56 protein-coding genes (2 of these 56 only partly in view) are annotated in these 55,397 nt (G+C 71.8%); 25 read left to right on the top strand and 31 right to left on the bottom strand.

Going from position 1 to position 55,397, the window contains the following annotated elements:
• From ACQP2F_RS42250 to ACQP2F_RS42215, 8 genes are all read right to left on the bottom strand, one after another.
• A protein-coding gene (locus tag ACQP2F_RS42250; RefSeq protein WP_433297962.1) for an SDR family oxidoreductase crosses the window boundary here: on the bottom strand, positions 1-614 show its 5' portion. 202 nt of this gene lie to the left of the window's left edge; the window shows 614 of its 816 coding nt (coding positions 1-614); it begins with the start codon at positions 612-614; the stop codon falls past the left edge of the window.
• Positions 611-1,354 (bottom strand): SDR family oxidoreductase, encoded by a 744-nt coding sequence (locus ACQP2F_RS42245; protein ID WP_433297959.1) that lies wholly within the window; start codon positions 1,352-1,354, stop codon positions 611-613. Before ACQP2F_RS42245 ends, ACQP2F_RS42250 begins: the two co-directional genes overlap by 4 nt.
• A gap of 41 nt (positions 1,355-1,395) precedes the next feature.
• Complete coding sequence (locus ACQP2F_RS42240) at positions 1,396-2,661, bottom strand: ABC transporter substrate-binding protein (RefSeq protein WP_433297956.1); 1,266 nt, start codon at positions 2,659-2,661, stop codon at positions 1,396-1,398.
• The gene (locus ACQP2F_RS42235; RefSeq protein WP_433297953.1) at positions 2,658-3,671 is read right to left on the bottom strand and encodes a branched-chain amino acid ABC transporter permease; all 1,014 of its coding nucleotides are present in this window, start codon (positions 3,669-3,671) and stop codon (positions 2,658-2,660) included. Before ACQP2F_RS42235 ends, ACQP2F_RS42240 begins: the two co-directional genes overlap by 4 nt.
• Positions 3,668-4,546, bottom strand: coding sequence for a branched-chain amino acid ABC transporter permease (locus ACQP2F_RS42230; RefSeq protein ID WP_433297951.1), 879 nt, complete (start codon positions 4,544-4,546; stop codon positions 3,668-3,670). The genes ACQP2F_RS42235 and ACQP2F_RS42230 overlap by 4 nt, the downstream gene beginning before the upstream one ends.
• Position 4,547: 1 nt before the next feature.
• Complete coding sequence (locus ACQP2F_RS42225) at positions 4,548-5,276, bottom strand: ABC transporter ATP-binding protein (protein ID WP_433297948.1); 729 nt, start codon at positions 5,274-5,276, stop codon at positions 4,548-4,550.
• Positions 5,273-5,980: an ABC transporter ATP-binding protein gene (locus tag ACQP2F_RS42220; RefSeq protein WP_433297946.1), complete on the bottom strand. Its 708-nt coding sequence runs from the start codon at positions 5,978-5,980 to the stop codon at positions 5,273-5,275. Before ACQP2F_RS42220 ends, ACQP2F_RS42225 begins: the two co-directional genes overlap by 4 nt.
• A 751-nt stretch (positions 5,981-6,731) precedes the next feature.
• Complete coding sequence (locus ACQP2F_RS42215) at positions 6,732-7,370, bottom strand: alpha-ketoglutarate-dependent dioxygenase AlkB (protein WP_433297944.1); 639 nt, start codon at positions 7,368-7,370, stop codon at positions 6,732-6,734.
• 1,025 nt (positions 7,371-8,395) lie between these two features.
• On the opposite strand from ACQP2F_RS42215, the gene ACQP2F_RS42210 reads away from it, so the two are divergent.
• Complete coding sequence (locus tag ACQP2F_RS42210; RefSeq protein ID WP_433297941.1) at positions 8,396-8,602, top strand: hypothetical protein; 207 nt, start codon at positions 8,396-8,398, stop codon at positions 8,600-8,602.
• A gap of 164 nt (positions 8,603-8,766) precedes the next feature.
• Here ACQP2F_RS42210 and ACQP2F_RS42205 read toward each other — a convergent pair whose 3' ends face one another.
• Positions 8,767-10,563, bottom strand: a complete 1,797-nt coding sequence (locus ACQP2F_RS42205; protein WP_433297939.1) for an MFS transporter — start codon at positions 10,561-10,563, stop codon at positions 8,767-8,769.
• Between the two features lie 88 nt (positions 10,564-10,651).
• On the opposite strand from ACQP2F_RS42205, the gene ACQP2F_RS42200 reads away from it, so the two are divergent.
• From ACQP2F_RS42200 to ACQP2F_RS42185, 4 genes are all read left to right on the top strand, one after another.
• Positions 10,652-11,416 carry a TetR/AcrR family transcriptional regulator gene (locus ACQP2F_RS42200; protein ID WP_433297937.1) on the top strand — a complete coding sequence of 255 codons (765 nt, stop codon included), beginning with the start codon at positions 10,652-10,654 and terminating at the stop codon, positions 11,414-11,416.
• A gap of 10 nt (positions 11,417-11,426) precedes the next feature.
• The gene (locus ACQP2F_RS42195; protein WP_433297935.1) at positions 11,427-12,191 is read left to right on the top strand and encodes a class I SAM-dependent methyltransferase; all 765 of its coding nucleotides are present in this window, start codon (positions 11,427-11,429) and stop codon (positions 12,189-12,191) included.
• A gap of 68 nt (positions 12,192-12,259) precedes the next feature.
• Positions 12,260-13,156 (top strand): MerR family transcriptional regulator, encoded by an 897-nt coding sequence (locus tag ACQP2F_RS42190; RefSeq protein ID WP_433297932.1) that lies wholly within the window; start codon positions 12,260-12,262, stop codon positions 13,154-13,156.
• The gene (locus ACQP2F_RS42185; RefSeq protein ID WP_433297930.1) at positions 13,129-13,677 is read left to right on the top strand and encodes an N-acetyltransferase family protein; all 549 of its coding nucleotides are present in this window, start codon (positions 13,129-13,131) and stop codon (positions 13,675-13,677) included. Before ACQP2F_RS42190 ends, ACQP2F_RS42185 begins: the two co-directional genes overlap by 28 nt.
• A 110-nt stretch (positions 13,678-13,787) precedes the next feature.
• Here the strand turns inward: ACQP2F_RS42185 and ACQP2F_RS42180 are convergent, their stop codons facing one another.
• The 4 genes from ACQP2F_RS42180 to ACQP2F_RS42165 all read right to left on the bottom strand — a co-directional run bounded on the left by ACQP2F_RS42180 (position 13,788) and on the right by ACQP2F_RS42165 (position 18,327).
• Positions 13,788-14,831 (bottom strand): succinate dehydrogenase/fumarate reductase iron-sulfur subunit, encoded by a 1,044-nt coding sequence (locus tag ACQP2F_RS42180; protein WP_433297928.1) that lies wholly within the window; start codon positions 14,829-14,831, stop codon positions 13,788-13,790.
• The gene (locus ACQP2F_RS42175) at positions 14,831-16,753 is read right to left on the bottom strand and encodes a fumarate reductase/succinate dehydrogenase flavoprotein subunit (RefSeq protein WP_433297925.1); all 1,923 of its coding nucleotides are present in this window, start codon (positions 16,751-16,753) and stop codon (positions 14,831-14,833) included. The genes ACQP2F_RS42180 and ACQP2F_RS42175 overlap by 1 nt, the downstream gene beginning before the upstream one ends.
• Before the next feature lie 14 nt (positions 16,754-16,767).
• Positions 16,768-17,574 (bottom strand): hypothetical protein, encoded by an 807-nt coding sequence (locus tag ACQP2F_RS42170; RefSeq protein WP_433297922.1) that lies wholly within the window; start codon positions 17,572-17,574, stop codon positions 16,768-16,770.
• Positions 17,575-17,784: 210 nt separating this feature from the next.
• A complete protein-coding gene (locus ACQP2F_RS42165) occupies positions 17,785-18,327 on the bottom strand; it encodes a hypothetical protein (RefSeq protein ID WP_433297919.1) in 543 nt (180 codons plus the stop codon).
• Positions 18,328-18,356: 29 nt separating this feature from the next.
• Between ACQP2F_RS42165 and ACQP2F_RS42160 the strand changes: the two genes are divergently transcribed.
• Both ACQP2F_RS42160 and ACQP2F_RS42155 read left to right on the top strand, forming a co-directional pair.
• A complete protein-coding gene (locus tag ACQP2F_RS42160) occupies positions 18,357-18,878 on the top strand; it encodes a pentapeptide repeat-containing protein (protein WP_433297916.1) in 522 nt (173 codons plus the stop codon).
• Positions 18,851-19,456: a hypothetical protein gene (locus tag ACQP2F_RS42155; RefSeq protein WP_433297914.1), complete on the top strand. Its 606-nt coding sequence runs from the start codon at positions 18,851-18,853 to the stop codon at positions 19,454-19,456. The genes ACQP2F_RS42160 and ACQP2F_RS42155 overlap by 28 nt, the downstream gene beginning before the upstream one ends.
• 4 nt (positions 19,457-19,460) lie before the next feature.
• Here ACQP2F_RS42155 and ACQP2F_RS42150 read toward each other — a convergent pair whose 3' ends face one another.
• The 4 genes from ACQP2F_RS42150 to ACQP2F_RS42135 form a co-directional block, all read right to left on the bottom strand.
• Positions 19,461-20,924 (bottom strand): TldD/PmbA family protein, encoded by a 1,464-nt coding sequence (locus ACQP2F_RS42150; protein WP_433297912.1) that lies wholly within the window; start codon positions 20,922-20,924, stop codon positions 19,461-19,463.
• Complete coding sequence (locus tag ACQP2F_RS42145) at positions 20,921-22,357, bottom strand: TldD/PmbA family protein (protein ID WP_433297910.1); 1,437 nt, start codon at positions 22,355-22,357, stop codon at positions 20,921-20,923. The genes ACQP2F_RS42150 and ACQP2F_RS42145 overlap by 4 nt, the downstream gene beginning before the upstream one ends.
• A 34-nt stretch (positions 22,358-22,391) precedes the next feature.
• Positions 22,392-22,946, bottom strand: a complete 555-nt coding sequence (locus ACQP2F_RS42140; protein ID WP_433297908.1) for a Uma2 family endonuclease — start codon at positions 22,944-22,946, stop codon at positions 22,392-22,394.
• A 68-nt stretch (positions 22,947-23,014) separates the two neighbouring features.
• On the bottom strand, positions 23,015-24,805 hold the full coding sequence (locus tag ACQP2F_RS42135; protein ID WP_433307839.1) for a prolyl oligopeptidase family serine peptidase: 1,791 nt from the start codon (positions 24,803-24,805) through the stop codon (positions 23,015-23,017).
• A gap of 154 nt (positions 24,806-24,959) precedes the next feature.
• Here ACQP2F_RS42135 and mshB point away from each other — a divergent pair, with 154 nt between their 5' ends.
• From mshB to ACQP2F_RS42120, 3 genes are all read left to right on the top strand, one after another.
• A complete protein-coding gene (gene mshB, locus ACQP2F_RS42130; RefSeq protein WP_433297906.1) occupies positions 24,960-25,862 on the top strand; it encodes an N-acetyl-1-D-myo-inositol-2-amino-2-deoxy-alpha-D-glucopyranoside deacetylase in 903 nt (300 codons plus the stop codon).
• On the top strand, positions 25,859-26,335 hold the full coding sequence (locus ACQP2F_RS42125) for a hypothetical protein (RefSeq protein ID WP_433297903.1): 477 nt from the start codon (positions 25,859-25,861) through the stop codon (positions 26,333-26,335). Before mshB ends, ACQP2F_RS42125 begins: the two co-directional genes overlap by 4 nt.
• A 134-nt stretch (positions 26,336-26,469) precedes the next feature.
• Positions 26,470-26,940 (top strand): hypothetical protein, encoded by a 471-nt coding sequence (locus tag ACQP2F_RS42120; RefSeq protein ID WP_433297900.1) that lies wholly within the window; start codon positions 26,470-26,472, stop codon positions 26,938-26,940.
• On the opposite strand, the gene ACQP2F_RS42115 is transcribed toward ACQP2F_RS42120, so the two are convergent.
• Positions 26,937-27,905 (bottom strand): GNAT family N-acetyltransferase, encoded by a 969-nt coding sequence (locus tag ACQP2F_RS42115; protein WP_433297897.1) that lies wholly within the window; start codon positions 27,903-27,905, stop codon positions 26,937-26,939. The two genes, ACQP2F_RS42120 and ACQP2F_RS42115, sit on opposite strands and share 4 nt — an antisense overlap.
• Before the next feature lie 98 nt (positions 27,906-28,003).
• Between ACQP2F_RS42115 and fdxA the strand changes: the two genes are divergently transcribed.
• The 7 genes from fdxA to ACQP2F_RS42080 all read left to right on the top strand — a co-directional run bounded on the left by fdxA (position 28,004) and on the right by ACQP2F_RS42080 (position 33,938).
• Positions 28,004-28,327, top strand: coding sequence for a ferredoxin (gene fdxA / locus ACQP2F_RS42110; RefSeq protein ID WP_263029596.1), 324 nt, complete (start codon positions 28,004-28,006; stop codon positions 28,325-28,327).
• A 17-nt stretch (positions 28,328-28,344) separates the two neighbouring features.
• A complete protein-coding gene (gene dapC / locus ACQP2F_RS42105; protein WP_433297893.1) occupies positions 28,345-29,412 on the top strand; it encodes a succinyldiaminopimelate transaminase in 1,068 nt (355 codons plus the stop codon).
• 77 nt (positions 29,413-29,489) lie between these two features.
• Positions 29,490-29,897, top strand: coding sequence for a hypothetical protein (locus ACQP2F_RS42100; protein WP_433297890.1), 408 nt, complete (start codon positions 29,490-29,492; stop codon positions 29,895-29,897).
• Positions 29,894-31,411: a hypothetical protein gene (locus ACQP2F_RS42095; protein WP_433297888.1), complete on the top strand. Its 1,518-nt coding sequence runs from the start codon at positions 29,894-29,896 to the stop codon at positions 31,409-31,411. The genes ACQP2F_RS42100 and ACQP2F_RS42095 overlap by 4 nt, the downstream gene beginning before the upstream one ends.
• Positions 31,411-32,523 (top strand): S8 family peptidase, encoded by a 1,113-nt coding sequence (locus ACQP2F_RS42090; RefSeq protein WP_433307837.1) that lies wholly within the window; start codon positions 31,411-31,413, stop codon positions 32,521-32,523. The genes ACQP2F_RS42095 and ACQP2F_RS42090 overlap by 1 nt, the downstream gene beginning before the upstream one ends.
• A 184-nt stretch (positions 32,524-32,707) precedes the next feature.
• On the top strand, positions 32,708-33,238 hold the full coding sequence (locus ACQP2F_RS42085) for a hypothetical protein (RefSeq protein WP_433297885.1): 531 nt from the start codon (positions 32,708-32,710) through the stop codon (positions 33,236-33,238).
• Positions 33,239-33,281: 43 nt separating this feature from the next.
• Positions 33,282-33,938: an SIMPL domain-containing protein gene (locus ACQP2F_RS42080; protein ID WP_433297883.1), complete on the top strand. Its 657-nt coding sequence runs from the start codon at positions 33,282-33,284 to the stop codon at positions 33,936-33,938.
• Here ACQP2F_RS42080 and ACQP2F_RS42075 read toward each other — a convergent pair.
• From ACQP2F_RS42075 to ACQP2F_RS42055, 5 genes are all read right to left on the bottom strand, one after another.
• The gene (locus tag ACQP2F_RS42075; RefSeq protein ID WP_433297880.1) at positions 33,935-34,573 is read right to left on the bottom strand and encodes a hypothetical protein; all 639 of its coding nucleotides are present in this window, start codon (positions 34,571-34,573) and stop codon (positions 33,935-33,937) included. The genes ACQP2F_RS42080 and ACQP2F_RS42075 overlap by 4 nt on opposite strands.
• A gap of 362 nt (positions 34,574-34,935) precedes the next feature.
• Complete coding sequence (locus ACQP2F_RS42070; RefSeq protein WP_433297878.1) at positions 34,936-35,601, bottom strand: hypothetical protein; 666 nt, start codon at positions 35,599-35,601, stop codon at positions 34,936-34,938.
• Positions 35,598-36,059, bottom strand: coding sequence for a hypothetical protein (locus ACQP2F_RS42065; RefSeq protein WP_433297875.1), 462 nt, complete (start codon positions 36,057-36,059; stop codon positions 35,598-35,600). Before ACQP2F_RS42065 ends, ACQP2F_RS42070 begins: the two co-directional genes overlap by 4 nt.
• A 41-nt stretch (positions 36,060-36,100) precedes the next feature.
• Complete coding sequence (locus ACQP2F_RS42060) at positions 36,101-36,607, bottom strand: hypothetical protein (protein ID WP_433297872.1); 507 nt, start codon at positions 36,605-36,607, stop codon at positions 36,101-36,103.
• Between the two features lie 399 nt (positions 36,608-37,006).
• The gene (locus ACQP2F_RS42055; RefSeq protein WP_433297870.1) at positions 37,007-37,399 is read right to left on the bottom strand and encodes a RidA family protein; all 393 of its coding nucleotides are present in this window, start codon (positions 37,397-37,399) and stop codon (positions 37,007-37,009) included.
• A gap of 30 nt (positions 37,400-37,429) precedes the next feature.
• On the opposite strand from ACQP2F_RS42055, the gene ACQP2F_RS42050 reads away from it, so the two are divergent.
• Positions 37,430-38,170 (top strand): class I SAM-dependent methyltransferase, encoded by a 741-nt coding sequence (locus ACQP2F_RS42050; RefSeq protein ID WP_433297868.1) that lies wholly within the window; start codon positions 37,430-37,432, stop codon positions 38,168-38,170.
• Here ACQP2F_RS42050 and ACQP2F_RS42045 read toward each other — a convergent pair.
• The 6 genes from ACQP2F_RS42045 to ACQP2F_RS42020 form a co-directional block, all read right to left on the bottom strand.
• Entirely contained in the window at positions 38,112-38,852 is a 741-nt protein-coding gene (locus ACQP2F_RS42045) for a carbon-nitrogen hydrolase family protein (RefSeq protein WP_433297866.1), read from the bottom strand. The genes ACQP2F_RS42050 and ACQP2F_RS42045 overlap by 59 nt on opposite strands.
• A 33-nt stretch (positions 38,853-38,885) precedes the next feature.
• On the bottom strand, positions 38,886-39,629 hold the full coding sequence (locus tag ACQP2F_RS42040; RefSeq protein ID WP_433297864.1) for a class I SAM-dependent methyltransferase: 744 nt from the start codon (positions 39,627-39,629) through the stop codon (positions 38,886-38,888).
• 68 nt (positions 39,630-39,697) lie between these two features.
• On the bottom strand, positions 39,698-40,078 hold the full coding sequence (locus ACQP2F_RS42035; RefSeq protein WP_433297862.1) for an SRPBCC family protein: 381 nt from the start codon (positions 40,076-40,078) through the stop codon (positions 39,698-39,700).
• Entirely contained in the window at positions 40,075-40,389 is a 315-nt protein-coding gene (locus ACQP2F_RS42030; protein ID WP_433297860.1) for a metalloregulator ArsR/SmtB family transcription factor, read from the bottom strand. The genes ACQP2F_RS42035 and ACQP2F_RS42030 overlap by 4 nt, the downstream gene beginning before the upstream one ends.
• A 42-nt stretch (positions 40,390-40,431) precedes the next feature.
• On the bottom strand, positions 40,432-41,466 hold the full coding sequence (locus tag ACQP2F_RS42025; RefSeq protein WP_433297858.1) for a MerR family transcriptional regulator: 1,035 nt from the start codon (positions 41,464-41,466) through the stop codon (positions 40,432-40,434).
• A 119-nt stretch (positions 41,467-41,585) separates the two neighbouring features.
• Entirely contained in the window at positions 41,586-42,182 is a 597-nt protein-coding gene (locus ACQP2F_RS42020; RefSeq protein WP_433297856.1) for a LysE/ArgO family amino acid transporter, read from the bottom strand.
• Positions 42,183-42,253: 71 nt separating this feature from the next.
• Between ACQP2F_RS42020 and ACQP2F_RS42015 the strand changes: the two genes are divergently transcribed.
• Complete coding sequence (locus ACQP2F_RS42015; RefSeq protein ID WP_433297853.1) at positions 42,254-43,054, top strand: LysR family transcriptional regulator ArgP; 801 nt, start codon at positions 42,254-42,256, stop codon at positions 43,052-43,054.
• A 4-nt stretch (positions 43,055-43,058) separates the two neighbouring features.
• Here ACQP2F_RS42015 and dapD read toward each other — a convergent pair whose 3' ends face one another.
• Positions 43,059-44,006 carry a 2,3,4,5-tetrahydropyridine-2,6-dicarboxylate N-succinyltransferase gene (gene dapD, locus ACQP2F_RS42010; protein ID WP_433297850.1) on the bottom strand — a complete coding sequence of 316 codons (948 nt, stop codon included), beginning with the start codon at positions 44,004-44,006 and terminating at the stop codon, positions 43,059-43,061.
• A gap of 98 nt (positions 44,007-44,104) precedes the next feature.
• Here dapD and dapE point away from each other — a divergent pair, with 98 nt between their 5' ends.
• On the top strand, positions 44,105-45,178 hold the full coding sequence (gene dapE / locus ACQP2F_RS42005; RefSeq protein ID WP_433297847.1) for a succinyl-diaminopimelate desuccinylase: 1,074 nt from the start codon (positions 44,105-44,107) through the stop codon (positions 45,176-45,178).
• A gap of 40 nt (positions 45,179-45,218) precedes the next feature.
• Here the strand turns inward: dapE and ACQP2F_RS42000 are convergent, their stop codons facing one another.
• Positions 45,219-45,401 (bottom strand): hypothetical protein, encoded by a 183-nt coding sequence (locus ACQP2F_RS42000; protein ID WP_433297844.1) that lies wholly within the window; start codon positions 45,399-45,401, stop codon positions 45,219-45,221.
• Between the two features lie 187 nt (positions 45,402-45,588).
• Between ACQP2F_RS42000 and ACQP2F_RS41995 the strand changes: the two genes are divergently transcribed.
• The 5 genes from ACQP2F_RS41995 to ACQP2F_RS41975 form a co-directional block, all read left to right on the top strand.
• On the top strand, positions 45,589-46,365 hold the full coding sequence (locus tag ACQP2F_RS41995; protein ID WP_433297842.1) for a TIGR00730 family Rossman fold protein: 777 nt from the start codon (positions 45,589-45,591) through the stop codon (positions 46,363-46,365).
• A gap of 1 nt (position 46,366) precedes the next feature.
• On the top strand, positions 46,367-46,912 hold the full coding sequence (locus ACQP2F_RS41990) for a TIGR00730 family Rossman fold protein (RefSeq protein WP_433297840.1): 546 nt from the start codon (positions 46,367-46,369) through the stop codon (positions 46,910-46,912).
• Between the two features lie 391 nt (positions 46,913-47,303).
• A complete protein-coding gene (locus ACQP2F_RS41985; protein ID WP_433297838.1) occupies positions 47,304-48,326 on the top strand; it encodes a LacI family DNA-binding transcriptional regulator in 1,023 nt (340 codons plus the stop codon).
• Between the two features lie 29 nt (positions 48,327-48,355).
• Entirely contained in the window at positions 48,356-52,207 is a 3,852-nt protein-coding gene (locus tag ACQP2F_RS41980; protein ID WP_433297836.1) for an ATP-dependent helicase, read from the top strand.
• Positions 52,204-55,397, top strand: the 5' portion of a protein-coding gene (locus ACQP2F_RS41975; protein ID WP_433297834.1) for an ATP-dependent helicase. Its footprint extends 193 nt past the window's final position; only the first 3,194 of its 3,387 coding nucleotides appear in the window; its start codon is at positions 52,204-52,206; its stop codon lies off the right edge, out of view. Before ACQP2F_RS41980 ends, ACQP2F_RS41975 begins: the two co-directional genes overlap by 4 nt.

Here is a 55,397-nt window from a genome sequence, read left to right as displayed (position 1 = left end):
CTCGCGCTCCCGCGCTCGCCACCGCGGGTGAGCATGTCGGTGCGCACGCCTTGCGGGCAGAGCGCCTGCACGATCAAACCCCGATGCGCGTACGTCGCCCGCAGCCACTCCGCATAGGCGAGAGCGCCGTGCTTGGTGACCGCATAGGAGGCGCTGCCCAGGATCGAGAGCAGCCCCGCCGCACTGACCGTGACGAGCAGCCGCTTGGGCGAGCCCTGGTCCAGCCAGCGTGGCAACAGGTGCCGGGTGACGTAGACGTGCGACATCACGTTCACCGAGAAGTCCCGGGTCCAGGCCGCGTCCGGGGTGTTCTCGTCGCCGGCGGTCAGCACGCCGGCGTTGGAGCAGAAGAGGTCGACGCCGCCGAGCTCGGCCCAGGCCGTCTCGATCAGCCGGCGGGTGTCGTCCTCGTTCGCCGCGTCGGCCGGCACGGCCCGGCCGCCGATCTCGCTCGCCACCGCCGCCGCGGCGTCCCCGTCGAGGTCGCTCACCAGCACCGACGCGCCGTCGGCGGCGAACCGGCGGGCGAGCGCCGCCCCGATGCCGCCGCCGGCCCCGGTGACCACGACCCGCCGCGCCGCGACGGGCCGCCCGGTGAGGTCGGCCGCGGTCACTGCACCGACCCGGTCAGCGTGACGCCGCCGTCGATCACGACGGTCTGGCCGGTGATCCACGCCGCGTCCGGCCCGCAGAGGAACGCGACCGCGCCGGCCACGTCCTCGGGCACGCCGAGGCGCTTGAGCGGGTAGGTGGCCGACACCTGCTCCTCGCGGCCCTCGTAGAGCGCGGTCGCGAACTTGGTCTTGACCACGGCCGGGGCGACCGCGTTGACCCGCACCTTCGGCGCCAGCTCGACGGCCAGCTCCTCGGTGAGGTGGATCAACGCGGCCTTGGTCACCCCGTAGAACGCGATCCCCGGCGCCGGGCGGATGCCGGAGATCGACGAGATGTTGACGATGGCGCCGCCCTCGGTCAGACCGCCGCGCAGCGCCTCCTGCACCCAGCCGAGGGTGCCGAGCACGTTCACGTCGATCATCTTGCGGGCGGCGCCGAGGTCGAGCGAGCCGAGCGGGCCGTACGCCGGGTTGATCCCGATGTTGTTGACCAGCGTGGTGATCGGGCCGAACTGGCCCAGCACGGTGTCGATCACCGCGGCCCGGTGGTCGGGGTCGTCGCCCTTGCCGGGGATGCCGATCGCCACGTCGGGCCCGCCCAGGTCGCGCGCGGCCTGATCGAGCGCCTCCGCGTTGCGGCCGGTGATGGCCACCTGGTAGCCCTCCGCAACGAAGCGTTGCGCGATGGCGAAGCCGATTCCCCTGCTGGCCCCGGTCACGATCGCCACTTGGTCCGCCATCGCCGCTCCTCTGCGTTGAAAGAGTTTCTCGACCCCAGACGCTACTGCGCCGCGGGAATGCCGTTCTGGGGAGGCGTGACCGCCGCCCCCGAGTATGCGGTGACGGCGCCGTCACCGTCATCGGTCTGGTAGGGCGTGCCGAAGTAGGTCGCCTTGCCGCCGACCAGCTTGGTCAGCTGCTCGCCCGCGTACCCCGAATGATCTTGCGCCGAGAATCGCAGCGGGACCAGTCCGGGGCCGGTGAATCCGCCCTTCTCGACCGCCGCGACCAGTTTGTCCCGGGTCAGATCCTTGCCGGCCGACTGCAGCGCCTGGACGAACAGGTAGCCGACCGACATGCCGTACACGACGTTGTTGTCGAAGGTCGCGTTGTTGTTGAACTGGGAGTTGACCTTCTTGTAGAGCTGGATCCACGGGTTCGCGTCGTCGGTCGCCAGCGGGAGGTAGTTGGCCGCCACCACGCCCTCGAGCAGCGGGGCCGCCGCCCCCAGCGTCTTGGCCAGGGTGGTCGGGTCCGATCCGACGTTGCTGACCACGAACTGCGGCTTGAAACCGATCTTCGCGGCGGTGCCGATCGACAGTGCGGTGAAGCCGGGGATGGTGGCCAGCATGACGACGTCGCACGCCGCCGCCTTGAGCGCGCCCATCTGCGGCCCGACGTTGGGGTTGCTGGTCACGTAGTTCTGCTTGGCCGCCACCGGGCCGAGGACCTTCTCGATGCCGGCCAGGCTGTCCCGCCCGAAGTCGTCGTCCTGGCCGAGGAAACAGACCTTCTTGCCCGGGTACGTCGTCTTCACGTACGTGGCCAGGATCTTGCCCTCGACCGTGTAGTCGGGGTTGAACCCGAACGTGCCCGAGTACTTGTCCGGCTGGTTCCAGCTGCGGCTGCCGCTGGCGACGAAGAGGTCGGGCACCCGGTTGGTCTTGAGGAAGTCCAGCACGCCGGTGTGCGTCGGGGTGCCCAGGCCGTTGAGGATCGCGAAGACCTTGTCCTGCAGCACCAGCTGACGCACGACCTGCTGGGTGTTCGACGGGTTGTAGCCGTCGTCCATGATCTTGTAGGTGATCTTGCGGCCGTTGACGCCGCCGTTCGCGTTGACGTAGTCGAAGTAGGCCTTGGTGGCCGGGGCGATCGAGGAATATCCGGCGGCGGCCGGGCCGGTGAGCGGCTGGTGCGTGCCGACCAGGATCTCGGTGTCGGTCACGCCCGGCGTGTTGCTGGTGCCACCACCACTGCTATTGCTGTTTCCGTTGCTGCAGCCTGCGGCCAGCAGCAGCGCGGCGAGGACGGTCGCGGTGCGTTTCATTGGCGGCCTTTCTGCTTTCTGCGCGGAACTCTTAGGGAGGCAAGCCCGCCGGGGGCGGCGAGCATGACGACGACGAGGACGACGCCGAAGAAGGTGAGCGCGAGATTGCCCTCGAGCTTCTGCGACCCCGCGTCCTCGGCGATCGACTGGGCGACCGAGGGCAGCGCCACCAGCAGCACCGCCCCGATCAGCGCGCCCCACAGCCGTCCGAGACCGCCGATCACGATCGCCATCACCAGGAACAGCGAGAGCGTGAGCGGGAAGGCGCCGGGGGAGACGCTCTGGGCGAGCACGGCGAAGAGGGCGCCGGCCAGGCCGGCGCAGGCGGAGGAGACCACGAAGGCGAGGACCTGGGTACGCGCGACGGAGACACCGGCGAGCTTGGCCGCCGTCTCGTCGTCGCGCACCGCGCGCATGTCGCGGCCGAAACGACCCCGGATGAGGTACGCCAGGAGCAGCACCGTGATCAGCGCGGCCGACCAGCAGATCCACGCCTGCCACTGTTCGACCGGGATGACGCCGGGTGGCGGGTCGAGCGACACGGTCAGCCCCTGGTCGCTGTTGAACGTCCCGTCGAAGGTGCTGGTGATGCTGGGGACGACGACGGCTACGCCCAGGGTGAGGCCGGCCAGGTAGGGACCGCGCAGCCGCGCCGCGGCCAGGCCGATGACGGCCCCGGCCACGGTGGTGGCGATCACCGCGACCGCGATCCCGGGCAGCAGCAGGTTGAACTTGTTCTGCCACAGGGCCATCGCGTAGGCGCCGGTCGCCATCAGGGCGCCGTGGCCGAGGCTGAGCTGCCCGTTCAGTCCGGTGAGGACGGTCAGTCCCGCGGTCACGCAGAAGTACGCCCCGATGGTCGCCAACTGGTAGTTCCGGAACGGCGGCAGCGTGTAGGTGAGCGCGATGACGATGGCCGCGCCTGCCAACACTCCCAACAGCGGCAGGTATTGCCGGCTCTTCGCGACCCGATCAGCCGTCTTGATCGGCTTCTTGGCGACGATCGTCATGCGGTCCTCGCTTTCGCCTTCGAGAACAGCCCGTTCGGCCGGCCCAGCAGCACCAGCACGAGCAGGATCAGCACCGCCATCGGGGCCACGTTCGCGCCCAGGTAGCCGCTCACGTAGGCCAGCAGCAGCCCGACGACGAGTCCGCCGACCACCGCGCCGACCGGGCTGTCCAGGCCGCCGAGCACCGCCGCCGTGAACGCCGAGATGAACACCACGTCCATCGCATTGGGGTGCAGGCCGAGCTCGGTGGGGATGACCAGCATCCCGGCCAGGGACCCGACCGCGGCGGCGAGCGCCCAGCCCAGCGTCAGCATCCCGCTGACCGGCACCCCGAGCAGGCGCGAGACGTCGGGCGCGAAAGCTGCCGCCCGCATGCGCAGGCCGGTAGGCGTACGGGTGAAAAGAAGCGTGAGCAGGACGACCACCGCGCCCACCGCGCCGAAGACGAACAGGTCGTAGCGCGACAGCAGCGCGACGCCGCCGATCTGGAACGCGTCGCGGCTGAACGGGGTCGCGGCCGGGCGGAACTCGTTGCCGTAGATCATGCCGAGCACGCCCTGAATGATCAGCACGAGCCCGAGCGCCACGACGACGCCGTTGAGCGGGGACGAGTGGTCGACGAAGCGCATCACCACCCGCTCGACCACCGCGCCGAGCACGAGGCCGCTCACGATCGCCACGGCGAACCCGAGCCAGTAGGAGCCGGTCGCATTGGTCACGGAGTAGCCGGCGTACGCGGTCGCCACCGCCATCGCGCCCTGCGCGAAGTTCACGATCCGCGCGGCCCGCCAGATCAGCACCAGGGCCAGCGCGAACGCCGCGTAGACCGCGCCCCGGCTGAGCCCGTCGAAGGTCAGGTAAAGGAATCGGTCCATGTCAGAACCCCAGGTAGGCGTGCCGGAGATCGGCGTCGTCGGCGAGCGTGGCCGCGTCCTGCCGGGCGGCGACCCGGCCGAGGTTGAGCACCACACCCTCGTCGGCGATCGACAGCGCGCTGCGCACGTTCTGCTCGACCAGCAGCACGGCGAGCCCGGTGCGATCGCGCAGATCCCGCAGCAGCCCCATGATCTGCGCCGTGATCCGCGGCGCCAGCCCGAGCGACGGCTCGTCGAGCAGCAGCAGCCGCGGCTGGGCGACCAGGGCGCGGCCGATCGCGAGCATCTGCCGCTCGCCGCCGGACAGCTGATGGCCGAGGTGGTTCTTCCGGTCGGCGATGGCGGGGAACAGCTCGTAGATCTCGTCGAGGGCGGTCTTCTCCTCGCGCCGTCGCCTTCGCTCTCGCCTTTTCCACAACCCGCCGAGCCGCAGGTTCTCGTCCACGGTCAGCTCGGTGACGACGCCGCGTCCCTCGGGCACGTGCGCGATGCCGTGCCGCACCATCCGCTCGACCTTCACCCCGCGCAGGTCAAGCCCATCGAAGACGATCCGGCCGGCCGCGGGCGGCAACAATCCGGAGAGCGTACGCAGAAGCGTCGTCTTGCCCGCGCCGTTGGCCCCGAGAACCGCGACGATGCGCCCCGCACCCACCGCCAGGTCGACGTCATGCAGCACCGGCGCCGCGCCGTATCCCGCGGTGAGCCCCTCCACCTGTAGCAACGCACTCACGCGGCGGCCCCCAGATAGGCCTCGGCCACCTTGGCGTCGGTGCGGATCTCACCCGGCGTCCCGAGCGCGATCGGCTTCCCGAAGTCGAGCACGAGAATCTCGTCGCACACCGACATGACCAGATCCATGTGATGCTCGACGAGCAGGACGGTCGTCTCCGCCTCCCGGATCAGGTCGGCCAGCCAGTCGATCTCCTCGGCGTCGAGCCCACCGGCCGGCTCGTCCAGCATGAGAATCCGGGGCCGGCTGACCAGCGCCCGAGCCAACTCGACCCGCGTGCGCTTGGCGTAGGGAAGCATCCCCGGGTACGCCTGGGCGAACTCCGCAACCCCACAACGTTCCAGGGCCGCGTACGCCGCCTCGACGTCCCCGCCTCCGCGGCGCTGCCCGACCAGGACGTTGTCGAGCACGGTCATCCCGCCGAACTGCCCCACTCCCTGCAACGTCCGCGCGATGCCATGCTTGCTCAACTGATGGGCCCGAGGCCGAAACGCCCGCCCGTCAAGCGTGATGGCCCCCGACTGCGGCGCCACAAACCCACAGATCACATTGAAGAGCGTCGTCTTCCCGGCCCCGTTGGGCCCGATGATCCCCACCACCCGCCCCGGCGCCACCCGCAGCGAGACATCGTCGAGAGCGAGCAGCCCGCCAAAGCGAACCGTCACATGATGGAGAGAAAGTCCCTGCTCATCGCCATTTGCCATAGTCACCTCACGGACCGATGGACGTCCTGAGTGGATGGTGCGAAGGTCAACTTTTTACACTTGGAGTGTAACTTTCCGGCCAGCCGCGTCAACCGCTCGCAACCGCCTCGTTACCGCACCGAGCCTTAGGCGCCCATCGATGGCCGCCGAGCGCCTCCATGCCCCGCTGGCCGCCCCGCACCGTGCCCACCCGCCGCCCCGCCCCGCCCTGGAGCGCAGCCCCGCCTCGCAGCATCGCCTGCCTGCAGCGCCGCCCGCCGCCGCCCGCCGCGGGCCTGCAACGCCTCGCCGCCCTTCCCCGCCGCGCCGTGCCGTCCCGGCAGCGCCGCGCCGTGCCGCCCCGCCGCGCCGTGCCGCGCCATCCCGCACCCCATCGCCATCGCGCAGCACGCTTTGCTTGGCCGGGCCCGCCTTTGCCGCGGTCCGTGTGCGCCCAACCGCCCGCCCGCGGTCACAGTCGTCCTGCGGCCCCGCTCGCGGTCAGAGTCGTCCCGCGACCCGGCTCGCGCCCACAGCCGTCCCGCGCTCGTGTTCGCTCGCAGTCGACTCGCGCCCGCTCGCAGTCGACCCGCGCCCGCTCGCAGCCGTCCCGCGCTTGCGCCCGCTCGCAGCCGTCCCGCGCTTGCGCCCGCTCGCAGCCGTCCCGCGCCGCGTTCGTTTCGCCGGCCGCCGCGTCGACCACTGCATGCGACGCGCGCCGCGACTTCCGCCTCCCGCCCCCGGCACCCTCTCCGTGCCGGCGGCCTTTTGGTCAGGCCACGTTGATCGGGCGGAACTGCACGCTGATGCGCGGCCCCACCGGTTTTGCCGTCTTGAGGATCGCGTGCTCCCAGGTTCGCTGGCAGGAGCCGCCCATGACGATCAAGTCGCCGTGGCCCAGCGGGAAGCGCAACGTCTCGTGGTTGCCCGCCCGCGGCCGCAGCGACAGGTAGCGCGGCGAACCCAGCGACAAGATCGCCACCATCGTGTCGTGCCGGGCCGACCGGCCGATCGTGTCGCCGTGCCAGGCGACGCTGTCGCGACCGTCCCGATAGAGGCACATGCCGGCGGTCACGAACTCCTCGCCCAACTCGTCGGCGTAGTGCGCGGACAGCGACCGGCGCGCCTCGGTCAGCGCCGGATGCGGGAGCTGCTCGTCGCCGCCATACCACCGCAGCAGGCGCGGAACGTCGACGACGCTGTCATACATCTGCCGGCGGTCGGCCCGCCAATCGATGCCGAGCAGCGTCTCGAAGACCTCGTCGGAACCCTGCAGCCACCCGGGCAGCACATCGACCCAGGCGCCGGCGGTCAGCCGGTGGCGGGTGAGGCCCGTCAGCGGCTCGAGCGTGGGAGCGGGAGCGGCTCCGCCCATCAGGTCGAGCATCGATGGCTGGTAAGTGCTGGTCACCAGGCCATCTTAGTACAGATGTGCGACTACTCGGGTTTGTGTGGGCGTTGGGTAGATCCCAGGTATGGAGCGATCGGTCCTGCACCTCGTGCAGCGACGTCTGGGCGCGGCCGGCTAGCGGCAGGTGGGCCGGTTGTGGTTACTGTCGGTGTCCTGGAGTGTGCTACCGGCGTCGCGAATAATGATCCGCCCAGATCTGGAAGATATCGATCAGAGCGTCGAAGCCAACGGCAAGGTCGTCGTGTATTTGGTCCAGCTGCACATCCGCAACGCAGCTTAGGTACGCACTGCGCTCGGCGCGGGCGGCGGCTAGCCGTGCGAATGACGACACCGGCTCGTTACTCGCGCTGCCGATGGAGGGTGCCCCCCCCAAATGTCGTAGCCGTTGTTGGATTTCGCTGATCCGTAGAGTGCTCTCGAGCTGCCGGGTCCTAGCTGCCTGCTTCCGGACAGAGCTTCTTCTCCTCTGCTTCTCGATCAGTCGCCGCTGGGTTCGCAGTGCCTCGCGCAGCGCGTTGGTACCACTCATCGCTCGTCCCCCTGGCCTCGTACACCCGACCAGCATGCGCCCGAAGGGCGTTCGAATCGACTTCCCTCCGACGAATCCGACCAGACCTGCGCCGGTTCGTGGGCATCCGCGCATCGGCAGATCCGCGCTCTGGCACCCCGGGTGCTCACGTCCTCGGCTCGTTCTCTGGTCGCGAGACCATCGTCGGATCTAGTCAAGGTGTCGGCACTCGTTGATCAACTCGTGCGGCTGACCACTGCATTCAACCGAATCCGTCGCCTTACCGGGCGACAGTGCAATCGGCGGCGTTCACCGACCGGGGACTCGTGATCGGGCTTCGCCGGCGTCGGCGGCCCTTGTCTGCCCGTGCAGGGCATCGACGACTGCCCGCTGCGACACATCACGGCGCCGCTGGCGGCATCTGGACTTCGGAGCTTGGTACTGGGATCTTGACCGTGGCGGCGCCGCCGCCCGGGCCTACCACCCGCGGGCGAGCCCGGCGTTCGTCTTCCCGGAGATGCAGCACATCGAGTACACGTCGGCCGACTGGGTGCCGAGGTTCGCAGATTACCTGTCTCTGTCGTTCTGGACCGCCACCGCGTTCAGCCCCACCGACGTTTCGGCGATCAAGGGGTGGGCCAAGCTGCTGATGATGACCGAAGCGGCCGTGTCCCTGGCCATCGCGGTGCTGGTCGTCGCCCGTGCGGTCAACATCCTGCAATAGGAGTGGGGATCAGCCAGCAGCGCCGTCTTCCCGCCTATGCCAAGTCGGGGTTGACTGCCATGAGGTGATCGCTCGCACTCGTGCCCCTAGGCGCCGCCCGCGTGGCCGGGCGGGAAACCCGGCGGTTCGGGCGGCACGTGTCGATCTGCCCGGCCGGCCGCCCTTCATTGCGATGACTTGGCTTCTTGGCGTGACTCGGCTGGTTGCAACGAGCCTGCCCTCGGCGGTACCTGGAGTCGCTGCGGCGATTCGGTCTGCGGGGATTCCGCCTGCGGGGATTCGGTCCGTTGCGGTGACACGGTCCCTTGCGGCGGCTCGGCCGGTTGCGGTGGCTCGGTCCCTTGCGGCGGCTCGGCCGGTTGCAGGGATGCGGCCGGCTGCTGGGGCGCGGCCGGCTGCTGGGGCGCGGCCGGCTGCTGGGGCGCGGCCGGTTGCGGGGACGCCGCCGGTTGCGGGGAGGGAACGAGTGCGGACTCGTCGCCGGCGGTGGGTGCTTCCGGCTTTGGCTTGGGACGCAGGACCATCGTGGCCACGATTGCCGCCGCGATGCCACCGAAGACGCCGACAAGGGCGGTGGTAGCCACGGCGTCCACAAAGGAATTCTTCGCCACCTGGGCGAGCGCGGCATCTCCCGTCTGGGCGGCGATTCGCAGGGCATCGCCGATCGAGTCGCGCGCCTGGGCCACCACATCGGTGGGCATCGCCGAGCGATAGGCGGCGGTGAGCACGCTGCCCAGCACCGCGACGCTCAGGGCCGTGCCCACCTGCTGGACGGTGTCGTTCACCGCGGAGCCCACCCCGACCCGCTCCGGCGGCAGGGCGGCGAGCAGCGTGCCGTACGCCGCGGGCCCGGCCGTGCCGCTGCCGGCGCCGATCACCACCAGCCCGATGGCCAGCTTGAGGTAGCCGTCGCCCGGGTCGATCGAGGCCAGTACGCCGAACCCGCCCGGCATCAGGAGCAGCCCGATGGCCAGCGCCGCCCGCGTGCCGAGCCGTTTGTCGACGATCACGCCCACGCCGTTGAACGCCATCACCGTCACGATCATCGGAATGAACGCGAGCCCGGCCCGGATCGGCGGATAACCGAGCACGAACTGGATGTACTGCGTCAGGGCCAGCACCACGCCGCCGGCCGAGAACGACAACAGGACGATCGACAGGCTCGCGCCGGCGAAGTTGCGGTCACGGAACAGCGCCATCGGCAGCATCGGCTCGGCGACCCGGCGCTCCCACAGCGCGAACGCGGTGATGCCGAGCGCGGCGACCACGAAGCCGCCGATCGTCTGCGGCGACCCCCAGCCGTCCCGGGCGGTCGAGATGACGGCCCAGACCAGGGCAGCCAAGCCGACCATCGAGAGCAGGGCGCCGAGCGGATCGGGGCGGGTCGCCGCACCGCGCGACTCGGGAATGATCAGCAACGCCGCCACCACGCCGAGCGCGGCGACCGGCACGTTCACCAGGAAGACCGAGCCCCACCAGAAGTGCTGGAGGAGCACGCCGCCGATCACCGGGCTGCCGAGCGCTCCGAGCGCCAGCACCGAGCTCCAGATCGCGATCGCCTTCTTGCGCTCCTGCTCGTCGAAGACCGTCGCGAGGATCGAGAGGGTGCCCGGCATCAGGAACGCGCCACCGACGCCCATCAGGCCGCGCGCGGCGATCAGCTGCTCGGGCGTCTGGCAGAGCGTAGCCAGCCCCGAGGCGCCCCCGAACACGATCAGCCCGATGACCAGGCCACGCCTCCGCCCGTACCGGTCGGAAAGGCTGCCCGCCGTGAGCAAGAGGCCCGCGAAGACCAGGATGTAGGAATCGATGATCCATTGGATCTCGGACGGACTCGCGTCGAGGTCGCGGATCAGCGACGGGATCGCGATGTTGAGGACCATGTTGTCGATGACGACCACGAGCAGGCTCAGGCAGAGCACGCCGAGAATCCACCAACGGCGCGGGTTGCGGTCGGGCATGACGGGCTTCTCTCGTACGGCGTTCGATTGACTCGCACACCGTACCATCGAAGTCGCACGCTGTTCGACCCGCTTATAAGATGGCGACATGCCTTCGAAGCCGGATGTCGTCCACTCGGTGTGGACGCGGCCGCCCCGCACCCGTGGTGGCCAGCCGACACTCAGTCGCGAGCAGATCGTCCGCGCCGCGATCGAGATGCTCGACGCCGAGGGCACGGCCGGCCTGAGCATGCGCCGGCTCGGCACCCGGCTCGACGCGGGCGCCACCTCTCTCTACTGGCACGTGGCGAACAAGGACGAGCTGCTCGAGCTCGCCGTCGACCAGGTGCTGAGCGAGGTCTACGTTCCGGAGCCGGGCGACGCGCCCTGGCGCATCGGCCTGTCGGTGCTGTCCAACGGCATGCGCGCCACGCTGTTGCGCCATCCCTGGGTGATCGGTCTGCTCGGCACCAGACCCACGTTGGGACCCAACGCGATGCGCATGGGCGACCGGATGATCGGGCTGCTCACCGAGGCCGGGTTCACCGGGTTCGCGCTGTCGCACGTCGGCGCCCTGATCAACGGGCATGCGATCGGCTCGGCCACCACGCAGGCCGCGGCGATCGCGGGGATGAAACAGGGGAACGTGCCGATCACCGAGTTCTACAAGGAGCTGGAGCCCTACCTCGACCAGCTCGCGCCCGACCACCCGCACTTCGACATGTGGCGAAGGGAAAACTCGATCACCGAGGTGGACCCGCGGCAGATCTGGGACGAGGGGTTCGCCTTCGGTCTCGAGCGCATCCTCGACGGCCTCGAGCACTGGCTCGAGGCCGAGAAGAAGCTTGACTCTCCCCCTGGGGGAGGGGTTTAGCTTGCCCGGCATGACGCAGACGCTCGCGGGAGACTTCGACTACGACACCCACGGTCAGGGCTATGCACGGCGCCGTCGCCCCGACCCGCGGATCGCCGCGCTGATCCACTCGGCGCTCGGCGACGCCCGCACGGTGCTCAACGTCGGCGCCGGGGCGGGCTCCTACGAGCCCGACGACCGATACGTGCTGGCGGTCGAGCCGTCGGCCGCCATGCGCGCGCAACGGCCGCCGGGCGCGGCGCCGGCCGTGAACGCGACCGCGGAGCAGTTGCCGTTCGACGACGACGCCTTCGACGCGGTGATGGCGACCGTGACCGTGCACCAGTGGCGCGACACGGCACGCGGACTGACCGAGCTGCGCCGGGTGGCGCGCGGCCCGGTCGTGGTGCTGACCTTCGACGGAGAGGAGTTGGAACGGCTGTGGCTCGCGGCGTATGCACCGGAGCTGATCGCGGCCGAGCGGCGCCGTTACCCGGCGGTGCCGGACATCGCGGCCGCCATCGGGCGGAGCACGGAGGTGATCGAGGTGCCGATTCCGATCGACTGCGTGGACGGCTTCACCGAGGCCTTCTACGCGCGGCCGGAGGAGTTTCTCGATCCGCGGGTACGGGCGGCGCAGTCGGCGTGGAGCTTCGTGTCGGCCGAGGCGACCCGCCGGGCCGTCGAAGACTTGCGGTCCGACCTGGCAACCGGTGAGTGGGAGAGGAGGTACGGCCATTTGCGGGGCCAGTCGGAGTTCCTCGGCTCGCTACGCCTGCTGATCGGCCACCCCTGACGGCCGACCAGCGCGACGGGCGGCACTGCGTTGACCCGTACCCGAGGGTGTGGGTTTATGGTCCCCGCATGCGGGTGGGTGAGCTGGCGCGCCGCACGGGGACGACGGTGCGGGCGCTGCGGTACTACGAGGCGGCCGGGCTTGTGGTGCCCCGGCGGCTGGGGAACGGCTACCGGGAGTATGAGCCGATCGCCGTGCGGCTGGTGCAGCAGATCCGGGAGCTGACGGCGCTCGGGCTCAGCGTCGAGGAGACGCGGCCATTCGTGGAGAGCCTGGCCGACGGGCGGGACGCCGATGTCTGCCCGGCCGCGGTCGCCACCTATCGCAGCGCGATCGACTGGCTTCAGGAGCGGATCGGCAAGCTCACCGCTCAGCGGGACGGGCTGCACGAGCGGCTCGACATCGCGGCCGGCCGGGTGCGACCGCCGGCGCCGGGGCGGGGGAGCGCCGATCCGGGCGAGCTGGTGGGCGCGCGGGTGCCGAGCCTGAGCTTCTACGCGACCGACGGGCAGCCGGTCGACCTCGGCGAGCTCGGGCCGGGGCGCAGCATCGTCTTCGTCTACCCGCTGACCGGCCGGCCGGGCGTCGACCTGCCCGACAGCCTGCTCGAGATCCCGGGCGCCCGCGGTTCGACCGAGCAGGCCTCCTGGTTCCGCGACCACCACGCCGAGCTGCTCGCGGCCGGCGCCGCCCGGGTGTTCGGGCTGTCCGCGCAGTCCACCGGCTATCAGCGCGAGCTCGTGCATCGGCTGCGGTTGCCGTACCCGCTGCTGCCCGATCCCCGCATGACGCTTGCCACCGCGCTCGGCCTGCCCACGTTCGGCGCCGGTGACATGGTTCTCTATCGGCGGCTCACGCTGGTGATCCGGGACGACGTGATCGAGCATGTCTTCCATCCGATCGCCGCTCCCGCGATGCACGCGCTGGAGGTCCTGAGTTGGCTGAGCAAACACCGCCGGACCTGACGGTCCGGGACGCGGCCGAGTCCGACGCCGCCGCCTGCGCCGCGATCTACCGGCCGTTCGTGCTGGACACCGCGGTCAGCTTCGAGCTGGAGCCGCCGACCGAGGCCGAGATGGCCGAGCGCATCCGGGAGGCGTCGGCCAAGCACGCCTGGCTGGTGGCCGAGATCGACGGCGGGGTGGCCGGGTACGCGTACGCCCGCCCCTTCGCCGCCCGGGAGGCCTACCGATGGTCGTGCGAGACCAGCATCTACCTCGCGCCCGCCCGGCGGCGTTCCGGCGTGGGCCGGGCCCTCTACGAGGCGCTCCTGACCCGGTTGGCCGAGCGCGGCTTCCGGGTCGCCGTGGCCAAGATGACCCTGCCCAACCCGGCGAGCGAGGGTCTGCACGCGAAACTGGGCTTCCGGCCGGTCGGCGTGCATCCGCGGATCGGCTTCAAGAACGGCGCGTGGCACGACATCGCCATCGCCCAGAAGGAGCTGGCCCCCACCGACGGGGCCGACCAGCCCGCCGAGCCACGCTGACGGCCGGAAGGCCAGGGCGGTGCCGGTCCGGGCCCAGAACTGACGGGCGGAAAGGCGAACGCGGGCCCAGACCAACGATCGGTCCGGCCCCGCGCTCACGAAACCACTTGCTAGTGGTGCTCCTGCTCGTCGTCCTTGTCGGAGGCGGGGTGGTTGTACACCAGGTGATCGGGATCCAGCGGGAACTCCTGGTCGTCCCCGAACGGTGACGGGCCGCCCTGGTGCGGCATGGCCAGCTCGGCAACGTCCATCTTGCCGTCGGCGCGGATCGGCGGCGCCTCCGGACCGCGGGCGCTGGCGAACGGCGTACCGGCCGCCACGCCGGTGACACCGGTCGACGTGCTGGGCGCCATCGAGCCCTGGCCCGGGCCCGCCGCCGTGAAGGCCGGCTGCTCGTCCAGCTGATCGCGCCGGAAGATCTTGCGACCCAGCCAGACCAGCGGGTCATAGCGACGGTCCACCACGCGCTCCTTCATCGGGATGATCGCGTTGTCAGTGATCTTGATGTGCTCGGGGCAGACCTCGGTGCAGCACTTGGTGATGTTGCAGTAGCCGAGGCCCTGGTGCGCCTGCGCGTACTCCTTGCGGTCGGTGCGCGCATCGAGCGGGTGCATGTCGAGCTCGGCCGCCCGGATGAAGTACCGCGGACCGGAGAACGCGGTCTTGTTCTCCTCGTGGTCGCGCACCACGTGACAGGTGTTCTGGCAGAGGTAGCACTCGATGCACTTGCGGAACTCCTGCGAGCGCTCGACGTCGACCTGCTGCATCCGGTACTCGCCCGGCGCCACTCCCTCCGGCGGCGCGAACGCGGGCGTCTCGCGTGCCTTCTCGTAATTGAAGGAGACGTCGGTGACCAGGTCGCGGATGACCGGGAAGGTCCGCAGCGGCGTGATCGTGACGGTCTCGTCCTCCTCGAAGGTGGACATCCGCGTCATGCACCCCAGCTTGGGCATGCCGTTGATCTCCATCGAGCAGGAGCCGCACTTGCCGGCCTTGCAGTTCCACCGGCAGGCCAGGTCAGGCGTCTGGGTGGCTTGCAGCCGGTGGATGATGTCGAGCACGACCTCGCCGTCGTTGACCTCGACGTCGTAGTCCTGGATCTCGCCGCCGTTCGAGTCGCCGCGCCAGACGCGGAAGTGGCGCTTGGTGCCCATTACTTCGCCTCCGTCTTGCTCGCGCCGGCCAGCGCGTCGAAGTCGGCCAGTTCGTCATCGGTGAGGTACTTCGACAGCTCGGCGCGGTCGAACAGGGAGATCAGCTCTTCGCGCATCTTCGGCAGCGGCTTGCGCTCGAGGTGCACGTCGCCGCTCTTGTCGAGCGAGCAGACCAGGTTGACCTTGCGCCAGTCCGCGCTCATCGACGGGAAGTCCTCGCGGGTGTGGCCGCCGCGCGACTCCTCCCGCTCGAGCGCGGCCTTCGCGGTGCACTCCGAGACGACCAGCATGTTGCGCAGGTCGAGCGCGAGGTGCCAGCCCGGGTTGTACTGCCGGCCGCCGGTCGCGCCGACGTTCGCCACCCGCTGCTTGAGGTCTTGCAGCCGCTTGAGGGCGTCACTGAGCTCGCCGGCGCGGCGGATGATGCCGACCAGGTCACCCATCACGGCCTGAAGATCTTGCTGCAGCGTGTACGGGTTCTCGCCGCTCTGCCGCTGCAACGGCGCCAGGGCCACGTCGACCGCCGATTCGACGTCGGCCGTGGTGACCCTCGGTCGCTTGGTGAGCGCGTCGACGTACGAGGCCGCGTGCTCGCCCGCCCGCTTGCCGAAGACCAGCAGGTCGGAGAGCGAGTTGCCGCCGAGCCGGTTGGAGCCGTGCATGCCGCCGGAGACCTCACCGGCCGCGAAGAGACCCTCGACCCGGCCGAACGCCGCCGCCGTGTCGGGGTCGACCTCGACGCCGCCCATCACGTAGTGACAGGTCGGCCCGACCTCCATCGGCTCCTTGGTGATGTCGACGTCGGCCAGCTCCTTGAACTGGTGGTGCATCGACGGGAGCCGCTTGATGATGGTCTCGGCCGGCATGCGGGTGGAGACGTCCAGGTAGACGCCGCCGGCCGGGGTGCCGCGACCGGCCTTGACCTCGCTGTTGATCGCCCGGGCCACCTCGTCGCGGGGCAGCAGCTCCGGCGGGCGGCGGTTGTTGTCCGGGTCGGTGTACCAGCGGTCGGCCTCCTCCTCGGTGTCCGCGTACTGCTTGCGGAACACGTCGGGGACGTAGTCGAACATGAAGCGCTTGCCCTCGGAGTTGCGCAGCACGCCGCCGTCGCCCCGGACCGACTCGGTGACCAGGATGCCCTTGACGCTGGGCGGCCAGACCATGCCGGTCGGGTGGAACTGGAGAAACTCCATGTTGATCAGCGTCGCGCCGGCGCGCAGGGCCAGCGCGTGGCCGTCGCCCGTGTACTCCCAAGAGTTCGAGGTGACCTTGTAGCTGCGGCCGACGCCGCCGGTCGCCAGGACCACGGCCGGCGCCTCGAACAGGAGGAACTCGCCGGTCTCGCGGTAGTAGCCGAACGCGCCCGCGATCCGGTCGCCGTCGAGCATCAGCTCGGTGATCGTGGTCTCGGCGAAGACCCGGATCTTCGAGTCGTAGCTGCCGGTCTCGGCGAAGTCTTCCTGCTGCAGAGAGACGATCTTCTGCTGCAGGGTGCGGATCAGCTCGAGCCCGGTGCGGTCGCCGACGTGGGCGAGGCGCGGGTACTCGTGGCCGCCGAAGTTCCGCTGCGAGATCTTGCCGTCCTTCGTGCGGTCGAAGAGGGCCCCGTACGTCTCGAGCTCCCAGATGCGCTCGGGCGCCTCCTTGGCGTGCAGCTCGGCCATCCGGAAGTTGTTGAGGAACTTGCCGCCCCGCATGGTGTCCCGGAAGTGCACCATCCAGTTGTCGCGCGAGTTCACGTTGCCCATCGCCGCGGCCGCGCCGCCCTCGGCCATGACCGTGTGGGCCTTGCCGAACAGCGACTTCGAGATGATCGCCGTACGCTTGCCGGCCAGCCGGGCCTCGATCGCCGCGCGCAGGCCGGCGCCGCCGGCGCCGATCACGACGACGTCGTAGTGGTGCCGTTCGATTCGGGTGGTCATCGTCGTCGCTCCTCTCAGCCGATGAACCGCAGGTCGTTCCACCAACCGGCGGAGACGGCCATGACATAGAAGTCGGTGAGTGCGAGCGTGCCGAGCGTGATCCAGGCCAGCATCATGTGCCGCGTGTTGAGCTTGGACACGAAGGTCCAGAACCGGTAGCGCAGCGGGTGCTTCGAGAAGTGCTTGAGCCGGCCGCCCGCGATGTGGCGGCACGAGTGGCAGGACAGCGTGTAGGCCCAGAGCATGACCACGTTGCCGACCAGGATGATGTTGCCCAGCCCGAAGCCGAAACCGCTCGGGCTCTGGAACGCGCGAATGGCGTCCCACGTGTTGATCAGCGAGATGATCCCGGCCGCGTAGAACGCGTACCGATGAATGTTCTGGAAGATCAGCGGGAAGCGCGTCTCACCGGTGTATTTCTGGTGGGCGTCGGGCACGGCGCAGGCCGGCGGCGAGAGCCAGAACGCGCGGTAGTACGCCTTGCGGTAGTAGTAGCAGGTGAGGCGGAACAACAGCAGGAACGGCAGCGTGAAGGCGGCCTCGGGGATGAGCCAGAAGCTCGGCAACGGCGTGCCGAACTCGGCCGACCCCTCCACGCACCGGTCGGTCAGACACGGCGAGTAGAACGGCGTGAGGTAGTGGTAATCCGCGACGTAATACCACTTGTGCATGAAGACGCGGACGGTCGCGTAGATGACCCATGCCGCAAGACCTACGAAGGTGACAAGTGGGGGAAACCACCATCGGTCGGTACGCAACGTCTTCGCCGCGATCGCCGCGCGCGTGCGCCCGGCGCCCGGCTTCGTTGCCGTCGTCGTCATTCGATCTCCTGACGTGCCTGTCATATGACCCGGCTGTTAACGGGCCGGGGAGCCCTTCAGCCGCCATGCGTGCGTGATGTGTGGCACACGTTACGCCGGGGGTCAGACAGTTTGCGGCTCAGGGATGACGTGTATGTCACAAAATTGAGCCCCGCTCGCGACGGCAGGCGTTGCCGGCACTAGTGGATCTTGGTTACGGACCGGTTTCGATCAGAGTTCGGGCGCCGCGAGCCGCCGGATCGGTCCGGCGCAGGACGCCGGGGATAAATCGGTCAGCTCATCGCTCACGGCACGGCCGTCGTCGGTCCGGGGAGCGACGAAGAACGCGGGCGTACGGGATTTGGCCTGCCGATCGAGAGCGTCGGCGTAGACGGTCCGGGCGTCGACCAGCTGCCGCCAGGCGTCCTCGTCTCGCTGGGTGTCCAGCTGGTCCACGTAGATCCGCAGGGCGGCGTTCTCGTCCCGGATGGCCGTCGCCCGCCCCGACGGCGTGGCGGTCGAGCCCGGCGGGATCAGCTTGTTGAGCCGCCGTTCGAGGTCGAGGCAGTTGGTGTCGCGCACCTGCCGGGAGTCACGGGCGACCGCGACCCGGTCCCGCACCCCGTCGATCCGGTTGACCACGGAGAGCGCCCCCGCGCAGAGCGCGATGACGACGATCGCCGCGCCCACGCAGACGGCCGCCACGAACCACCGCCGGCGCCGGCGTTGGTGCTCGTCGAGGGGCCCGCTCGAGGCCGGCCCGAGGCTGAACATCCGCCGCCGTCCACCGCTCGTCCGGCCGCTTGCACCGCTGCCGCTTGCACCGCTGCCGCTTGCACCGCTGCCGCTTGCACCGCTGCCGCTTGCACCGCTGCCGCTTGCACCGCTGCCGCTTGCACCGCTGCCGCTTGCACCGCTGCCGCTTGCACCGCTGCCGCTTGCACCGCTGCCGCTTGCACCGCTGCCGCTTGCACCGCTGCCGCTTGCACCGCTGCCGCTTGCACCGCTGCCGCTTGCACCGCTGCCGCTTGCACCGCTGCCGCTTGCACCGCTGCCGCTTGCACCGCTGCCGCTTGCACCGCTGCCGCTTGCACCGCTGCCGCTTGCACCGCTGCCGCTTGCACCGCTGCCGCTTGCACCGCTGCCGCTTGCACCGCTGCCGCTTGCACCGCTGCCGCTTGCACCGCTGCCGCTCGCACCGCTGCCGCTCGCACCGCTGCCGCTCGCAGTGCCCGCCCCGCCGGATGAATCGGATTTGTCCGGCGAGGTGGCAGGTGAGGGAGGAGCGGCAGCGCTGGTGGAGGGTGAGGCCGCGGCGCTGGTAAAGCGCGAGGCGGTGGCGCCGGCAGAGGGTGAGGCAGCGGCACCGGCGGAGGGTGAGGCAGCCGCGCCGGCGGAGGGCCAGGCGGTCGCGTCGGCGGAGGGCCAGGCGGACTGTAAGGCGGTGGCGTCGCCGGACGGCGAGGTGGCGTTGGAGGGCGAGGCGGCGGCGCTGGCCGAGGGCGAGGAGGCGGCGCCGGCGGAGCGTGAGGCCGCGGCGCCGGTGGAGGGCGATGAGGTGCTGGGGCGCCGAGCGGATGTGGCGGACGGCGGGAACGAAGCGGAGTGGGCGGGCTCGTCCGGGTCGTCGGAGGAGAACGTGCCGCCGGTGGCCCACGCCGCCGGGCCGCCTCGGCCGGGGGCGTCAGCCGCGCCCGCTGCGCCCGTTGCGCCTGCGGCGCCCGTTGCGCCTGCCGCGGCCGCCGGTGGGCCGGTCACCGGGTCGTCGGCGCGGTCGCGTCGGTCCCGGCCGGTGGGGAGCCGGCTGGTCGGGACGTCGTCGTCGTCCGGGTCGCGTGGCGTGTCGCTCACCGGCTCAGTCAAACACGCCGGTCAATGCGCGCACGCCGCGCGAAACCGATGAGCGGTCAGCCGGAGGCGTTGCCGGTCAGGTTCCAGGACGCCAGGTGCAAGGCGGGGGCCGCGTAGCGGACGCCGCCCCAGCTGTCGGGCAGCAGGACCGACTCGCTGCCGATGCCGTGGACCATGCCGATGCCCAGGGCCTGCGGGTACGACTGGGTGAAGCGCATGTTGCCGACCGCGGCGGTGATCTGGCCGTCCTCCACCAGCCAGACGCCGTTCCGGGTCAGGCCGGTGATCACCAGGCTCTTCGGGTCGAGGACCCGGGTGTACCAGAGGTCGGTGATGAGCAGGCCGCGCTCCATGCGGGCGACCAGCGGGCGGGCCGACTCGGCGACGGGGTCGTCGAGGGTGGCCGGCGGGACCGGCGGCTCGGTCGCGGCCGGTGCGGCCTCCAGGCGCAGGTGGGTCGGGACCGGGCCCCAGGTGCGGGACAGGTCCCACGCGTGGCCGGTCGACTCGGCGCCGGCCTCGGCCGCGGTGCGGCGGTCGTGGGCGACCGCCTTGGTGACGCCGTCGCGGACCAGCACCAGCGTCTCGCGTGGCGTGCCCTCGCCGTCGAAGGGCAGGTCGGGGGCGGGCTCGCCGCGGCTGCCGAGCGGATCGTCCACGATGGTCACGGACGGGTCGAACTGCTCGGCTCCGAGCTCGGCGAACGACTGGCGCTGGGTGTACATGCGACCGTTGAAACCGAACATCATGAAGTTGCCCAGCAGGTCGGCGACCGCCTCCGGCTCGAGCACCACCTCGTAGCGGCCGGGCGGCAGCTCGATCGGGCGCTCGCCGGCCCGGGCCTTGGCCGCGGCCCGGGCGCCCAGGCGCGCGCCGTCGAGGGCGGCCAGGCGGCCACTGGCCAGGCGGGCCACGCCGTCGGCGCCGTTGTGCCGGGCGATGCCGTCCATCGCCGCCTCGGCCGCGCGGCCCTCGACCGCCTGGCCGGCGCTGTTCGCGAAGGCCGCGGACAGGTAGATCGTGCGGCAGTAGCCGGCCGTCTCGAGGCCGCCGGCCGCGCGCACGAAGTCGCGGACCCGCTCGGCCCGCTCGGCCGGGGTGGCGCGCGCCGTCGCCTCGTCGAAGCCGAAGTCGAGGCCCGAGCGGTCGCCGGAGCCGTGATGGGCCGCCGACTGGTGCAGCGGCGACGGCGGGGTGAGGCCCGGCCAGGACGCGTCGGCGGGACTGAGCCGGACCGCGTCGACGGTGCGGTCGACCAGGGCCCGCAACCCGTCGGCGCCGGTGATCGTGGTCGAGCCCGCGGCGGTGCGCCCGTCGAGATGCATCCGCAGGCGGACGGTGGTGGTCGCGTCGGCCACGTTCTGATGGATGGCCGAGTTGGCGAACCGGGTCAGCGCCTCGGCCTTGTGCTGCACGTTGACCTCGGCCTCGGCGGCCGGCCCCACGGTCGAGCGCACCAGCTCGACCACGCGGGCGGCCAGCTCGAGCTCGGCCCCGCTCCGGATGATTTCGGCGCTCATCCGCGCACCCCCACTCGTACGTCGGTGAAGCGAGCCGGCGCCGCCGGATGGCCGGTGTGACCCACCTGGCCCGGCTGCCCCTTGCCGCAGTTGGGTGTGCCCCAGGCGATGGTCTCGGAGGAGAGCATGTCCATCGACTGCCAGAACCGCGGGCCGATGCCGGTGTAGGTCGGGTTGCGCAGCAGACGGCCGCGCTTGCCGTTCTTGATCTCGTAGCCGAGCTCGCAGCCGAACTGGAAGTTGAGCCGGCGGTCGTCGATCGACCAGGAGCGGTTGGTCTCCATGTAGACGCCGTCGTCAGTGGCCGCGATGATCTCGTCGAGCGTGTGCGGCCCGGGCTCGAGACCCACGTTGGTCATGCGGACCATCGGCAGCCGCGCCCAGCCGTCGGACCGGACGCTGCCGGCGTAGTCGAGGCCGGCGACCGCGGCCGAGTCGCGCCCGGCGAGCACGCCGACCCAGATGCCGTCGCGGACCGCGTCGCGCTTGGTGGCCGGGGTGCCCTCGTCGTCGTAGCCGAAGCTGCCCAGCGCGCCCGGGATGCCGGGGTCGATGGTGATGTTCATGAGGTCGGAGCCGTAGCGCAGCGAGCCGAGCTTGGCCAGGTCGAGCCAGCTGGTGCCGGCGAAGGCAGCCTCCCACCCGAGGATGCGGTCGAGCTCGATGGCGTGCCCCACGGACTCGTGGATCTGCAGGGCGAGCTGCTCGCCGCCGAGGATCAGCGTGGTCTCGCCGGCCGGGCAGAGCGGCGCGGTGACCAGGGCCCGGGCCTCCTCCGCCATCCGCGGCGCGTTGCCGACCAGGTCGAGCTCGTCGACCAGCTCCCAGCCGCGGGTGCCGTGCTGCCCGCCGTAGGACGGCCAGGACCGGCGCTGCACCTCGCCGTCGCCGATCACGCTGGCGGTCACGCCCGCGCCGCACTCGCGGATGTGCTGGTCGATGCGGTGGCCCTCGCTGGAGACGAACCACTTGCGCGTGTCCCAGATCTGGTAGAGCGCCTCGGAGATGTCGGCGCCCGCCTCCTTGGCCGCCAGGGTCGCCCGGACCAGCAGGTCGCCCTTGGTGGACAGCGGGACGCTCAGCGGGTCGATCACGCAGTCGCTGGCCCAGCTCGCCTCGCCGGCGCCGGCCGGCACCAGCTCGATCGGCGGTCCCGCAACGGTGGCGCTGGCCGCGGCGATCTGCGCGGCGCGGCGACCGGCCGCGCGGGCGGCGGCCTCGGAGAGGTCGGGAACGGCGTAGAAACCCCAACTCGAACCCACCAGCGCCCGTACGCCGAGGCCGGCGCTCTCGTCGGAGCTCAGATCCTCGACATCCCCGTCGCGGGCGGTCATCGACTCGGTGCGGCGCACCATGACCCGTGCGTCGGCGTAACGCGCCCCGGCCTCCAGGGCGGCCTGCACCGCCGCGGTCGCCTCATCGAAGTGGTTCATGCAACCGACCCTAGGGGACCGGTACGACAAAAAATCAGGCCGGCGGCAGCAACTCGGCCAGATCGATGGACGCGACGACTGGCTCGGTCAGTCGGAGGACATCGCCGGGCTCGCATGCGGTCTGCTCGACGTATCTGCCGTCCTCGAGGCGATAGAGCCGCAGGGCGCGCGCCTTGGTGTCGATCACGAGATACCAGGGGATGTTGGCGTCCGCGTAGTAGTGCATCTTCAGCACCTTGTCGGTGGACGCGTTGGACGGCGAGGTGATCTCGCAAACGAAGCGGACGTCAGAGGCGTCGATGACCAACTCGTCGAGATCGATCGCCGTCGCGATGACCACGTCGGGAATCGGGATCCGGCTGGGACCGACCCGAAGGTTCACCGCCTCCAGTACCTGGAGACCTGCACTCTCCGCCCCGGCGTCCAGAGCGTTGGCGAGAGTGCGTGAGATTTTCTGATGGCGAGGGGTGGGTCCCGGGCTCACGTGGAGGCTCCCGTCGAAGAGCTCTATGCGCTCAGGCGTTTCGCCGATATCGAGGAACTCGGCCTCGGACAGCGGCCGCCCGTCGCTGAAGATGGCAGTGGTCATGGCGTCTCCCATGCGATCGAGGTCAGACTCTCTCACAAAGACTAGTCTCATGCCATCTCTCCTAGCGACTACCCGATCGGCTGCTCCCGCAGGAAGGCTAACTCCTCGGCGAGCGAGGCGGACGGGGTCGAGTCGACGCCGGGGAGGGTGGCGCCGACCAGCAGCAGCGGGCGGGAGCGGTCGGACTGGGCGGCGGCCTCGGCCAGGCTGTGGTGGGCGTAGACGTCGGCGGAGTCGGCGCGGTCGCCCAGGTAGCGGTCGGCGAACGGGGCCGGCAGGTCGTACCAGTCGACGACCGGCTCGCGGGCCACGGCGCGGTGGAAGACGTCCGGGCGGCGCAGCACCGCCATCGCCGCCAGCCAGCCGCCCAGGCCCGAGCCGCGCACCGAGACCGAGCCCAGGTCCAGGTCGGGATGCTTGCCCACCAGCGCGTGCAGCGCGTCGACCTGGTCGGTCAGCGCCACGTCGACGAGGCGGCGATGGACCACCTTCTCGAAGCTCGGCGCGACTCCGGGCGTACCCCGGCCGTCGACGCTGACCACCGCGAAGCCGCCGTCGGCCCACCATTGCCGTTCCTGCCACGCCGCCGGGTCGGTCACCACCTGCTGATGCCCGGGGCCCTCGCCCAGGGTGAGCAGCACCGGGATCTTGGCGCCGCCGACGAAGCCGGCCGGATAGAGCACCGCGGTGGGCAGGCGGCGATCGGTGACGCGTTCCAGGATCGGCGCCGGGTGGTAGGGCAGCGGCGCCGCGAGGTTGCGCAGCGTGGCGACGCGGGCGTCGCCGCGCCACACGGTGCCGTCGAGGACCAGGACGTCGGCGGCGGCCTCGGCGCGATGCCAGCCGGGGGCCGAGCTGATCTCGCGCGCTTCGGCGCCACCTCCACCCAGGGAGGTACGCACCCGGTAGACCGCCTGGGCCGAAGGGTCACCCTCGGTTCCCTCCACCACGAGATCGGGCGCACCCGCCGGGGCATCGGCCCGCGGCAGCGTCCCGACCACCCGCCGCACATAGAGGCCGGGCGGCGTGAGCAGGCTTCCGTCCGCGAACAGGCAGCGCGCGTCGAAGCCGTCGTGCGCCAGCTCCCCGCCGACCAGCACCCGGCCGTCGGGCAGGTGCCGCGGCGTCCCGGCCACCGGCTCCACCCAGCGGGCGTCCGCGAGCTCGGCGTGCACCTGGGTCTCGCCGGTGCGCGGGTCGATCGCGAGCACCAGCCCGTGCTGCTGCATCCGGCGCAGGACGGTGATCAGCGGGCCGCCGCCGTCCGCCCACCGCACGTTCACCACGTACGGGTACGTCTCCCGGTCCCAGTGCACGTCGACCCAGCCCTCGTCGAGGTCGAGCAGGTGCAGGCTGGTCGCCCCGGCGGTACGGGTGGCCAGGATCTGGGTGCCGTCCGGCGACCACCACCAGCCGCGCCGCCGGCCGAACCGGACCGCGGCCGGGTCGGGCACGCCCCACGAGATCAGGCCGCCGTGCTCCCGCCACGCCGTCCCCGGCTCGCCGGCCAGCAGGCGGTCACCGCCGGGCCCGGCCACCCGCAGCGCCGCCGAGCCGCCGGCCGTGCTGACGTAGCCGATGTGCCGGCCGATCGGGTCCGGGCGCGGATCGAGGACCGGCGTCGGCGTGTGCAGCTCGGTCACGCCGCCGGCGACCAGGTCGGCACGGAACAGACGGCCCTCGCGGGCGAAGGCGGCGGTGCGGGCGTCACGGTCCACGGCGTACGCGGGAATCGGTCCTTCCGCGATCTTCGTCTCGGCGCCGGTGGCCACGGTGAGGGTCCAGAGCGCGGCCGCCGGGTCCGCGGGGCCGCCCGAGCGCAGGAAGACCACCCGGCCGCCGTCGGACCCGATCGTCACGGCGTGCGGCGCGCCGTAGCGGAAGTGACCGGTGCGGGCGGCGAGTCCGGGGTAGTCCACCCGGACAGCATCGCTGATCAACGCGGTTCCCCGGGGCGCAAACTCGCAGCCGGGTGGCAAAAGGGCACGCGCCGCCCCGCGTAGAGTTGCGCGCGTGACAGACGCCCTGCCCGCACGCCGCCTGCTGCTGGTGCACGCCCATCCGGACGACGAGGTCACCGGCACCGGCGCGACCATGGCCCACTACGCCGCCTCCGGCGCGCACGTGACGCTCGTGACCTGCACGCTCGGCGAGGAAGGCGAGATCCACGTGCCCGAGCTCGCCCAGCTCGAGGCGAAGCAGGCCGACCAGCTCGGCGGCTACCGGCTGACCGAGCTCGACCGGGCGTGCGCGGCCCTCGGCGTCACCGACCACCGGATCCTCGGCGGTGCGGGGCGCTACCGCGACTCGGGCATGATGGGGCTGCCGACCAACGAGCATCCGCGGGCGTTCTGGGGCGCCGACCTGGACGAGGCGGCGGGCTACCTGCTGGAGATCATTCGCGAGATCCGGCCGCAGGTCATGATCACGTACGACGAGAACGGCTTCTACGGTCATCCGGACCACATCCAGGCCCATCGGGTGGCCATGCGGGCGGCCGAGCTGGCCGGTCCCGACGGCCCCGAGAAGATCTACTGGACCGCGATGCCGCTGAGCGTCCTGCGCGACGGCATGGAGGCGTTCCGCGAGCTCGACGACAACCCGTTCGCCGACGTGGAAAGGGTCGAGGACCTGCCGTTCGGGCACACCGACGAGGAGATCGCGGCCCGGCTCGACGGCACCGACCACTACCAGAAGAAGGTCGCGGCGATGCGCGCGCACGCGACCCAGATCCCCGACAACTCGTGGCTCTACGGCATCGCCGGCGACTTCGGCGGCGAGTTCATGGGCGTGGAGTACTTCCTGCTCGCCAAGGGCGAGCGCGGTCCCGGCGACGGGCCGCACAACTGGGAGAGCGACCTGTTCGCCGGCCTCGCCGTCGACGAGCCGGTCAGAGCGGACGCGGCCGCGAGATGACGCAGCAGGAGGCCCCGGTCGAGACGCCGGCCGAGACGCCGGCCGGAAATGGCTGGGAGCCGGTCGTCCGGGCCGGCGGGGTGATCGTCGCGGTGGCCGCGGCGGTCGTGACCGGCGTGCTGGAGCTGCTGCTCACCACCCTGCGCTGGGGCGACCTCGGCACGATCTGGCGTGGTGACGCGATCGGCTCCGGCGGCGGCCCGGTGGTCGGGCTGTCGATCCTGCTCGCGGTGGTGGCGAACTGGGCCATCGCCTGGTTCGCGGTCAGCACCACCGGGCGGCGCTGGGCGCTGGGCCCGCCGTGGGCGCTCTGGACGCTGATGATGCTGTTCGCCGCCGGGGTGCGCACGCACGAGGGCGACTACCTGCTCGGCGGCGAGGACTGGGTCGCGCTGGTGATGATCCTGGCCGGCAGCCTGACCTTCGCCGTCTACTCGTACCGCATGATCCTCAAGCGCATTCCCCGCGATTAGCAGCAGACTCCCAGCCTTCCCCCAGGGACGCGTGGCGCGTCATCCGCAAAGATGGCCGTCGGGTCCAGCGCCGGACGTTCACCCGGCGTTAGGATCCCGACCCACCATCGTCAAGCGTCCCCGGGGAGGACGAAATGAGGCAGCAGCGCTGGTTCGCGCCCGCGGCGCTGGCGGTCGGGCTGTTCGCGATCAACGTCGTGGCCCGGCTGGTCATCCGCCTCGGCTTCGACGGCGACGACTCGGCCGAGAGCCGCGCGACGATCATCATGTTCGGCGTGATCGGCCTGACCCTCGCCGTCTGGACCTTCCTTGCCAGCCAGCGCAAACGCCCGAGCGACTGGCTGCTGCCCGACCTCGTGTTCGGCGCCGCCGGCGGCATGCTGCTGACCGTCCTGGTCGGACCGTTCATCAGCGGCGGCCAGCCGTTCAAGGGCGGCGCCGGCGACTTCTTCTCGCAGATCTGGCTCTACGCCGGGTTCGCCATCGTCGGCACGCTGCTCGGCTACTGGCTCGCCGTGATGCTCGGCCGCGACTACCGCTCCCGCTCGCTGAAGGCCTACACGGAGAGGCGGGCCGCCAAGCCGCGCAGGGTCGTCCGGCGCTAGGGAGCGAGCGGCGCCTCGCGGGTCAGATAGGTGTGGTGGGTGCTGAAGCCGATCCGGCCGTAGAGCGCGACCGCGGCCGCGTTCCGCTCCTCGACCTGCAGGTAGGCGCGGCTGCTGCCGCGCTGTGCCGCCCACTGGGCCAGCCCGCGCATCACCTGCTGGGCGATGCCGCGCCGGCGGGCCGCGGGCGCGGTCTGCAGCAGCGAGACGCCGAGCCACCGGTCCGGTCCGGTCACCGCGCCGCGGGCCACCGCGATCAGCTCGCCGCCGGCGTCCCGGACGTGGGCGAAGGCCAGCTCGGGCACACCGGTGAGGATGCGTGGTGCGGCCGGCGGCAGGGCGCCCTTGTGCTCGGCGACCATCTCGTACCACTCGTCACCGGGCGCGTCGGCGAGATCGACCGGCGGCAGGTCACCGCGGGCCGGCACCCCGGCCAGCAGGGCGGCGATCGGGGCGGTCTGCACCAGGGTCAGTGGCCGGGCGGTCCAGCCGCGGTCGTCGAGGGCGGCGTTGACCGGGGCGGCCAGCGGCATGGGCGCGTTGATCAGCGGTTGCTGGCCATGTGCCGCATACCACTCGATCACCGCGTCGATGGCGGCCTCCAGCGTACGGTCGGGGTCGCCCACGGCCAGGGCCGAGTTGGCCCGGCCCGTCCAGTTCCCGGCCGCGCGCAATATCCATCCGCCCAGGCGGCCCTGGATCGGTGCGGGCCAGGCGTCGTTGGCCGCCAGCTCGAGCGCGATCACGTCGGCGGCCGGCGGGCGACGAGCGGCCGGTACGCGTTTGGCCCGGTGCACCTCGCCCAGCGGCACCCGCAGCGTGCCCTTGGCGGTGGCGATCGTGAGATCCGTCTCGGTGAGGTCGACCAGCTCCCCGAGGGCATCCGAATACAGTGTGCGTTCCTGCGATACGCCTACAATCCGGCGTACCACCACCCGGTGTCCCACATCCTGCCGACGGAGCACGTGTCACCTCCTCCGGCGGAGATACTAGGCTCTGCAACTGTCGCCGGCGGTTCCACGTCGTAGAGGATCGCTGAGCGTGGCTTTGGAGGGAAAGACCCGTGACCTACATCATCGCTGAGCCCTGCGTCGATGTGCTCGACAAGGCATGCATCGAGGAATGCCCGGTCGACTGCATCTATGAGGGCAACCGGATGCTCTACATCCACCCCGATGAGTGTGTGGACTGCGGGGCGTGTGAGCCGGTCTGCCCGGTCGAGGCGATCTTCTACGAGGACGACGTGCCCGACCAGTGGAAGGACTACACGAACGCGAACTACGAGTTCTTCGAGGACCTGGGCTCGCCCGGCGGCGCCGCCAAGAAGGGCAAGATCGACAAGGACGCGGCGTTCGTGGCCGCGCAGCCGCCCCGGGGCGACCACTGAGCGCTCTCGCGTCGGCCTTGCCGGATTTCCCCTGGGACCTGCTGGAGCCGGCGAAGGCGAAAGCCGCCGCGCATCCCGGCGGCATCGTCGACCTGTCGATCGGCACGCCCGTCGACCCGGTCCCGGAGCTGATCCGGAAGGCGCTCGCGGACGCGTCGGACGCGCCGGGCTACCCGCTCACCGCGGGCACCCCGGCGCTCCGTGCCGCGATCGCCGGCTGGCTCGCCCGCGCCTGCAACGCGTCCGGTGACCTCGGCGTGCTGCCCACGATCGGCTCCAAGGAGCTGGTCGCCTGGCTGCCCACGCTGCTCGGCGTACGCCCCGGCGACGTCGTGGCGATCCCGTCGGTCTGCTACCCGACGTACGAGGTGGGCGGCCTGCTCGCCGGCGCGACCGTGGTCCGCGGCGACTCGCTGACCGCGCTCGGCCCGGGTCCGGTCAAGCTGCTCTGGATCAACTCGCCGTCCAACCCGACCGGCAAGGTGCTCCCGGCCGAGCACCTGCGCAAGGTCGTCGACTGGGCGCGCGAGCGGGACGTGATCGTGGTCAGCGACGAGTGCTACCTGGCGCTCGGCTGGGAGACCCGGCCGGTCTCGGTGCTCGACGACGCCGTCACCGGCGGCGACTACACCGGGGTGCTGGCCGTCCACTCGCTCTCGAAGCGGTCGAACCTGGCCGGCTACCGCGCCGGTTTCGTCGGCGGCGACCCGGCGCTGGTCGCCGGGCTGCTCGCGGTCCGCAAGCACGGCGGCATGATCGTGCCGGCGCCGGTGCAGGCCGCCATGGTCGCCGCCCTCGGCGACGAGACCCACGTCGACCGGCAGCGTGAGATCTACGGCGCCCGCCGGGACATCTTGCGTACCGCTTTGGTCAAGGCGGGCTTCGAGATCACACACTCCGAGGCCGGGCTCTACCTGTGGGCGAGCCGCGGCGAGGACTGCTGGACGACCGTCGACGCGCTCGCCGAGAAGGGCATTCTCGCAGCTCCCGGTGCCTTCTACGGCCCCGCGGCGCGGCAGCACGTACGCATCGCACTGACGGCGAGCGACGAGCGTGTCGCCGCGGCGGCGGCCCGCCTCACCTGAGACCGGGGTTTCGTCATGTCGACGCCCATCGTTACCCTCGGGGCGATGCAGGATGACGACGCTGCGGGGAGGCGGTCGTGGCTGACGGGGTGCGCGTCGAGACCGACGGGCTGAACAAGTTCTCCAACCAGGTGCAGAACGACACGAGCGCGACGCTCGACGCGGGTTACTCGCGGGCGAGCGTCGATCTTTCGCAGGGCGTGACGTTCGGGGCCGCGAACGCGAGCGGCGGCGTGCACGCTGCCAAGCAGCGGTACGTGGACGCGCTCATCGCCCATACCAATAACGTGCACGCCTACATGGATGCGGCGCGGATCCTGGCCGACGCGGCGGCCAAGGTCGCCGCGGCCGTCCAGGAGACCGACGGGCGGGCCGGCAAGCGGGCCGACGAGGTGCGCGGGCTGATGGCGCAGGCGGTGACGGATGCCCGGAAGCGGCAGGCCGAGATCGACGGCCGCCCGTACGGAGGGAACAGGGCGGTATGAGCGACCCGGTGCTGACCAGCAGCTGGTGCACGAACTGGGGTGCGTACAACACGCCCCGGCTCTGGTCGATGGTGATGGACGAGGACGAGAACGCCGGCCGTGACCAGGTGAGCGCCTGGCGCACGCTGGCCGGCTCGGTGCGCAGCCAGCGCCAGGCGCTGCTGACCGCCCGCGCCGACCTGGTGGCCGCCTGGCCCCCGGAGGAGAACGCGTCGTCGGCGGCCTTCGTCAACGAGCTCGACATCTTGATCGGCAAGCTGGACGCGGCGTCGGCCGACGCCGACTCGACCGGCAGCGGCCTCGACAACATCGTGACCGCGATCCAGACCGCGAAGACGACGATCAAGCCGCTCTGGGAGAAGTACAAGGACAAGAGCGACGACTGGGTCCCCAACTGGTGGGACCACGCCGAGGACGACATCGACAAGGAAGCCCGCAACGCGATGATCACCGCGGAGCGGGCGGTCGAGGACTCGGTGGCCCAGCTCAAGGTCCCCGAGCCGTACTCGCTGAAGATCGACGGTGGGAGCATCGACGAGGAACCGGGCAGCGGCGAGAAGCCGACCGGCGGCGGTGGCCGGACCGGCGGCTCCACCTCGCGCGGGATCACCGCAGAGGTGCCGCACAACCCGCCCCCGCACCTGCCCGGCCACGACGCCACGCTGCCCGATGGCAACCAGGGCGGCAGCGTGGACGGCCCCGGTGATCTCGGCGGCGGCAGCGGCGGTGGTGGTGGCATCGGTGGTGGCGGCGCCGGCGGCGTGGGCAGCATCGGCGGCGGCGGAAGCGTCTCCGGCGGTAGCGGCCCCGACCTGGCCGGCGTGATCACGCCGGGACAGCCGCCCTCTCCCGGCGGACCGGGCGGCACCCTTCCCACGACCGGCATCGGTGGTGGCGGCGGCACGCTGCCCGCTCCCGGTATCGGTGGCGGCGGCGGTGGCGGCGGGTACGTGCCCGGCCTGTTGCCGAGCGGCGGCGGCGCGCCGATCCCGGCCGGCGGCGGCCGGGCCGGTGGGATCCGCCCGGGCGGCCGGCTCGGCGGAACCATCGGCGAGCCCGGCGCGGCCGGCGGTCGGGGCGGCGGCATACCGATGGGCGCGGGCGGCGGTGGCGTCGGCGGGCGTGGTGGCGGCGTAGGTGGCCGCGGCGTAGGTGGCGGCCGCGGTGGCCGGCTCGGCGGCGGTATCGGCGAGCCCGGCGGTGGCCGCGGCGTTCGCGGCGGCGTCGGTGCGGCCGGCGAGGGCGTCGGCGGGCGGGGTGGCGCGGGCGGTCGCGGCGCCAAGCCGGCCCGGCCCCCGTGGCTGCCCGACGACGAGGTCGGCCCCAACCGCAACAACCCCGGTATGACCGGGATGCCGGGCCGCGGCGGCCGGCGCGCGGGCGGTAGCGAGGACGAGTACGACTTCGACCCGGACAACCCGTGGGAGGTCGCCGAGGGCGTGGACCCGGTGATCGCCCCGTCGTCCGACAACCCCCGGCACGACCCGGGGCCGAACGTGATCGGTTGGCGGTAGTGATCCGATCCCTGCGGACGGGCGGCGCGGCACTCGGCGCCGCCCTTCTCGTGGCCCTGCTGCCGGGCACGCCGGCCCGGGCCGACGCCCAGCGGGCGGCACAGTGGTATTTCGGCCCGATGAAGCTCGCCGAGGCCCAGGAACTGGGCAAGGGCGGGGAAGGCGTGATCGTCGCGGTGCTCGACAGCGGCGTCGACAAAAGCCACCAGGACCTGCGCGGCGCGACTGTGCCCGGGTGGAACACGGCCCGCAAGGCCCCGGACGACAACCTCGACACCTGGCCGCACGGCACCGGCATCGCGACCCTGATCGCGGGTCGGGGCCACGGCAGCGGCGACGGCCTGCTCGGCGTTGCCCCGCGCAGCAAGGTGATGTCGGTCAGCCCGACCGAGGACCCGGGGGTCGCGGCCGACGGGATCCGCTGGGCGATCGAGCACGGCGCCAAGGTCATCAACATGTCGTTCACGATCGGCCACGGCGACGACATCATGCAGAAGGCGGTCAACGAGGCGGCCGCCGCCGATGTGGTGCTGGTCGCCGGATCGGGCAATGACCCCGGGCCGGTCCAGATGCCGGCCAAGCTGAACAACGTGCTCGCGGTCGGCGCGGTGGATCGGAACAACAAGGTCGCCGACTTCTCCGCTTATGGGCCGGAACTCGACCTCGTCGCCTACGGCACGCAAATGACCGTCGCCCGGCCGCGCAACAAATACGCACTGGCCCAGGGCACCAGCGACTCGACCGCGCTCGTGTCGGGCGTCGCCGCCCTGATGAGAGCCAAATATCCGGACATGTCGGCGGCGGAGGTCGTCGACCGGCTCACCCGCACGGCGGTCGACCGGGGTCCGAAGGGGCGCGACGACAAGTACGGCTACGGCCAGCTCGACGCCATCGCCGCCCTGACCGCCCCGCGCACCCCACCGAGCGCGACGGCGACCACCAAGCCGGCCGACACCGACGTCAACGCCCAGGGACCGCCGGCGGCCGCACCGGAAAGCGAGGACACCGGGCTGCCGGCCTGGCTGTTCCTGGTTGTCGTCGCCGGGCTGCTGGTGCTCGTCGTCGGTCTCGTCGTGTTCCTCGTGGTGAGGCTCCGCCGCCGAACCTCCTGATCGAGCTCCACCGGGATTGGCACGAACGGGCGCATTCGCGGGGTCGAATGCGCACACCACCGTGCGTTACTCTCAGTGCCGCTCAGATCTGGGGGGATCGACGGTGCATTCATCCGTCCAAGCGGACCGGAGCGACGACGCGCGCGTGGGGGACGTGCGCCGATTCGTGACCGAAGTAGAGAGAATGGCGATCCGGCTCGACCGGATCACCGGCCCCGACCGCACCGGCACGGCGTTTGCCGTGGTCGACGCCGTGGGCCGGTTTCTGGATATCAGCCTGCTGCCGGTTTGGCCGGCGTCGCTGGGGCCGGCGCGGGTGGCCGCCGGCTTGCTCGAGGCGTTGGAGACGGCCCGGCTCAAGGCGGCGCTGGTGCCGCTGATTTTGCGCCGAGTGGGTCACTTTCCGTCACCGATAGTGGCGGAGGAACTGTCCGGTCCGCTGCCGCCGGTCGACGACGGCGGCTTCCTCGACGCCGCCCGCGGCCGGATCGCGGAGGCCTACCGGCTGATCGACGACGCCGACGACCGGCTGCGCGAGCGGCAGGCGGAGCGCGTGATCGCCGGGCCGCGCGGCCTGTTCCGGCTGCGGGTGCGGGGCAGCCGGATCCAGCGGGCCGAGGTCGCGGCCGGCCTGACCGCGGCCGACACCGATCGGCTGGTGGCCGACGCCCGCGAGGCGCTGACCGAGCTGACCCGGCTGCGATGGGAGATGTGACGGCGCATGGCCATCGGCGGCCATGATGGCCTAGTTTCGAGCCATGCAGCCGACGATTCTGGTACGCGGCGAGGCGATCCGCGAGGTGCCGTCCGAGCTGGCCGTCTTCAACGCCTCGGTGTCCGTCCGAGATCGGGACAAGGACGCGGTGCTGGCCCGGCTCACCGAGAGCTCGGCGGTGCTGCGCGCGCTGCTGGACGGCTACGGCGAGGCCGTCGAGCGCCGCGAGACCGGCGGCGTCCAGGTCTATCCCGACTTCAAGCGCGCGGGCGAGCGGCCCGCGGCGTACGTCGGGAACATCGACACCTCGGTGACCGTGAGCGACTTCGAGGTTCTCGGCGAGATGCTGCCGCGGCTCGCCGCCGCCCGGGACGTCTCGATCACCGGCCCCTGGTGGCAGCTGCGCCGCGGCAGCAAGGCCGGCGCCGAGGTGCGCAAGGCCGCGATCACCGACGCGCTCGACCGGGCCCGGGAGTACGCGTCGGCCGTCGGCAGCCGCGTCGACCAGCTCGTCGAGATCTCCGACGAGGTCGCCGGCGGTGGTGGCGGCATCGTGCCGATCGCCGCGCGGGCCATGGCTTACGACGGGCGGGAGAGCGCGCCGGTCTTCCAGCTCGACCCGCAGCGCCAGACCATCCAGGCGACCGTGCTGGTGCGGGTGACGATCACCGAGCCCGATCTGAGCGAGCAGACGGTCTAGCCTTCCGAGGTCGGGTTGCGGCCGACGCCCGACGCCTGCACCGGCACGGTGAAGATCGCGCCGCTGCAGGAGCCGTTCGCGTCCGGGTTCATGCTCAATGCGTCGGTGAGCGTGAACGCGCCGATCGTGTTGCGCGGCACCTCCCACGACACCGCGAAACGCTCGCGGGTCAGGCGCACCCGGGTGTCCTTGCACCCGCGTTCGCGATGCTCGGTGTCGGCCACGATGTTGCCGGCGCCGGGGGTGACCGAGGTGATCCGGATCGGGTAGTCGAAGTCGTTGGTGACCGTCACCGTGAGGTTGCCGACCTGGCCCGGGAACAGCGGATGGTTGAGGTCGGAGCGGGCCCGCAGCGCCAGGTCCACCGACGAGCCGGCGTTCCAGTGCCCGGTCTCGGACCCGGTGATCCGCCAGTAGGCGTAGGCGGCGCCGGCGTTCACCACCACCGCCGCGGCCGCCGCGACCGAGAGGATCGCCCGGGTGCGTCCGTCCAGCCGGCGGCGTCGCGCGTCGCCGGGATGGCGGACCTCCCAGGTCGGTTCCTCGTGATCGGACGGGCGCAGCTCGATGTGCCCGGTCCGCTCCCGTTTCGCGGTGGTGTCGCGTCGCCGGGTGAGCGAGTCGAGCCTGATCACGAGCGCGCCTCAAATCCTTCGGCGGCGAGCCGTCTGCCGAGCGTTCGCATGCGGGCGCGTTCCTCCTCAAGGACCGTAGAAACTGTGTATTCAACGTTCCCCGACGACGCCGGGTCGTGTGATCGGCATTCCGTCCGCCGTTGTGCACGCATATATCGCACAGGAGCGACTGTCCGGCTTAACCCCATGGGGTGATGCCCAAAGGTCGACGAATCCCCTGGTCGTGGCCGGTTCGGTTCTCATGTTCCGGTGCGTGCCGAGAAATGCAAGCAGAACCGCTCGGCCTAATCCGTACGCGCTCAAGAAATAGATCGAGCCCCCGGCGCTGGGACCCTGCCGGGGGCTCGACCTTCCCGGTCCGCTCAGCCGGGGGCGACGGTAGGCGCGGACTCGTCGCTCCCGGTGGCGACCGGGATGGGTGTGGCTTCGGGCGACGCCGACCGGGTCTCGGCCGGCGTCGCGTGGGGAGTGTCCGCCGGCGCCGCGGTGGCGGGCGCCGTCGTGGCCGCCGGCGGCGTGGCCGGCGGAGCGGCGGGCCCGGCCACCGCCGCCTCGGTGGCCGGGTTCGCGCCGGCCGACCGCACGGCCGGCGCGCCGGGGAAGGCGAGGCGGTCGCTCCTGCCGCTCTCCTCGCCCACCCAGAGCCGGTACTTCGGGACAATGGTCCAATACCACTTCCCGCCCGCGACCTCCGCCGCCGCGAAGGTGACCGACTCGCTTGCTCCGCCGCCGGCGGTCACGGTGTGCGTGACGTCGGGCAGCGGCGGTTCGCTCACGCTGTGCGCCGTGACCACGTAGCGGTCCATCCGGTCGCCCGGCGCGATCTCCTGCGCGCTCCAGCTGACCAGCGCGCCGCCGCCCTGCTTGGCGACGCTCGGCGTGACACCGCGCGGCATCTTCTCCGAGCGCACCCGGAAGGAGACCGGCTTGCTCGGGATGGCCCAGTCGGCGCGGGCGACCATCGTGCCCGCGACGCCGAGGGCGCCGACCACCGCCGCGACCACCAGGTAGGTGAGCGGTCGTCTCATCGGCCGGTCCGGGCACCGGCACCGTACAGGCCGATCGTGAACCTCGTCGCGGCGCACTTCGGCGTGGTGCTCGGGGGCATGGAGACGGAGAACGTCCCCGGCAGCGTCGTGCGGCCGTGCGCCCGGACCAGGGCCGGCAGCCGGCCGCCGTAGCTCGAGACGCGCAGTCCCGAGGTCGGGCAGCCGCGCCGCGAGGTCCTGACGACTCTCCCACCGAGCCGGTCGATCCGCAGGTTCCATCGGCCGGGATTGACGATGGTGAGCCTGATTCGTCTCGCGGCGCCCGGGTACAAACCCTGAACCGACGTTCCCTCCACGGTGAACCGGTCCGAGCTGCTGCCGTCCCGGCCGACCAGGATCAGCTGCGGCCGGTCGCGCTCGGCCGATCCGGGCGAGCCGAGAGTCGCCAGGGGAAGGACGATCAACGCCAGCGCGGTGATTGTCGTCCGCCATTTCACGCTTCAAGCTCCTGCGCTTTCGGTGGGAGAGCCGGGTGGGATCAGGCGGAACGAAGCTCGCCGTTGAGCTTGAACGTGATCTTGAAGATCTTGCCGGCACACTTCGGGCTGGCGTCCTCCGTCATGGAGACGAAGTTGGGGAACGTCGCACCGACCGTCTTGCCCGCATCGATGTTCACGTCGTCCGGGTCGGCGAGCGTGATGTGCGCGTCGTTCTGCCCGCAGTCGGTGCTCTCCTTCTTGTTATTGACGTCGGCAGCGTTGTCATAGACCTTGACGACGATCGACTTCGCGTCCACCGACGTGGCGGTCACCGGATACTCGTTGTAATTGCCGATCGACGCGGTGGCATTCACGGCGTGTCCGGGCCAGATGTTCGAGACGCCGTTGATAGTGGCGATCACCGGCTGGATCGTCGAGCTCTGCGCGTTGACGGTGCCGGAGCCGTTGAACCACCCGGATGCGTAGGCGAACGCCGCGGTTCCACCGGTGATGGCGAGGACCGAGCCGCCGACGAAAGCGGCCGAACGCTTGGTGAGCTTGCGCATGGGTGAGTTCCTCCTGGAACGGTGATCTGTCGGTGTGACCGGGCCGTTTCGGCGTCCGGCGCTGCGACCAAGATGACCGACCCGGAATCGCCCGGCGATAGGTATTCCGTCCGTGCTGTTCCGAACGCTGCGCCACCCGCACGCGACCGTTCCGGTTACCCCGAAAGGCGGACCCGCGCGCTTCTGATCAGCACCTCTGGATCCGATGCAACTATTGCCACCAGGGAAGAGTTGTCGCTAGCAACAATGCGCCGCCCGCTCAACCCGGAGCGAGATCAATACGGTCTTGACGGCGGCCGAACGTGAGAAACGGCGGACGAAAATCGCGTACCGGGAGTGCCTTTTCCGGCCCTAACGGATTAACGATTCCACGAAAGAGGCATACGGAGTTAGGCTATGTCAGCGAGCGGGCAGAGCGGCGATCGCCTCGATCTCGACGCGGAACGCCGGATGCACCAGACCGCCGACCTGGACCAGCGAGCTCGCCGGCGGGCGGGACACGTCCACGAACTCGTCGCGGACCGTGCGGAAGGCCGCGAGATCGGCCATGTTCGTCAGGAACACGGTCAGCTTCAGCACGTCGCCCATCGCCGCGCCGGCGTCGTCGAGGATGGCGGCGATGTTGCGGAACACCTGGCGGGTCTGCTCGGCCGGATCGTCGTAGCCGACCAGGCGGCCTTCGGCGTCCAGCGGCACCTGTCCCGAGATCAGCAGCGTCGGCCCCGCGAACGAGACGGCATGGCTGTAACCGTTGACCGGCGGCGTCCCGTCGGGCCGGATGTGGTGCTGCATGCGAGCGAGCCTAATGGCTACTGTCGTCCGATGACACTGGTCTTCGGCGAGGTGGCATCGATCTACGACGACGTCCGGCCCGGTTATCCGGACGAGGTGCGACAGGCGATCATCGCGTACGCCGGGAAGCCGCCCCGTGCGATCGTGGAGCTCGGCGCCGGCACCGGCAAGGCCACCGAGTTGCTGCTGCGGCTCGGCGCCCCGCTCACCGCGGTCGAGCCCGACCCGCGCATGGCCGACCTGCTCCGTGGCAAGTTTCCGCAGGCCACAGTGGAGGAGACGACCTTCGAGCAGTGGGTGCCGGCCGAGCCGCCCGACCTGATCGCCTGCGCCACCGCCTGGCATTGGATGGACGCCGAGACGCGCAACCACCGCGCCTTCGACCGGCTCGCGCCCGGCGGTGCCCTGGCGATCTTCTACCACCGCTACAACGTCCTCGATCCCGCGCAGTCGGATGCGATCGACGAGCTGCTGACCCGGATCGACCCGGACGTGCCGGACAAGGACGAGCACTGGGTGCTCGACGACGTGACCGCCGCCGGCATCTGGTCGGACGTCCGGGAGTGGCGCTTCCACGCCCACCCGGTCTTCGGCAAGGAGCGCTACCTCGCGCTGATGCAGACGTTCTCACCGTTCCGCCGGCACTCGGCCGAGCTGCGCAAGCGGACGCTGGACGGCCTGGGCGCGCTGCTCGACGACTTCGGCGGCGAGATCACCCTCGAGTTGCGGACGACGCTGGTGCTCGGTCGTAAGCCCGGCGCCCCGGACTGACCATCGTGGCGCGGGCGATCTCGCCGGGCGCCCGGCCGGCCCGCGCCGCCACGGTGCCGTCGGGGGCCCAGATGCCGGATCGGCCGGCGGTCTCGGTGTAGCCGCCGCCGGTCGGGCCGGCGAACGACGACGTGGCCACCCAGACGCCGTACGCCTCGCCGGCGCGCCGGGCGCGGTCGGCCGCCACCGTGTCGCCCGCCGGCGGGTCGACGACCCCGGCCACGTACGCGTCGATGCCCAGCTCCGCCGTCTCCGCGAGGTGCTCGGGGATGCCGGTGTCGCGGCAGATCGCCAGGCCCAGCCGCCAGCCGTCGACCTCGAGCACCTCGGGCGACGGTCCGGGCCGGAAGCGCTCCTCGCTGGAGTGCGGGTTCCGCTTGCGGTACGCGACCCGGACGCCGCCGCCGTCGACCGCCAGCATGCCGATGTGCGGCCCGTCGACCGGCGCCCCGGCCAGCGCGATCGTGTCGGTGGCCGCGCACGCCTCGACCAGCGGCGCGAGCCGGGGGTCGTCGACTGCCAGTTCCGGCGCCTCCAGCTCGTAGCCGGTCAGCGACAACTCGGGGAAGACCACGACCCGGGCCGCGGCCGCGCGAACGGCGGCGGCGTGGCGGGTCGCGTTCGTGGCGACGTCGAGGGCGACGACGCGCGGCTGGGCGACGGCAATGACCAAGGAGCGCATGGGCCGATCATTCCTTCGGGGGGTCGGTGCTGGCTAGCCGCGTGCGGCCTGGAGCAAGAAGCGATGGGCGGCCACGGTGAGCGGACCGCGCAGGCGGATGATCGAGTCGAGCCGCTCGAGGCCCTTCGCGTATCGCTCGGGGGTGAAGTCCCGGATCTGCCACGGCAGGTCACGCAGCCGGCGCACCACCGACCCGACGTCGGTGAAGACCAGCTCGGGGTGCTCCTCGCGGATGTCGGTGACCTCGAGGCCACCGGCGGCCAGCCGGGCCGCCGCGACCTCGGCGTTCCACGGCTGGCGATAGGCGGGTGGGGCGCCGAGGATCCGGTTGATCTCGGCCAGGTCGTCGCTGCCGACCTGCTGGGTGAGCAGCCGGCCGCCGGGTCGCAGCAGGCGGTAGATGTCCGCGGCCGGCAGTCGCCCGTGCCGGCTCAGCACCACGTCGAACTCGTCCTCGCCGCCGGGCAGCTCGGTCAGCACCGCCACGCCGAAGGGCGCGAGCCGGTCGCGGGCGACGGGGGTGTTGCGGGCCCAGCTCTCGACCGCGACCGTGTGCGGCGGCAGCGGGGCGAGCTCGGCCAGCAGCTCGCCGCTGCCGGTGTCGAGGTCGAGCACCGCGCCGGCCCGGCGCACGAGGGCACGGGCCAGCTCCGGGTACGACCAGGAGGGCTCCCCGGGGCGGCCGTCCAGCCAGGCGAACTCCCAGCCGGTGGCGCGCTCGCCGAGGGCCGTCGCGGTCGACTCGACCGGCTCGCCGTACTGCTGCCCGCTGCGCACATGCCGACGTTAGCCAGGCCGCCCATGAGCCCGCCCCGGTTGTGACGCGACTCAAGCTCGAAACATGGTTACGGTATGGCAACGGCGAGGTGGGCCAGGATGCCCGGCCAGCCGTTGCCCATGCCCTCGAGCGCGTGCGAACCCGGCTCGAATCCGTCGTGCACGAGGAAGAGCCGGGTGCCGTTCCCCTCGGGCTCGAGCCGCCAGGTGATGGTCGTGTCGAGCACGCCCTCGGCGAAGGTGTAGCTCAGCAGCTTCTCCGGCTCGACCTCGATGACCTGGCACGACTGGTTGCCCCAGTCGCCCATGTCCATGGTGAAGCGGTGGCCGACGACGGGCTTGATGTCGCCCGGGCGCCACCAGCGGGCGAGCAGCTCGGGCTCGGTGAGCGCCCGCCAGACCGCGGCCGGTGGCCGCGCGATGAACTGGTCGCACTCGATGCTGCTCATAGGTCTTCTCCTTCGACGAGGTCACGCAGCGTGGTGAGACGCCGGCGCCAATATCGCTCGAACGGGTGCAGCCAGTCCTGCACCTCGGTGAGCGGCTCGGCCGCCAGGTGGTAGTAGCGGTGGCGGCCGCGCGGCTCCTCGGTGACCAGGCGCGCCTGGCGCAGCACGGCCAGGTGCTCCGAGATCGAGGGCCGGCTCAGCTCGAAGCGCGCGGCGAGCTCACCCGCGGGGAGCGGCCCGCCACGCAACGCGTCGAGCAACTGCCGGCGCACCGGGTTGGCCAGCGCGCCGAAGACGTCCACCTCCGGCATGCGTCGATAATGCGTCGGAAATCTCCGACACGTCAAGGGGTGTCAGTCGTTGCGTACCGGCATCAGGATCGAGAACCGCGACCCGCCCGGGACGCGCACCGCCAGCGGCTGAATCGGCCCGTCCAGCTCCAGCAGGAGCTGCCCGGCGCCCCCGGCGTCCAGCGCCTGCAGCAGGAACTCGCGGTTGACCGCCACATGCCGCTCCGCCGACCACTCACTCTCGGTGGCGACCCGCACGCTTCCCTCCGGATCAAGACCGAAGATCACCAGGTCGTACGCCGAGCCGTCGTGCTCCCGCTTGGCAACGGGCGCCGCCTGGACCATCTCGCGCAGCCGCTGGGTGTCCACGGTGACCCGGGCGACCGGCTCGGTGGTCCGCCGCGTGAGCCGCCGATAGTCCGGGAAGTCGACGGCCAGCGGCTTTCCCTCGACCACCGCGCCGCCGGACTCGGCCCGCACGCCCTCGCCGGTCAGGTCGAGCGTGATCTCGCCGGGCAGCGCGCGCACGCCGTCGACGAACGCCAGCGGCAACGACAACCGCACCGGTGGCCCCTCGATCGCGGCCGGCAACTCGGCCACGGCCAGCCGATAGCGATCGGTGGCGGCCAGCGTGAGCAGGCTGTCGCCGGCGTCGAACAGCACGGCGGGCAACAGCCCGTCGGGCTCGGCGGCCGCCGCGAACCGCACCGCGTCCAGGCTCGCGGCCAGCGCGGCGGCGGGCAGGGTGATCCGGGTCATGAGCTTCTCCTCCAGGTCGAGCAGGGCATGGATGCGAAGGAGCTCACGCTGGGCGTCGGCGAGCCCGTCCTCGAGCCGGCGCCGATGGCGGTGCAGCCGGCGGCGTACGGCGTCGGGCTCGTCCATCTCCCGCACCGCCGCCGCGATCTCCGCGACCGGAAGTCCCACCCGCCGCAGTCCCGCGATCAGCCGGGCCGCCCGCACCTGCGCGTCGCTGTACCACCGATAGCCGGTGACCGGATCGACCGACGCCGGCACGAGCACCCCCGCCCCGTCGTAGAACCGGAGCGCGCTGACCGCCAGCCCGCTGGCCTTGGCCACCTCACCGATGCCGCGCATGTCTCCTCGCACCCCGCTGACTTTGATGCCTCGACCTGCTGGAGGGTCAAGTGTCGCGCTGCTTACCGATGCGCGCGGAGCCTGTCGCTCTGCTTACCGATTCGCGCGGAGGCGGGCGGCTAGCCGGCGATGAGGCTCGCCGCCACGCCGAGCATGACGACGGCGATCAGGCCGTCGAGCACGCGCCATGCGGCCGGGCGGGCCAGCAGCGGGGCCAACCGGTGCGCGCCGGCGCCCAGGGCCGTGAACCAGGCCAGGCTCGCGGCGGCGGCGCCCAGGCCGAAGATCCAGCGGTGCGGGTGACGCTGGGCGACCGAGCCGAGCAGCAGCACCGTGTCGAGGTAGACGTGCGGGTTCAGGTAGGTGAGGGCCAGGCAGGTGAGCACCGTCGCGCCGAGGGTGGCGGGGGCCCGCTCGGCGGGGGTCAGGCGGGTGGGTCGCATCGCGCGGCGGGCGGCCATGATCGCGTACGCGGTGAGGAACGCGGCCCCGACCCAGCGGATGACCGTGACGGCGGACGGCCGGGCCGTCACCACCGCGCCGAGGCCGCCGATGCCGGCCAGGATCAGCAGCAGGTCGGAGAGGGCACAGACGGCCACGACCGCCAGCACGTGCTCCCGGCGCAGGCCCTGACGCAGCACGAAGGCGTTCTGCGCGCCGATGGCGACGATCAGGACGGCGGACGCGAGGAAACCGGCGATCAGGGAGGTGAGCACCTACCCGACGCTAGGCGGTGCTCACGGCGTACTCAAACTAAAGATTTTGACGTTGGTTTAGAGTTTCTTACGTGGATCAGGTGCAGCTCGCGACGTTCCAGGCGGTGATCGGCACCGGCAGCTTCGAGGCGGCCGCCCGGCAGCTGCACGTCACGCCCTCGGCGGTCAGCCAGCGGATCAAGGCGCTGGAGAGCTCGGTCGGGCAGGTGCTGGTGCGCCGGGCGAAGCCGTGCGTGGCGACCCCGGCGGGGGAGGCGCTGGTCCGGTTCGCGGGGCAGGTCGAGCTGCTGGAGCGGGAAGCGCTGGCCCAGGCCCGCGACGGCGCCCGGGTGTCGATCGTGGTGAACGCCGACTCGCTCGACACCTGGTTCCTGCCGGCGCTGGCGGCGGTGCCCGGACCGGCCTGGGAGCTGCACACCGACGATCAGGACTACACGGCCGACCTGCTGCGCTCGGGCACCGCGATGGCGGCCGTCACCGCCGAGCACGTCGCGGTCCAGGGGTGCCGGCTCGAGCCGCTGGGTTCGATGCGTTACCTACCGGTCGGCAAGCCGGGGCCGATGATCGTCTACAACCGCAAGGACCGGCTGCAGCACCGCTTCCTGGAATCGGTCGGGCAGGCCGCCGACGCGCCGATCCACTACGTGCCGGCGGCGGCCGCCTTCGTCGAGGCGATCCGGCTCGGCCTGGGCTGGGGCATGGTGCCCGAGCAGCACGCGCGGGCCGACATCGCCGCCGGCCGCTATAGCCCGATATTTCCGGACAGATTCCTCGACGTGCCGCTCTACTGGCAGTACTGGAAGATCGAGTCGGCCGTGTTGCGCGACTTGACCGCGGCGGTCCGGAACGCGGCCGCCGCGGCGCTGCGCTGAGGGCTCAGTCGTTGGAGTGCAGGGCCGAGTTGAGCTCGATGCCGGTGCCCGACCGCGGCCGCGCCTCGAGCGTCCCGGTCACCGAGTTCTGCCAGAAGAGCAGGTTGTCCTGCCCGGACAGCTCGCGTGCCTTGACCACCCGGCCGTCGGGCAGGGTCAGCTTCGAGCCGGCCGTGATGTAGACGCCGGCCGCCACCACGCAGTCGTCGCCGAGCGAGATGCCGATGCCCGCGTTCGCCCCGATCAGGCTGCGCTCGCCGACCGACACCCGCTCCTTGCCGCCGCCGGAGAGCGTGCCCATGATGGACGACCCGCCGCCGATGTCGGAGCCGTCGCCGACCACCACGCCCTGGACGATGCGGCCCTCGACCATCGAGACGCCCAGCGTGCCGGCGTTGAAGTTGACGAAGCCCTCGTGCATGACCGTGGTGCCGGCGGCCAGGTGGGCGCCGAGGCGCACCCGGTCGGCGTCGGCGATGCGCACGCCGGTCGGGGTGACGTAGTCGGTCATCCGCGGGAACTTGTCGATGCCGTAGACGGCCAGGTGCCGGCCGGCCGCGCGCTCGAGCAGGCGCAGCTCGTCGACCTGGTCGGGCAGGCACGGCCCCGCCGAGGTCCAGGCCACGTTGGTGAGCGCGCCGAAGATGCCGTCCAGGTTGATCGAGTTGGGCACGACCAGGCGGTGCGAGAGCAGATGCAGGCGGAGGTACGCGTCGGAGGCGTCCTTGATCGGGTCGGCCAGCGACTCGATCGTCACGCTCACCTCGACCACCGACACGCCGGGCAGCGCGCGCGGCCCGGTCAGCCCGGTGGGCAGCGCCGACGGCTCGGCCGGCCCGGCGCCGAGGCCGAGGTAGCCGGTCGGGAACCAGGTGTCGAGCACCTGGCCGTCGGCGGTGACGGTGGCGAGGCCGATGCCCCACGCGGGCGAGGTCGAGATCGCGGTTTCCACGTAGCAGACCCTACTAAAGGGGCCGCGCCGACCGGTGGGCGCGTGACGAGGATCGTAAGTCCGAAGCCGATTCACCCACGGCCGGTATGGTGCGCGATATGGCCAACCCGCTTACCCCGGACGTGCTGGTCGACCCGGTCGTGCTGACCCGCGCCCTGGTCGACATCGAGTCCGTCTCCCGCAACGAGAAGGTGATCGCCGACTGCGTCGAGGAGGTCCTCCGCAAGGCGCCGCACCTGAGCGTGGACCGTCTCGGCAACACGGTGATGGCCCGCACCGATCTCGGACGCGAACAGCGGGTGGTGCTGGCCGGTCACCTCGACACGGTGCCGATCAACAACAACTTCCCGTCGACGGTGGTCGACGACCTGATCTACGGCTGCGGCACGTCCGACATGAAATCGGGTACGGCGCTGGCCCTGCACCTGGCGGCGACGCTGCCCGACCCCGGCTACGACATCACCTACCTCTTCTACGAGGCGGAGGAGATCGAGTCGCGGTACAACGGGCTCAACCTGGTCTCCGAGCAGCACCCCGAGTGGCTGCGCGCCGACTTCGCGGTGCTGCTCGAGCCGACGTACGGCGTGGTCGAGGCCGGCTGCCAGGGCACGCTCCGGGCGCTGGTGCGCACCCACGGCCGGCGGGCGCACACGGCCCGGGCCTGGCGCGGGGTCAACGCGATCCACGCGGCCGGTGAGGTGCTGCGACGGCTGGACGACTACCGGCCGCGCACGGTCACGATCGACGGGTGCACGTTCCGCGAGGGGCTCAACGCCGTACGGATCAAAGGCGGTGTCGCGGGCAACGTCGTGCCGGACGAGTGCGAGGTCGAGGTCAACCTCCGCTTCGCGCCGGACCGCACCGAGAAGCAGGCCCTCGAGCACGTGCTCGAGGTCTTCGAGGGCTTCGAGGTCGAGCTGACCGACTCGGCGCCGGGCGCGCTGCCCGGCCTGGCTGCCGCGCCGGCCCGGGAGTTCCTGGCCGCGGTCGGCGAGGAACCGGCGGCCAAGCTGGGCTGGACCGACGTCGCGCGGTTCGCGGCGCTGGGCATCCCGGCACTCAACTACGGTCCCGGCGACCCGTTGCTCGCGCACGCCCCCGACGAGCACGTGGAGATCGGCAAGATCCGGGACGGCGCGGCGACGCTGCACCGCTGGCTCTCGGCCTATTAGTCGGCTGCCCCGACGCGTACCGGAAACCGCTCTTGATCGGTCAGATCGCCTGGACGGTCACCCGGCCGATCGCGCGCAACGCCTGCGGCGGGATCTCGATCGTGGCCTCCGGATCGTGCGGCGGCTTGGTCTCGGCGCGCGACATCCGCCGCTCCTCGACCACGAGGCGGATGCGGCGCTGCATGCGGCGCTGTTCCTTGAGACGTTCGTATCGGTTCGTCACGGTGGCTCCTTAGCCCAGGAACCCGGCCGAGACCGGGCGCCGTGCCGTCGATTTCGTAACTGTACAGACGCTCCAGAGCTACCGTCCGTTGCTTCAATCTGGCAAAAAGGTTCGCCGGTCGCAATCCTCTTACCGAAACCCAACCGGTTATTCACCGCCTACTGACCGTCCGCACTACCTTTTAGGCATGACGGACAGCACCTCACGACGGCGGCCGGAGCCGGAGCGTCATCGCGGAGCGGTCACGCTGCGCCGCGAGTCGCTCCCCTCGAGCACGGCCGACGAGAAACTGCTCGACTCGAGCAACAGGCGCGAGTGGAAGACGAAGGATGCCTGGCGGTCGCTGCGCATCCTGTCCGAGTTCGTCGAGGGCTTCGACACGCTGGCCGACCTGCCGCCCGCGGTGAGCGTCTTCGGCTCGGCCCGCAGCAAGCCCGACAGCCCCGAGTGCGAGATGGCCGCCGACCTCGGCGCGGCCCTGGCCGAGGCGGGCTATGCGGTGATCACCGGCGGCGGGCCGGGCGTGATGGAGGCGGCCAACCGGGGCGCCACCGAAGCCGGCGGCATGTCGGTCGGCCTCGGCATCGAGCTGCCGTTCGAGCAGGGTCTCAACGACTGGGTCGACGTCGGCATCGACTTCCGCTACTTCTTCGTCCGCAAGACCATGTTCGTGAAGTACGCGCAGGCCTTCGTGGTCCTGCCCGGCGGCTTCGGCACGCTCGATGAGCTGTTCGAGGCGATCACCCTGGTGCAGACCAAGAAGGTGACGCGCTTCCCGGTCATCCTCATGGGCGCCGATTACTGGGCCGGCCTCATCGACTGGATCAAGCAGACGTTGCTGAAGGACGGCAAGGTGAGCGAGGCCGACCTCGAGCTCATCCAGGTGACCGACGACGTCGAGGAGGCGGTTCAGATCATCGTGAACGCCGACGCGGCCCTCGCCGAGACCAACGGGAAGCGGTGACGTGGCCGCCATCTGCGTCTTCTGCGCCTCCTCCAACAAGCTCGACCAGCAGTGGCTCGACCTCGCCACGCAGACCGGCGCCGAGCTCGCCGCCCGCGGGCACACGCTGGTCTCCGGCGGTGGCTGCGTCGGCATGATGGGCGCGGTCGCCGACGGCGCCCGGGCCGGCGGCGCGCACACCCTCGGGATCATCCCGCAGTCCCTGGTGGACCTCGAGGTCGCCGACCTCAGCTCGGACGAGCTGGTCATCACCGGCGACATGGGCAGCCGGAAGAACCTGATGATCGAGCGATCGGAAGCGTTCATCACGCTGCCCGGCGGCCTCGGGACGATGGACGAGCTGTTCGAGGTGTGGACCACGGCCACGCTCGACCTGCACGCCAAGCCGATCGTGCTGCTCGACCCGACCGGCTTCTACGACGGGTTGGTCTCGTGGCTGGGGCAGCTCGCGGACACGGCCTTCGTCCGGGCGGCCGCCCTCGAACGGGTGACGATCGCCAAGTCGATCGGCGAGGCCTTCGACGAGATCGAGCGGGCGCTGGCCTGACCGCCGCACCGAGCCGCATCACGCCTGGTGGGTGTCACCACACCCACCAGGCGTGACTCGTCTCCCGGCGAGCCCGCCGGAGTAGACCGGGGGCGCGCCAGCAACGCGCTCTCACCGGACGCGCTCGGTGCGCTCGCGCCGGGTTGCCCGACGGGGTCGCAACTCGCCGGGGACGCCTCGGGTCTCGCAGGGGTGGCCCCTGCCGGAACGGTGCGATGCGGCGCTGCCGCTCCGGCAGGGGGCCTGCGGGTGAGTGGCCCGTGTGCTAGAAGCGTTTAGCTATCACGCTGCTCCCCGCGGCCGGGAGACGTCAAGACTTGTCGATCAGTAATCGCACCATGACATTGTGCGGTTTTCGCCGTCGTTACTCCGTTGTGGAACACTGCCTGGCATGGCCCCCCAACGGGCGACTCTTCTGCAGGTCGCGCAGCGGGCCGGCGTGTCCCGCAGCACCGCCTCCTTCGTCCTGGCCGGACGACATCAGGACATGCGGATCTCCGAGGATGCCCGGCAGCGGGTGCTCCGGGCGGCCCAGGAGCTGGACTACCGGCCCAACCTCATGGCGCGCAGCCTGCGTACCAAGATCACCAAGACCATCGCGCTGGTCTCGGACACGATCGCCTCCGACCCGTACGCCGGACGCGTGATCCAGGGCAGCCTGGCCGCCGCCGTCGCGCGTGGCCACCTGCTGTTCATCGGCGAGACCGAGGGCGATCCGGTGATCGAGGAGAAGCTGATCGCCGACTTCCTCGACCGGCAGGTCGACGCCTTCCTCTACGCGAGCATGTTCACCCGCCACGTCCGGGTGCCCAAGCTGTTGCGGGACCGGCCCGTGGTTCTTCTCAACTGCCTCGGCCGGAGTACGCGACCGGGCCATCACGCGGTCATCCCGGACGAGATGACGGCGGGCGTCGACGCGGCCCGCACGCTGCTCGAGGCCGGTCACCGCGGCGGCATCCACCTGGTCGGCCATCCCAGCGGCGGGGTCTTCGCCGCCCGCGAGCGGCTCGCCGGCATCAAGGAGGGACTGGGCGAGGCGGGTGCGCGGCTGGCCGGGACGATCGACTGCGACTGGTGGCCCCATTCCGCGTACGAGGCGGTCGGTCGCGCCCTGGCCGAGGGGCTCGAGCTGAGGGCCCTCATCTGCCTGAACGACCGGATCGCCCTCGGCGCCTACCAAGCGGTCGGTGAGGCCGGACTGGCCATTCCCGACGACGTGTCGGTGCTCTCCTTCGACGACTCCGAGCTCGCGGCCTGGCTGCGGCCCCAGCTGACCAGTATCGGGCTGCCGCACTACCGGCTCGGCTGGCAGGCGGTGGAGACGCTGCTCGGCCCGTCGGCACCGCCGGTGGTGCAGCGGGTGCCGATGCCGGTCGCCCGGCGGGGGTCGGTCGCCAAACCGCGCTGCGAATAACGTCGTACCCCCGTGGTTTCCTATATCCCGTGAGCACGCCGGCCCCTTCCGCCTCGGTGCGCCGGCCTGCCTATCGTCTGGTCCGGCGGCCGCTCCCCGCGCTGCCCGCGCTGCGCCCCGACCCGGTCCAGGCCTACGTCTCCGCCCACGCCGACGGCCCACTCCTGGTGGTCGGCGGTCCCGGCACGGGCAAGACGACGGTGCTGGTCGAGGCGGTCGCGGCCCGGATCGCCGAGGGCGTCGACCCCGAGCGCATCCTGGTGCTCACCTTCGGCCGCCGGGGCGCCACCGCCCTCCGCGACCGCATCGAGGCCCGCATCGCCGGCGACCGCGGCCGCATCATGCACGAGCCGCTGGTGCGCACCTTCCACGCCTACTCCTACGCGCTGCTGCGGCGGGCCGCGGCCGAGCGCGGCGAGCCGTCGCCCCGCCTGCTCACCGGCCCCGAGCAAGACCTGATCATCCGCGAGCTCCTCGCCGTGGTCGGCGACCCCGACGCCCCCGACGAGATCGGCTGGCCCGAGGCGTTGCGCCCGGCCCTGCCCACCCGGGCCTTCGCCCAGCAGCTGCGCGACCTGATGCAGCGCGCCGCCGAGCGCGGCGTCGGCCCGGCCGAGCTGGCCCGCCTCGGCGAGCGCCTGGGCCGCGACGACTGGCCGGCCGCGGCCCGCTTCCTCCGGGAGTACGTCGCGGTCCTGGCCCTGCGCGACGTCACCACCCGCGGCTCGACCGCCTACGACCCGGCCGAGCTGGTGCGCGCCGCCTCCGGCCTGCTGGCCGACGACCCCGCCCTGCTGGCCGCCGAGCGTGACCGCCTGGCCTACGTCTACGTCGACGAGCTGGCCGACACCGACCCGGCCCAGATAGAGCTGCTGGCCCAGGTCGCCGGCGGCGGCAAGCCGCTGGTCGCGTTCGCCGATCCCGACTCCTCGATCTACGGCTTCCGCGGCGCCGACCCGACCGCGGTGTCCACCTTCCCCACCAAGTTCCGCACCGCGTCGGGCGCCCTCGCCGAGACGATCACCTTGCACACGAACTACCGGGCCGACGCACCGCTGCTGACCGCCACGACGCGGGTGGCCCGGCACATGCGGGGGCCGATCGCCCACCGGCCGATGCACCCGCCGGCCCCGCCCGCGCCCTCGCCTGCGCCCGTCTCGCCCTCGCCCTCGCCCTCGCCCTCGCCCGCCGCCTCGTCCTCGCCCGGCGTTCCCGTCGGCGGAGCCCTCGAGGCCGGCGCCGTCGTGCGGACATTTCGTGCCACCACCGCCGAAGCCGCATATGTCGCCCACGCCTTGCGGGAAGCGCACCTGCTCCACGGCGTCCCCTGGTCGCGGATGGCGGTCGTGCTGCGGTCGACCTCGTTGCAGTTGCCGTCCTTCCAGCGGGCGCTGGCCGCCGCCGGGGTGCCGACCGTGACCCACGCCGAGGACATGCCGCTGCATCTGCAGCCGGCCGTGGCGCCTTTCCTGCTTCTTCTGCGGTGCGCGCTCGACCCGGAGTCGCTCAACGAGGAGGCGGCCGTCGCGCTGCTGCACTCGCCGCTGGGTGGGGCCGATCCGCTGGCCGAGCGGCGGCTGCGGCAGGGCCTGCGGGCGCTGGCGCTGGCGGCCGGCGATCGGCGGCCGTCGGGTGAGCTGCTGGTCGATGCCGTTCGCGATCCCGCCGGGCTCGACATGGTCGAGCGGCGCTGGGCAGTTCCGGCGCAGACCGTGGCCCGGCTGATCGCCACCGCGCGGCAGGCGGCGGCCGAGCCGGGGGCGACCGCGGAGCAGGTGCTGTGGACGGTGTGGCGAGAGAGCGGGCTAGCCGACCGGTGGTACGCCATGAGCACCCGCACCGGCCTCTCCGACGACGCCGACGTGAGCCGGGCCCGGCAGTGGCGGGCCGAGGCGGCCGACCGCGACCTCGACTCGATGGTGGTGCTCTTCGACGCGGCGGCCCGGTTCGTCGACCGGCTGCCGGGCGCGCGCACCGAGGTGTTTCTCGACCACGTCCTCGGCCAGGACCTGCCGGCCGACTCGATCGCGCCGAGCGCCGACCGGGGTGAGGCGGTGCGCCTGCTCACCGCGCACGCCGCGAAGGGCCTGGAGTGGGACGTGGTGGTCCTGGCCGGCGTGCAGGAGGGCATCTGGCCCGACCTGCGCCTGCGTGGCAGCCTGCTCGGTTCCGAACGCCTGGTCGACGTGCTGGCCGGCCGCGCCGCCACCGGCCGCGCGGCAGTGGTGGGCGAGACGTCGGCCCTGCTCGACGAGGAGCGCCGCCTCTTCTACGTGGCCGCGACCCGCGCCCGCCAGAAACTGATAGTCACGGCCGTGGCCTCGGCCGGCGTGGGCGGCTCCGAAGGGGAGGAGCAGCCCAGCCGCTTCCTCACCGAGCTGGTGTCGTCTCTGCCGGGCCCATCCGACGGCTCGGCCGACGATGGCCCGCCCCCGCCGGATGGCCCGCCCCCGCCGGATGGCCCACCCCCGCCACTGGACGGGCCGCAGGATGGTCCGCCACCAGCCGATGGCCCGCTGGACGGCCCGCCGCTGGACGGCCCGCCGCCAGCCGATGGCCCGCTGGACGGCCCGCCGCTGCAGGACGGGCCGCGGCCGGATGCCCCGTCGCCGCAGGACGGGCCGCCCTCACCGGGAGGCTCGCTGCCGATGGAGGCCCCGCGCGGCCGGTCGAGCGCCGTCGTCCCGCACCCGCGTGGCGGCGATGACGACGATGCACCCGATATAACGGATATTTCGGGCGGAAGCCGAACCAGAGAACGCGACGGTGCCGAGGAGAGCGAGCGCGGCGGCGACCCGGGCCGGGAAGCCGACAGCGCCGACGCCGACGTGCGCGAGGACGTACCCGACGGTGACGAGGAGCAGGAGAAGCTGCGGACCGAGGGCGAGCTGCCCGTCGGCCGGGCGCCGCGCGCGCTGACGTTGGCCGGGCTCGTGGCCGAACTGCGTACCGTTGTGGTCGGGGGCGACCAGACGCCCGGCCGGCGGCGGGCTGCGGCGGCCGAGCTGGCCCGGCTCGCGGCCGCCGGTGTGCCGGGGGCGCATCCGGATGAGTGGTGGGGACTTCGGCCGCTCTCCGACGATCGGCCGCTCGTCGAGGAAGGGGAGCCGGTCAAGGTCACGCCGTCCTCGATGGAGAGCGCCCTTCGGTGCAGCTTGCGCTGGCTGCTCGAGCGTCATGGCGGGGCCGCGCCGCCGGGGCCGGCCCAGGGGGTGGGCAATCTGGTGCACGCCGCGGCCATGCTGGCCGAGGATGCCAACGCCGATCGGGAGAAACTGGTCGAATACGTGTCGGCCCGGTTCGACGCGATCGAGCTTGCCGCCCGCTGGCTGGCCGGGCCCGAGCAGGAGCGGGCGCAGGGCATGGTGGACAAGCTGCTGCGGTGGCTGGCGGCCAACCCGCGTCGGCTGCTGGCCATCGAGCACGAGTTCACCGTGCGGCTCGAGGACGAGAAGCGGCCGATCGACCTGACCGGCCGGGTCGACCGGCTCGAGATCGATGAGGAGGGGCGGCTCGTCGTCATCGACCTCAAGACCGGCAAGTCCACCACCGTGTCCGCGGCCGACGTCGAGGAGCACGCTCAGCTGGCGGGTTATCAGGCGGCGGTCGAGGCGGGGGCGTTCGGCGATCACGGCGCTCAGAGCGGCGGCGCGGCTCTGGTGCAGCTCGGGCCGGGGAAGGACGCGCGTGAGCAGATGCAGGTCGCGCTGGGCGACGCGACCGACCCGCAATGGGCGTACGCGATGGTCCGCCGCACCGCGGAGACGATGGCGGCCGCGACCTTCTCGGCCGTCGCCAACAGCCGGTGCCGGGTCTGCCCGGTCCGCACCAGCTGCCCGATCTCCGGCAAGGGGCGACAGGTAGTAGAAGATACGCAGTGACCCAGCCCAGCCTCTTCGCCGACGAACCGGTGGCGCCACGCCGCCGTGCCGACTCGGGACCGCGCTACACGCCGGCCGAGCTGGCCAGATTGTTGCGCCTGCCGCCGCCGACCAGCGAGCAGGCCGCGATCATCTCGGCCGCGGTCGAGCCGCTGCTGGTGGTGGCCGGCGCCGGCTCGGGCAAGACCGAGACGATGGCCTCCCGGGTGGTCTGGCTGGTCGCCAACGGCTATGCCCACCCCGACCAGATCCTCGGCCTCACCTTCACCCGCAAGGCCGCCGGCGAGCTCGCCCACCGCGTGCGCACCCGGCTCGGCCAGCTCGTGCGGCGCCTCGGCCGGGACGACGCCCTGGTCGGCGAGGCGACGATCTCCACCTATCACTCGTACGCGGCCCGCATCGTCACCGAGCACGGCCTGCGCGCCGGCTACGAGCCGTCGGCCCGGCTGCTGACCGAGGCTGCCCGCTGGCAGATCGTCGACTCGCTGGTCCGCGCGTACACGGGCGAGATGACCGGCTTGAACCGCGCGCCCGGCACCGTCACCGACGACGTGCTCGCGCTCGCCTCCGAGCTCGCCGAGCACCTGGTGACCCCGGACGAGCTGGCCGCCTGGACCGGCCGCTTCTTCGCCGAGGTCCAGGAGCTGCCCGGCCGTGTCTACAAGGATGTCGCCGACGTACTCCAGCGCCAGCGGCACCGGCTCACGCTGCTGCCCCTCGTGCGGCTCTTCGAGCAGCGCAAACTCGACCTCGAGGCGATGGACTTCGGCGACCAGATGGCCCGCGCGGCCCGGGTCGCCCGCGATCACCCGGCGGTCGGCGAGATCGAGCGCGGCCGGTTCCGGATCGTGCTGCTCGACGAATACCAGGACACCAGCCATGCCCAGGTGACGATGCTGAACGCGCTCTTCGGCGGCGGTCACCCGGTCACCGCGGTCGGCGACCCCTGTCAGTCGATCTACGGCTGGCGCGGCGCCTCGGCCGGCACGCTCGACCGCTTCCCCAAGGAGTTCACCCTTCCCGGCGGCGGCGACGCCTGGGTGGAGAAGCTGACCAAGAGCTGGCGGAACCGGCCCGAGATCCTCGAGGTGGCCAACGAGCTGTCCCGGCCGTTGCGGGCGGCCGGCGCCCGGGTCGCCACGCTCGAGGCGGCGCCGCGGGTGGCGACGAGCGTAGGCGGCCGCACGGTGAGCTGTGCACTGCTCACGACGTACGCGGATGAAGCTGATTGGATCGCCGGCCAGATGCTGCGGGCCTGGCAGATCGCCGGCGGCATGCTCGACGCGGCGCCCGAGCAGATCCCGGTCGAGCGGCGGCCGACCAGCGCGGTCCTGGTGCGGGTGCGCAGCCAGATCCCGGTGATCGAGCAGGCGTTGCGGGCGCGGGGCCTGCCGGTCGAGGTGGTCGGGCTGGGCGGTCTTCTCGACACCCCAGAGGTACGCGATGTCGTCTGCACGCTGCGGGTGCTGGCCGACCCGACCGACGGCGCCTCGCTGCTCCGGCTGCTGACCGGTGCCCGCTGGCGGATCGGGCCGCGTGACCTGGTCGCGCTGCACCGCCGGTCCCGGGGCCTGGCCGCGGCCCGCGCCGAGGTGGTCAGCCGGGCCGATCCGGAGGAGTTCCTGGCCGACCGCCTCGACGACGCCACGCTGATCGAGGCCATGGCCGACCTGGGCGCCCCCCAGCAGTACTCGGCCGAGGGCTACGCGCGCCTTCGCGCGTACAGCCGGGAGCTCAGCGCCCTGCGGCAGCGCCTCGACCAGCCCCTTCCCGACCTGGTGGCGGACATCGAGCGCACCATCGGCCTGGACGTCGAGGTGGCGGTACGCGGCTGGCGGGCCGGCGACGCGGGGCTGGCTCGCGGCCACCTGGACGCGCTCGGCGACGTGGCGGCCCGGTACGCGGCCGAGACCGACGGCGGCACGCTGGCCGGCTTCCTCGCGTTCCTGGCCGCGGCCGAGGAGGAGGAGCGCGGTCTGGAGCCGGGCCAGGTCGACGTGGTCGAGGGCGCGGTCCAGATCCTCACCGCGCACGCCGCCAAGGGCCTGGAATGGGACGTGGTGTCGGTGGCCGGGCTCAGCAAGGGCGTCTGGCCGGGGCTGGTCCGGGGCAGTGACCACTACCTGATGGGCATCGGCGTGCTGCCGTTCCCGCTGCGCGGCGACGCCGACGGCCTGCCCGAGCTCGACCTGACCGGCGCGGCCGACCAGAAAGACGTGGTCGCGGCGGTGTCCGACTTCGGGCGCAAGTGGCGCGAGCACGACGAGCGCGAGGAGCGGCGGCTCGCGTACGTGGCGGTGACCCGCCCGCGCCGCCTGCTGCTCTGCTCGGGCTACTGGTGGGGTGAGGGCGTCAAGAAGCCGCGCGGCCCGTCGGTGTTCCTCGACGAGATCCGGGCGACCTGCGAGGCCGGCGCCGGCCTGGTCACCGAGTGGGCGCCCGAGCCCGCCCCGGACGAGCCGAACCCGTCGGGCGCCGAGGTCGCGTCGGCTGAATGGCCGTTCGACCCGCTGGGCCGCCGTCGCCCGGCCATGGCCGCGGCCGCCGACCTGATCCGCCGCATGATCGCCGATCCGTCCGCGTCGGCCGCCGAGGCGTTCGCGGAACTGGCCGCGAGCGATCCGGAGATCGCCGCCCGGGCCGGCTTCGCCGCCGACCTGGTCGGGCTGCCCGCGGCGGAAGCGGAGGACCCGGACATTTTACGCTGGCGGCGGGAAGCCGACCTGCTGCTGGCCGAACGGGACGAGCGCTCCCGCCGGGACGGGCCCATCGAGGTCGCGCTGCCCGCCCACCTCTCCGTGTCGCAGCTGGTGGTGCTGCGGCGCGACCCGCAGGGACTGGCCCGATCGTTGCGCCGGCCGCTTCCGCAACGGCCCGCGCCGTACGCCCGCCGGGGCACCGCCTTCCACGCCTGGCTCGAGCAGCGCTTCGGCTCGGCCCGCCTGATCGACATCGACGAGCTGCCGGGCGCCGCGGACGACGACGCGGCCGGCGACGAGGAGCTGACCGCCCTGCAGGAGGCGTTCCTGAGTGGCGAGTGGGCCGATCGCACCCCGGTCGAGGTGGAAGTGCCGTTCGCGACCTCGGTGGCCGGTGTGGTGGTCCGGGGGCGGATGGACGCCGTCTTCGCCGAGTCCGGCAACCGGTACGACGTGATCGACTGGAAGACCGGCCGGCGACCGGTCGGCGA

The organism is Actinoplanes sp. CA-030573, from assembly GCF_050951115.1.
In the GTDB taxonomy this organism is placed as follows: Bacteria; Actinomycetota; Actinomycetes; order Mycobacteriales; family Micromonosporaceae; genus Actinoplanes.
The sequence above is the reverse complement of the archived record's forward strand: the minus strand, read 5'-3'. Positions and strand labels throughout refer to the sequence as shown.

Excerpts from the sequence above, each read along its gene's own strand:
- ACQP2F_RS42245 (WP_433297959.1), bottom strand. The coding sequence starts at position 1,354 with ATGGCGGACCAAGTGGCGATCGTGACCGGGGCCAGCAGGGGAATCGGC.
- ACQP2F_RS42240 (WP_433297956.1), bottom strand. The coding sequence starts at position 2,661 with ATGAAACGCACCGCGACCGTCCTCGCCGCGCTGCTGCTGGCCGCAGGC.
- ACQP2F_RS42235 (WP_433297953.1), bottom strand. The coding sequence starts at position 3,671 with ATGACGATCGTCGCCAAGAAGCCGATCAAGACGGCTGATCGGGTCGCG.
- ACQP2F_RS42230 (WP_433297951.1), bottom strand. The coding sequence starts at position 4,546 with ATGGACCGATTCCTTTACCTGACCTTCGACGGGCTCAGCCGGGGCGCG.
- ACQP2F_RS42220 (WP_433297946.1), bottom strand. The coding sequence starts at position 5,980 with ATGGCAAATGGCGATGAGCAGGGACTTTCTCTCCATCATGTGACGGTT.
- ACQP2F_RS42210 (WP_433297941.1), top strand. The coding sequence starts at position 8,396 with ATGCAGCACATCGAGTACACGTCGGCCGACTGGGTGCCGAGGTTCGCA.
- ACQP2F_RS42205 (WP_433297939.1), bottom strand. The coding sequence starts at position 10,563 with ATGCCCGACCGCAACCCGCGCCGTTGGTGGATTCTCGGCGTGCTCTGC.
- ACQP2F_RS42200 (WP_433297937.1), top strand. The coding sequence starts at position 10,652 with ATGCCTTCGAAGCCGGATGTCGTCCACTCGGTGTGGACGCGGCCGCCC.
- ACQP2F_RS42195 (WP_433297935.1), top strand. The coding sequence starts at position 11,427 with ATGACGCAGACGCTCGCGGGAGACTTCGACTACGACACCCACGGTCAG.
- ACQP2F_RS42190 (WP_433297932.1), top strand. The coding sequence starts at position 12,260 with ATGCGGGTGGGTGAGCTGGCGCGCCGCACGGGGACGACGGTGCGGGCG.
- ACQP2F_RS42180 (WP_433297928.1), bottom strand. The coding sequence starts at position 14,831 with ATGGGCACCAAGCGCCACTTCCGCGTCTGGCGCGGCGACTCGAACGGC.
- ACQP2F_RS42175 (WP_433297925.1), bottom strand. The coding sequence starts at position 16,753 with ATGACCACCCGAATCGAACGGCACCACTACGACGTCGTCGTGATCGGC.
- ACQP2F_RS42170 (WP_433297922.1), bottom strand. The coding sequence starts at position 17,574 with ATGACGACGACGGCAACGAAGCCGGGCGCCGGGCGCACGCGCGCGGCG.
- ACQP2F_RS42165 (WP_433297919.1), bottom strand. The coding sequence starts at position 18,327 with ATGTTCAGCCTCGGGCCGGCCTCGAGCGGGCCCCTCGACGAGCACCAA.
- ACQP2F_RS42150 (WP_433297912.1), bottom strand. The coding sequence starts at position 20,924 with ATGAGCGCCGAAATCATCCGGAGCGGGGCCGAGCTCGAGCTGGCCGCC.
- ACQP2F_RS42145 (WP_433297910.1), bottom strand. The coding sequence starts at position 22,357 with ATGAACCACTTCGATGAGGCGACCGCGGCGGTGCAGGCCGCCCTGGAG.
- ACQP2F_RS42140 (WP_433297908.1), bottom strand. The coding sequence starts at position 22,946 with ATGACCACTGCCATCTTCAGCGACGGGCGGCCGCTGTCCGAGGCCGAG.
- ACQP2F_RS42125 (WP_433297903.1), top strand. The coding sequence starts at position 25,859 with ATGACGCAGCAGGAGGCCCCGGTCGAGACGCCGGCCGAGACGCCGGCC.
- ACQP2F_RS42120 (WP_433297900.1), top strand. The coding sequence starts at position 26,470 with ATGAGGCAGCAGCGCTGGTTCGCGCCCGCGGCGCTGGCGGTCGGGCTG.
- ACQP2F_RS42095 (WP_433297888.1), top strand. The coding sequence starts at position 29,894 with ATGAGCGACCCGGTGCTGACCAGCAGCTGGTGCACGAACTGGGGTGCG.
- ACQP2F_RS42085 (WP_433297885.1), top strand. The coding sequence starts at position 32,708 with ATGGCGATCCGGCTCGACCGGATCACCGGCCCCGACCGCACCGGCACG.
- ACQP2F_RS42080 (WP_433297883.1), top strand. The coding sequence starts at position 33,282 with ATGCAGCCGACGATTCTGGTACGCGGCGAGGCGATCCGCGAGGTGCCG.
- ACQP2F_RS42070 (WP_433297878.1), bottom strand. The coding sequence starts at position 35,601 with ATGAGACGACCGCTCACCTACCTGGTGGTCGCGGCGGTGGTCGGCGCC.
- ACQP2F_RS42060 (WP_433297872.1), bottom strand. The coding sequence starts at position 36,607 with ATGCGCAAGCTCACCAAGCGTTCGGCCGCTTTCGTCGGCGGCTCGGTC.
- ACQP2F_RS42055 (WP_433297870.1), bottom strand. The coding sequence starts at position 37,399 with ATGCAGCACCACATCCGGCCCGACGGGACGCCGCCGGTCAACGGTTAC.
- ACQP2F_RS42050 (WP_433297868.1), top strand. The coding sequence starts at position 37,430 with ATGACACTGGTCTTCGGCGAGGTGGCATCGATCTACGACGACGTCCGG.
- ACQP2F_RS42045 (WP_433297866.1), bottom strand. The coding sequence starts at position 38,852 with ATGCGCTCCTTGGTCATTGCCGTCGCCCAGCCGCGCGTCGTCGCCCTC.
- ACQP2F_RS42035 (WP_433297862.1), bottom strand. The coding sequence starts at position 40,078 with ATGAGCAGCATCGAGTGCGACCAGTTCATCGCGCGGCCACCGGCCGCG.
- ACQP2F_RS42030 (WP_433297860.1), bottom strand. The coding sequence starts at position 40,389 with ATGCCGGAGGTGGACGTCTTCGGCGCGCTGGCCAACCCGGTGCGCCGG.
- ACQP2F_RS42025 (WP_433297858.1), bottom strand. The coding sequence starts at position 41,466 with ATGCGCGGCATCGGTGAGGTGGCCAAGGCCAGCGGGCTGGCGGTCAGC.
- dapE (WP_433297847.1), top strand. The coding sequence starts at position 44,105 with ATGGCCAACCCGCTTACCCCGGACGTGCTGGTCGACCCGGTCGTGCTG.
- ACQP2F_RS41995 (WP_433297842.1), top strand. The coding sequence starts at position 45,589 with ATGACGGACAGCACCTCACGACGGCGGCCGGAGCCGGAGCGTCATCGC.
- ACQP2F_RS41985 (WP_433297838.1), top strand. The coding sequence starts at position 47,304 with ATGGCCCCCCAACGGGCGACTCTTCTGCAGGTCGCGCAGCGGGCCGGC.